A 57671-nucleotide genomic window follows, 5' to 3' on the forward strand; every position below is an offset into this window, starting at 1 on the left:
ATATGGCCGCCAGGCTTCAGCATCAGATACGCATCCTGCAGAATATCCCACTGTCTGGCTACACAGATCTCCACATGCTTCGGGGACCATTCATCTATCGCCGCGGGATCTTTGCGGAACATTCCTTCACCGGAGCAAGGCGCGTCCAGCATAATGCGGTCGAACACCTCAGGGAATCTTTTGGAGAGATCACCAGGAGCTGCGGAAGTAACCAGTGTGTTGCTTATGCCGAGCCGCTCGACGTTTTCGGCCAGGATTTTGGCCCGCTCCGGGTGAATTTCATTGGAGATGAGCAGCCCTTCCCCTTGCATCAGTGCGGCGATATGGGTGGTTTTGCCGCCGGGAGCAGCCGCGAGGTCGAGAACGATCTCTCCGGGAAGCGGCTTCAGCAGCTCGGCTGCGGACATTGCGGAGGGCTCCTGAATATAATATAGTCCGGCGGTATGATACGGATGTCTCCCCGGGCGAGCGGGGTCTTCGTAATAAAAGCCTGACGGACACCATGTTACCTGTGACAGACCGAATTGTGAGATTGCCTGCTCCGCTGCAGTGCGGCCGGAAGGTACACTGCTTTTTAAAGTATTGAACCGCAGACCTTGGGTCCGCGCAGCAAGATAGCTCTTCAGAAAAGCGTCTGCCGAATCCCCCAGCATCTCTCTAATATTGGCGGTGTAAGCGGCAGGCAGTCGTTCTTCATTCATAAATCACTCTCCTCTAGTCCAAGTTCAAGATAAGTAAAGCTGTCATCTTAGTTGCTGTTTCTGGTGGATACCGATAAAATTAAGATATGGAACCTTAGCGTACCTGTACCTATAACTGTAGCAGCACCCGAAATTGTAATTGTACATATACACAACTATATCATAATTGCCGGTGTTCACCGTAAATAGGGCAATTGTAAAGGGAGATGTACCTATATGAACTTGCTGCAAGCGCTATTCTTCCCGCCGGAGCAGCCCGGTGGTGTATCTTCTATGATCCCTTATCTCCAGGAACGCTTCCGGTCCAGCCGCTGGGAGATGGATTTGTTCTGGCTGCCTAAGCGCATCCGTGGCAAGGGGCGTGAAGACATCGTCTTCGAGACCTTCGACTGGACACTGTACGGCGAAAGTCCTGTTGTGCAAAAATACATTCAGACCTACCGGGATTACATCTGGTGGACTAAGCTGCGGATGAGTAAAAATTATGACCTGATCCATGCCCATCACCCGATTGCCGGGCTGGCCATGAAGAGAATTTATCCTGACGTTCCCTTGATTCAGACGCTGCACTCCAGCTATGAGCGTGAATTAATTCTGAATGGGGTGATCCGGGAGGGGGGGCTTGAGCATCAGTTCCTGGTCGCGATTTACCGGGAGCTGGAGCATGTGAGTGACCGGCTGATGACGGTTTCGCGTGCTTTTGCCGATTATGTGACTCCTTATATTGACCAGCCGGACAGCATCGGAGTGATCCCGAACGGATTCGACGAGAAGCGGTTCAAGCCTGTCCCGCACGAGAATGACATTCCGCAGCTGGTCACAGTTACCCGTCTGGTGCCGGCCAAAGGCATCGATATTCTGTTCAAGGCCTGTGCCGAGCTGAAGAAGCGGGGGCATGAATATGTGCTGCATATTATCGGTGACGGACCGAGCCGGGCGGAGCTGGAGAAGCTTGCGCAGGAGCTGGGTATATATAATGAGACTATTTTTTACGGCTATACGCTGCATCCTGAGGAATTCATGCCGTTCTTCGATATCTTTGTATTGCCTTCGCGGGCGGAGGCGTTCGGTTCGGTATTTGCCGAGGCTGCGCTGAGCTGTCTGGCGCTGGTCGGGACGAATGTGGGCGGCATTCCCGAGCAGATTGAGGACGGGGTGAACGGGCTGCTGGTGAATCCGGATGATGAACTGGGACTGGCAGATGCTCTGGAAAAAGTAATCACTGACCCCGGCTACCGCTATGAGCTGTCGCGCTCGGCTTGGGATAAAGCCAAGAGCCTCTATTCTCTGACACGTGTAGCCAATGAACTGAAGAAAACCTATCTACAGTTCCAGCCGGGAATGAAGGGGTGAGGCTATGATTCCTTTTCGTTTCCTGCATGCGGCGGATCTGCATCTGGACAGCCGGTTCGCCGGTCTGGCCCATCTCCCGCAGGATATCCGCTCCTATCTCCGGGAGTCCACCTTCGCCGCCCTCGGGCGGCTTGTTGGCGTAGCCACCCTGCAAAAGGTGGATTTCGTGGTCATTAGCGGCGACGTCTACGATGTCGCGGATGCTTCACTTCAGGGGCAGCTCCGGTTCCGGGAGGCCCTGGAGGAACTTGGACGCCACGGGATTCAGGTATTCCTGATCCACGGTAACCATGATCCGCTGGACGGCCCGCGCCTTAGTTCGGCACCGCCTGCCCATGTTACGGTATTCGGCGGGAGTGAGCCGGAGCGCGTGACCGCCCGCCGCAGGGAAGACGGACGGGAGGTAGCTGTGGTTAGCGGCATCTCCTACCCGACCTCCAAAGTGACAGAGAATACAGCTCTGCGCTTCAGCCGCCAGCCGGGCAGCAGTCTGTTCCACATCGCCCTGCTGCATGGCAATGTGGACGGGGATCTCCAGCATGAGACGTACTCCCCGTGCACCCGGAAGGATCTGATCGGCAGGGGCTATGACTATTGGGCGCTCGGGCATATTCATAAGCGGAGTATTCTGCATGAGCATCCGCCTATCGTCTATCCGGGCAATATTCAAGGAAGAAGCATTAAGGAGACCGGGCCCAAGGGCTGCTATACGGTTGATGTCAGTGCAGAGGGGGGAGTCCGGCTGGATTTCCATGAACTGGACAGTGTGCGCTGGCAGGTCCGTGAGCTCTCTATAGATGGGCTCACTGACGAGGCCGAGTGGACCCTCGCTGTAGAGAATGCAGTGGAGGATATCCGCAGCGAGACCCCGCAGATGATGTCTGTGGTCAGGTTCCGCCTGACCGGACGGGGCGATATACATAAGGTGCTGGCTGAGAAGGGGGCGGCGGATGATCTGCTCACCGAGCTGCAGCGGCGGGAAACGGTGCGCGCGGTGTGCAAGGAATATGCGGGCTTGGTCTGGACGGAAGGCTTCTCCATCGAAACGGGACTTGCGGTTGACCGTGAGCACTTGCTTCTGGAGGACAGCTTCCTGGGTGAAATGCTGCGGCTTGCCGGGCGCAGTAACGGGAATGCCGCAGAATTGGACGAGCTGGTCGCTACTGCGCTGAGACCGATGATGGAGAATCAGGAGCTGCGCAGGCTGCTATTATCCGTAGGCGCCGAAGAGAAGCAGGAATGGCTGAGAGGTGCAGCAGAGCTGGGAATCACATTGCTGAGCGGACTGGAAGAGTCCGGCGGGACGCCGCTGAATGCTGCGGAAGAAGGCAAGGCGTATTCTGCTGGGGATGCAGGAGATGGCGATGGACAGCAAGGCCGGGAGGTAGAGGAATGAAGATCGATTCATTGCGGATAGATGGCTACGGAAGGCTGGCTCAGCGGGAGATCGGACTGAATGAAGGGGTCACGGTTCTGTTCGGACGCAACGAGGCGGGTAAAAGCACGACCCTGCAGTTCATCCGTGCTATGCTGTACGGCATCCCCGGCCGGGGGAATCCGGCTGAACGGTACGAGCCGCTGCAAGGAGGGACGCACGGCGGGGTGCTGGAAGCAAAGGATGAGTCCGGCGCATTATGGACTATCCGCCGGTATGCATCCGGCGGCGCGGGGCCGGGCCGTGCAGAGAAGCTGCATATTGCACTCAGCCATCCGGATGGCCGTACGGAGGAGCTGAATCAGTCGGAGCTGGAGCGGCGTCTGCTTGGCGGCATCTCCCGGAGTATGTTCCGCCAGCTGTTCGCTGTCTCGCTTGACGAGCTGCAGGAGCTGGGTGCCTTGCAGTCCGGGGAAATGAGCAGCTACCTGTTCCATGCCGGGATGGGCGGCGGCGGAGAGATTATGCGGGCAGAGAAGCGTCTGGTTCAGGAGGCCGAGAAGCTCTACAAGCCGCGCGGCAAGGTCCAGGAGGCGGCCAGGATTCTGCAGTCTATCGGGAAGCTGGAGCAGGAGGTAACGGAGAGCCGCTCCTATCTACCGAGATATAACGGGAACACCCTGGCTCTGGAAGCTGCGGAGCAGCAGCTGGAGCAGATGAAGCTGGACCGCGAGCTCGCCGGAGCAAGGCTGATGAAGCTGTGCAAGGCGCAGGACATCCGGGAGCTGTGGCTGAAATGGAGCGAAGGCCGGCTGGAGCTGGAGGAGCTTCCCGTGATTGCGTCGTTCCCGGATAACGGGGCGGAGCGCTGGAGGTCGCTGGAAGCCGATCTGCGCAGCTTGCAGGGGGCGGCGTTCCGGCTGGAGCGGCTGACGGCGGAGCTTACCGCAGAGCTTGAGGCGAATCCGCCCGACCCTCTGCTTGCGGAGCAGGGGCCTGAGCTCGAAGCGCTGGACCGCAGCCGCAGCAGCTATGAGGACAAGCGGGCGGAGCAACAGCGGCTTACCGCGGAGCTGACGGCTCTGCGGGAGCAGATGGAGCGCCTGCTGCGCAGCATTGGCGCAGGCTGGGATCCCGCAGAGCTTGCGGGCTTCACCCCGTCCGCCGCGGACCGGGAGGCCGCGCGGCGTTATGCCGCCTCCTTTGCCGGATATGACCGGCAAATGGAGACCCGGGGCGCGGAGCTGCTGAGCCTCCGCGCCCGCAAGGCCGCCGCCGCTGCTGCGCTGCAGGCGGCCGAGCGCCTGCTGGCGCAGGAGCACGCCAGCGGCGCAGCGGACTTCGCGGGCCTGGCTGCGCGCAGCCCGCGTGAACTGGTGCAGCTCTGGGACGAGCTGCAGCAGGCCGCCGAGCGCTGGCGCGAAGCGCAGCTCGGCCCGGAAGGCGGCGCGTCAGCCCCGCGCCACCAGGGCTCCGCCGGGGGCAGCCGCCCCGGCGCGAACGGGCGCCGGGCGGCACGCTACCGGCGTTTCCTGCAGGCGGGCGCAGCGCTTACGCTGCTGCTGCCGCCTGCGCTGTGGCTGACCGGCGCACCGCCGGTCAGCGTATGGTCCGCGCTCGGCCTGCTGGCCGCAGCGGACCTGTGGCTCTGGGCCGCCCTGCGCGCAGCGGGGGCGGCGGTTGCCCCGCCGGAGCCGGGCGGCGGGGAGGCGGGCAAGGCCGCAGCGGAGATGCTGCGGCTGCGCGGACTGCTGCTCTCCGGTGCGGAGCGGGAGAGCGGCAAGGCGTCCAGCCCTGACGCAGGCGGGCTGGAGGCCGGGATGCGCGAGCTGCGCCGGCTGATGGAGGCCTGGGGCACCTGGCGCCAGCGCGTAGACCGGCAGGCGGCTGAGGCCGAGGCCTGCCGGACGGAGCTTGAGCGGCTAAGCGGACAGGAACAGGTGCTGACAGGCGAACTGGAGGAAGCGGAGGCCCGCTTCACAGAGCTGGCGGCGCGCTACGAAGATTGGCTGCGTCAGCGGAGACTCCCCGAAGGGCTGTCCCCGGACAGCCTGCCGGATATTTTCGCCCTGGCAGAGCAGGGCCATGAGCTGCTGCGCCAGGAGGCCAAATGGTCTGCGCGGCTAAGCGGACTGGCGGCGGAATGTGCACTATATGAGCAGGAAGGGATGAAGCTGCTTGCAGCTGCGGAGACCGGACGGGTAAACTCCATTTCCTTTGTAGCTGTCCAGCAATCGCTACCGGCTGCTCCGCTTACTGATCAGCACCAGCTACCCGCTAACGAGCCTACTGAGCAGCAATCACTACCCGCTGCTCCGCTTACTGATCAGCACCAGCTACCCGCTAACGAGCCTACTGATCAGCACCAGCTACCCGCTACCGAGCCTACTGAGCAGCAATCACTACCCGCTGCTCCGCTTACTTATCAGCACCGGCTACCCGCTACTCCGCTTACTGATCATCACCAGCAGCTATCTGCTAGCGATTCATCTGCTTATCAGACGTCATCACCTACCGAGTCTACTGAGCAGCACCGGCTACCCGCCACCGAGCCTACTGAGCAGCAATCACTACCCGCTACTCCGCTTACTGATCATCACCAGCTACCCGCTACCGAGCCCACTGATCAGCACCGGCTACCCGCCACCAATCCTACCGCCCAGCATCCACCCGCAACTCCAGCTGCTCCCCGCCACCCCATACCAGCCGCCCTATTAACCTGGCTGGAGCTGCGGAAGCGGGAGTGGGATCAGCTGAAGGCTGAGCTGCTGCGCACAGAGAGTGTGGAGGCGCGGCTAGCTGAACTCCGGGAGGAGCTGGCAGCGAATCACAGGGAGCAGGCGGAATTGAACCTGCGCTGCTCGAAGCTGCTGGAGGAAGGCGGTGCTGAGGACGGCGAGCAGTTCCTGCGCCGTTCCTCTGCGTGGCTGAGGCGGATAGAGGTTACGCGGTCCGTGCGTCAAGCGGAGCTGGCAATGTTCAGCGGATGGGATGACGAAGGCCGGGCAGAGCTGCTGAGTCTGCTGGAGCATCTGGACGCCGGGCGGCTTGCGCAGGAGCGTCAGGCCACGGAAGAAGCGGCGGCCGAGCTTGAAGAGGAACGCAGCGCACTGCTTGAGCAGCGCGGTAAGCTGCTGCAGGAACGGGAAGCATTGACGAAGCGCGGCAAGGAAGATACTGCACTCCAGCAACTGGAGGAACAGCGGGCGGCACTGCGTAATCTGGCCGGGCGATATGCGGTAACGGCGCTGGCGGCCGAGCTGATGGGCAGGACACGCCGGATCTATGAGCAGGAGAAGCAGCCTCAGGTGCTGCAGCTGGCCTCCGTGTATTTCTCGAAGCTCACGCACGGGGAATACCGCCGGATTGTGATGACGCTGGGGCATAAGGAGCTGAAGGCTGAACATAAGGATGCCGGACTGCTGGACAGCGGGCTGCTCAGCCGGGGAACCGCGGAGCAGCTGTATCTGGCGATCCGGCTGGCACTGGCAGAAACGATGAGCAGCAAGGTGAATCTGCCGCTGTTCTTCGATGATCTGTTCGTTAACTTCGATGAATACCGGCTTCATGCGGCTCTGGCTCTGCTTGGCGAGCTGTCTTCTTCCCGGCAGATCGTCATGATGACCTGCCACCGTCATGTCGCCGAAGCTGTGGCGGGCAGCATTCCTGCCGCAGCAGTTATTTCCGTGTAGTGCGGATCGCAGGCTTGATGCTGACAATCGTAATCCCCTGCTTCTTGCCGCCCGCTCCTCCTGCGGGCGGCTTGCCCTGCCCTGGCGGCGGGGACATGGGGGAGCGCACCAGCATGACCACCCATATCAGACACAGCGCGCCGAAGATCGGGTAGAAGATGCCCAGCAGCGAGCTGAAGCCGAACTGGCTGAACACATAGCAGATTAGCATCAGCAGCGGGGCGACAAGCGCGGGGGCGACCGGGAGCCGCTGCTGGAGCTGTACGCTTACCCCGTAGATACCGGCGACGAAGGTGCTGAAGATTTCCATGAAGATCAGCAGCAAGAAGACCATCTGCACCACCGGACCCAGCCGGATGGCGATGCTTCCCATCGGAATCTCAAACTGCAGGATGCCCGGCATCTGCGAGCTCATGGCAAAATGGGCCGCCAGCAGCATGAACCCGATGCCCGCTCCGCCCAGAATCCCGCCGCGCACCAGCGCACGTTCGTCATTCGTATGACGGGCCAGCGGAACCAGCACCGCCTGGGCCATGCCAAGGTTGAACGAGGTATAGAGCAGCGGGGAGATCCATGCGTTGATACTGCTGTAATCGGTGGGCAGGAAGAGGAAGCGTTCGGCTCCCGGAACGCCCAGCGTATTACAGACAAGGATCAGCGACAAAGTAAGCATCAGGGGCACCACCAGGCTGTTGATCTGCAGAATGCCGGAAATACCGCGCTTCAGCAGCAAGTAAGATCCGAGGATAGTCAGAAGCAGCCCCGCCTGATAGGGAAGGCCGAGATGCTCCTTGAAGATCGCCCCGGCGCCTGCCAGCATGATGCTGTTCACCCCGATCAGAATAATCATGGTAAACAGGCTGATGATGGTCCCGGCCTTGGCTCCGAACAGGTGGCGGTTGAAATCCTCATACGAGTCCGCAGAGATTTTCCGGGCGATGATCATCATTTTGGTGCCCAGCCAGATAAAGAGAGCGGCAGAGAATAGAATCGTCAGCAGCGCCCAGTGGCCGTATCTGGTGAAAAAACGGAGGATTTCCTGGCCGGTAGCGAATCCGGCGCCGACAATGGTGCCAATATAAGTGAAAGCGATCTGTAATGTGCGGAGATGTGACTTCATGCTTAGCCTCCTTATGAATGCTGCGAAGTTTACAATTGCGGGGCCTGCAAGGATATAGCCTTGTGTAGTCCGCATAGTACAGGTTATGATGAGGAACAGAGGGACATGACTTCCGCCTGGACGAACAGGTGCGATTTCGGTGGAACGTCTATTAAGTGTAATGGAGGTTTACAATGATGGAATTATTGAAACAGCGGATATTGGAGGAAGGGATTGTCGTCTCGGATCAGGTGCTGAAGCTGGACGGACTGCTCAACCACCAGGTCGATCCGATGCTGACGATGGAAATGGGACGGGAATTTGCCCGCAGATTTGCTGAGGCTGGAGTTACTCGCGTAGTGACTGTGGAATCCTCGGGGATTGCCGTGGCATTTGCCACCGCTTATGAGATGAAGGTGCCGCTGGTGTTTGCCCGGCGCAAAAAAACGCTGCTGGCTGATCCCGACGCTCTGTGTGAACGGGTTCCATCTTTTACCAAAGGGATTGTTACGGACATTATGCTGTCCCGCCAGTTCATCTCGGAGGATGACAAAATCCTCTTCATCGATGATATTATCGCCAATGGCGACGCGGCGCGCGGCCTGATTAAGATTATCCAGCGTTCAGGTGCCGAGCTGGTGGGCCTTGGCGTAGTGGTCGAAAAAAGCTTCCAGGCCGGTGCCCGCACGATCCGGGAACAGGGAATCCGTCTGGAGTCTCTTGTTGATATCACCTCTCTTAATGACGGGACGATTGTTTTTGGATAAGGCTGAAGTGACAATAACAGGAACACAGCCTATTTTTGAAACATCTGCTTTTCACCCTATAAGTTTTCCTTTATAATAAAAATTAGACATGAGAGAGGAGGCGTCACAATGGGGAATGAACCGGTGACAGAGCAATTTTTTATTGATAAACTAACCGAGGCTAAGGATCACTTCGAACGTGCGCTGGATTGCAAACACACGGAGTTCGACGATTTGTATCCCTATATGATCGAACATCCTCAGTTTTTCTGGTACAAACGTTATGTTGCTTGGTCAGAGCTTTTGACAATCACAAGTTTGTGTGAAGAACTGTCGTATAGCTGGAGACAGACATTCACAGAGCATCAGGTCGAATATCTGGAACAACGTGTGATGTCCGCTAAAGTTCTTGACTTCTGGTTTGAGAAGAATGAAGCGCTGATATAGGAACTTCATAAGACATACAGATTGCTTTTGAAAGATAACTAGACCCGGATGATTCTCATTTGGGTCTTTTTCATGACCGGATTCAGAGTTAAATTGGACAAGCTAAGCACAGAGAGGGGAGTAAGAATACTATGATAAGTGATGAACAACTGGATGCCTACCGGATTTCCGGTGAGCGGATAAGAGTTGTACGCGACGGGCTGGCGAGCAATGATATCCGGGGAATCGTGCTGGCCTGGGACGAGACCCAGGTGATGATCCGGCGTCCGAACAAGCATGTGGTGAAGCTGGACCGGAGATACCTGTATCAGCCGGTGAGCGAGCCGAGACCGGAAGCCTATACCCCGGAATGAGCGGAGAATGGAGGTCAAGATGAGCCATCACAATAAAATTTCGATCGTTACCGGAGGTGCAGGCGGAATCGGACGCTGCCTCACCGAGGAATTACTGAAGGCCGGAGCAGTGGTTGCCTGCATCGATACGGATCTTGCTGCCGGACGCTGGCTGGAGGCCAAGTATGGAAGAGAGCGTCTGTTCTTTTATCAGGGAGACATTGCGGAACAGCCGGTGCTGGATGATTTCATCTCACAGGTAATCAGCCGCCACGGACAGGTGGATTACCTGATTAACAATGCCTGTATCAGCCGTAAAGGGCTGCAATCAGAATGCAGCTATGAGGATTTCGAGTATGTGCAGCGGATCGGAGTGACGGCGCCTTATTACCTGACGCTGCGGCTTAAGCCGCATTTTGCCCAAGGAGCCTCTATTGTGAATATCTCCTCCAGCCGGGAGCGGATGTCTCAGCCGGATACCGAGAGCTATACAGCGGCCAAAGGCGGGATCGGCGCATTGACCCACGCCCTTAGTGTAAGTCTTAGCGGCAAAGTGCGGGTTAATGCAATCAGCCCGGGTTGGATTGATACCACCACTTATCACGGTACAGAGGAATCGGCAGAGCCGGTTCATACAGAGCCGGATCGGCTGCAGCATCCTGCGGGAAGGGTAGGAACTCCGGCGGATATCGCAGGCATGGTGCTGTTCTTGTGCAGTGAGGCTGCGGGATTCATAACGGGCGAGAATATTACAATCGATGGCGGAATGAGCAAGCAGATGATCTACCATGGAGACGAAGGCTGGACCTATCAGCCTGGAGGACAACGATGAAGCTGCCTATAATTAAAAATGCCGGGGAACTGGCCGCGCTGGTGCGGGAGATCGGTTACCTGCCCATGTTTCGCTGCGAGATCGCAGGCTTCTCTCTGGAGGAATGCACTCCTGCAGGCTACTGGTTCGTGAAGGGTGTAGAAGGGCCGTGGGAGTGGCGCGAGGAGATTGCGGCTGGGGGCGAGATCGCTTATGCGAAGCTCTTTAACAAGAAGGCCGGGTTCATCAGCAGAGAATGGTACCCGGACTTCGCGAATTACCGCCGGGACGGTTATGATTTCGATGCCAGATATGATGACGGACTGGCCTCTATGGCCAGCAAACGAATCATGGATGTGTTGCTGGAGCATGAGGCGGGGCTGCTCTCCAGTGATCTTAAAGGGCTGTCCGGCTTCGCGGCCAAAGGTGCGAAAGGCTTCGACACAGCCATGACGCTGCTCCAGATGCAGACCTACATTACAGCCAGCAAATTCGAGTATAAGCAGGACAAGCATGGCCGTCCTTACGGCTGGGGAATCGGGCGGTATGCCGTGAGCGAGCATGTATTTGGAACAGACTATGTGACTTCGCGTTACAATGATCAGCCAGTGTCATCCAGGGAGCGGATTATGGAGCATACGGCTAAGCTGTTCCCGGAGGCAGGATCGAAGCAGCTGGAGAAGGTTCTAAAGTAAGGACGGGCGTCGAACTGGTGAACGGCAGGAAGGGACCGGGTTGCCGTTTGTGCCAAATGTATGCGAAAAACCGATTACAATTGCTCGCGCGAAGGAAGCTGGATCAAATATAATCGAAAAACCGATTACAATTGCTCGCGTGGAGCTACCTGGACCAAATGTAATCGAAAAACCGATTACAATGGGTCGTGTGGAGGTACCTGGACCAAATGTAATCGAAAAACCGATTACAATGGCTCGCGTGGAGGCACCAGGGCCAAATGTAATCGAAAAACCGATTACAATGGCTCGTGCGGAGGTACCAGGGCCAAATGTAATTGAAAAACCGATTACAATGGGTCGTGTGGAGGTACCTGGACCAAATGTAATCGAAAAACCGATTACAATGGCTCGTGCGGAGGTACCAGGGCCAAATGTAATCGAAAAACCGATTACAATGGGTCGTGTGGAGGTACCAGGGCCAAATGTAATCGAAAAACCGATTACAATGGCTCGCGTGGAGGCACCTGGGCCAGATGTAATCGAAAAACCGAGTATAGGTCCCCAGTATTCCAGACTATAAAGTCTGGAATAGCCGCTCACCACCAACGTATCATATATTGATCTGCACCCACACCAAGAGCCTCGTCCAGAATAGGACGAGGCTCTTATGTCAGCAGTACAATCCATTACAAGGTGCGGCTTAGATGGACATCGCCAACTGTTCGGCTTGTTCTTCCCGGGGAAGGACGGAGGCAAGCTCGGCACCCAGTCCGAGGTAGGCACGCATACGCTGCATCATTTCATTACGGAAGCCGGGCCATAGAATATGGATCTCGCCAACATAGCCCCGGCAGTTATACTCGGCGGTAACTCCGCGCTGATCCTGGCGCACAGTGCTGATCTTGAGCTGGCTCACGGTAAGCTCGCGGGTAACCTCCTGCAGCATCAGGGATGTCTTCTTGGTAGCGCTGGATACCAGCTCCATGTAGAGCTGGGGAGTCTTGAACAGACCGCTCTTGCCGATGGCACGGCAGTCCCGTTCAAATACTTTATGAATAAATGTTAGCAGCAGATAGCTTCTGACCAGGGACAATTCATCTTTGGTTATATTCTCAGGGATGGTTGGTGTAGTTAGGGGGTGTCTCTTGGTAATCGCCATTATAAATCACCTCATTTATAGTATGCGAACCTTTGTTCTCATTATACACCGAATCCGCAAATAAAAGCAATATTTTACTTGCAATTTATGGATAGCAATTTACAATAAAATAAACTTGACTCCATAATTCAGGCATGGTAAGATCTATCTTGTGACTGCGAAAGCAAGTCAACTGAATATGCGGTCATGGCGGAATTGGCAGACGCGCTGGCTTCAGGTGCCAGTGGTAGCAATATCGTGGAGGTTCGAGTCCTCTTGACCGCATCATAGGTAACATCAACACAGGTTCTTGTGTCACTTATTTAAGTGATATAAGAACCTGTTTTTGCGTTCAGCAATTCATTTATTTCATTTTAATATGACAGAATGTAGTCATGTTAGGCATGCTATTGTTTTCTAGTCATTTGAAAAGGAGGGACTTGATCAAGTGGAAGAAATGAAGAAGAGCCTGAGCTTCAATGAGATTGTTGAGCGTTCCCTCGTTATAAGAGAATGCTATCACAGACTGGAGCAGCAGCATCACGGGACACAGTGGAGTGTGGAAGAGGATGCGCTTGCTTTTTTGACAGATGCCGGGTTAGTGGGCCGGTTGACGATGTCTGAGCAGAAGCGTTGGCCTAAAGGCGGCGACACCCGGTCTGAGCTGCAACATAAGCTTAGCGAGTGTATCTGGTGGCTAATTATTCTGGCGGAGCGGATGGAGGTTGATATCAGTGAATCCATGGAGGTCTTCCTGTCCTCATTCGAAGATCAGAATCCTTCATCAGTATAAGCCGATACCCCTCTTGAATATAAATTCTCCGCTAACTTGATGAATTCTTCTGGGGGTAGATCCTTATCTCTTTGGAGCCAAAGACGAAATAAAGAAAGGGTCGTCGTCAGATAGAACTCAATGAAGTACAGCGATAAGGCATGGTTTTGCGGAATGTTCAGGTATTGCTCCATGGGGATGTCATTTTTGTCCAGACAAGAGAGCGCATCCTGAACCGAATGCATAGACAGCTCTTTATCGGCAAGTTCTGTTTTGATGTCAAGGAGCAAGTTACTTTCAACAGCGTCCAGCAATTCGTAAATGTCAGTAAAATATTGATAAGAGGTACTGCGGTTATACCCTGACCGGTTGGAGATTTCCTGAATATGCTGGTGCATAAGATATCATCCGACAGATATTAAAAAATTGATGATTGATCAAGGAATCCTAAAGCTTTATGATCACATCATACAACATGTTGTTGGATGATCATACGGAAATATGAATCGGCGGGGTGGTAAGATGTCAGCAAAGCAAGAAAGAATTTTAATTTTCGGTGCAGGTGTGATCGGAAGCATCTATGCAATGAAGCTTATGGAAGCCGGGTTTGACGTTAGCCTGTTTGCACGTTCGGACAGATTCAGATCTTTACAAGAAAAAGGTCTGCAATACCATGACAAAGGTACAGTCAGATCGATTCCGGTGAAGGTTATAGATACACTCGAAAATGATGATGTATACGATTATATTTTCGTTACCGTCCGTTATGACCGGGCCGAATCCGCGTTGTTAGCACTAAAGGATAATCAAAGCCCGAATATCGTTACGATGACCAATAGCTCGATTGGGTTTTCTTCGTGGCGTGGGATTGTAGGGGATAGACTTTTACCTGCTTTTCCCGGCTTCGGCGGACAGATTAAAGATGGGGTCCTGTACGCCCGGTTCATGCCCAAGTTTCTAGTGGCCACCTCATTTGGCGAAGTGAACGGCGCAGTGACGCAGCGCGTCTTAAAGCTCGCACAAGTATTTCAAGCCGCCAAGCTTCCTTACGTTATCAAAAAAGAGATGCAGGCGTTTCTAATCACCCATTCCGTATCCGACATTGCTCTGCTGGGCAGTTTGTACGGCGGAAACGCAGACCCGGCCCGAACCCGAAAGACGGCACGTCAAATAACAGTTACTCTCAAAGCGTACCTCAGGAAAATAAAACAAGCGGGTGTTGCCGTTGATCCGCCACTTTTCACAATAGTCCCAAAGCTCCCAAGCTTCATACTGGATGTTCTCTTCATTGCTTGGCTACGCACGAAAATGGTTAAAGATATGCTGCTGCCGGATTATGCGAATGCTGCGAACCAGGAGGTTGTGCAGCTGGAGAAGGATCTAACGAAATTTTTATCTATGCAGAACGGCTGATGAATCGATTGTTCCGGTATTGTAACCTGTCTGTTTATTCTTTGCTTCCAGCGGATGGTAAGGTTGAAGGACTGAAGCAGGCGGGAGGCTTACCATGATCACAAGATTAGGGATGATACTGAAAATATCCATATTGGCGGTCTGCCTGGCTGGATGCAGTCAGGCGGCAGAACCGGCAGGCGCACAGCATGTTCCGGTCACTCCAGCACCACCATCAGAACATGCTAAGCAAGAGGAGAATCTGATTCCGCTCAATACCTCCGAACCTTTTATCGGGCGAATGGAGCTGGATCAGGCGACGGAGGAATTCATCTATGGAACCTGGAAGGTGGACAAGCTGCTGGGATTCGCGAATTCCTATAATGACGCATCTGAATATCCGACAGGGCAGGACATCATTGGAGATGAGATTGTGATTCATCAGGATTACTTCTCCTCCAAGGGACTAGAGGGCTATGAAGCGTACCAATACGAGTTAACCAATCCCCGCTACAGCATAACCCAGAGACATTATAACAGGGATTCCTTTTACAGAGTGAACAAACTGGATCTGCCCATTATCGGAATCAACGATGAAATGACAGTCATTGACATAGCGGAAGCTTCGCCGGGGCTGGGTATACCGCTAGGGTTCCTGGATGTGAATCATAGCAAACTGATCCTGTGGATCGAAGCTGCCACGTTTGAGTTGATAAGAGTGGACGAATCGGGTAATAAGTAGTCTAAGTACTGGAGTTTATAATGACAGGAGTGAGCGCATATGAGCTGGGATGTATTTATCATGAAAGAGAAGTACGATTTTGAAGCGCCGGAGGAGGAGCAGCCCCCAGTGCCTCCCCTGGGACAACGTGATGAAATCATTGAGAAGCTGACCCGTCGTATACCGAATCTGGATTACCGGGATAAGGCTTGGGGCTTCCTTGAGGGCGAGGGATATTCGATCGAGTTCAACACAGGCGAAGAGGAGCTCGTGAATTCCATCATGCTGCATGTCCGGGGCGGGGGAACGGTGATGGAGACGATCCGGCTGGTCTGTGAGACACTGGAGGCTTATGCGCTGGATACATCGGATTCCGGCTATATCGACTTTGAGCAGCCTGAAGCAGCGGAGCAATCCTGGGAGCAATTTCAGCGCTATCGTGACCAGGTGATTAACCAGGTGATTAACAAGGATAACTGAAGAATATAGACATGAACAGAGGCGCAGGATGGATTACATCTGCAGCCTCTGTTTTGTTTTGAAGTGTTTGGAAATAACATGCAGAAGGGTATTGACGCCTAATGAAGTAGCATGTTAATATTTTCACGTGACAAACTAACATGTCAGTATACATAAATAGCATGTTAGCATGTTAACTCATTTATCCTACTTCAGGAGGTTATTTTGTGGATGTGGCTAATGTTGTAATCGGTTTCATTATGGTCTTATCGTTTTTTGGATTGGTGTGGTATTGCGTCAAGGGGTATAACCTTATGGTCGGCTTCTTCGTCATGTCAGTACTGTGGACCTCGATTGCCCTGATCGGAAATAGCATTCATCCTACCTCCGTGATGGAGGGCAAAACGTTCATTGACGTCCTGACGAACGTGTTCCAGACGGGGCCTGAGAATTACGGGAAGGCGATCCTGGTTAATATTTTCTTCGGCGCCTTCTTCGGAAGAGTCCTGATCGACACCGGGATTGCCGCTACTCTGATTCGTAAGGTTGTAGAGCTTGGGGGAGACAAACCAAGAATTACCATGTCTCTGCTGTGTATCGTTACCGCTGTAATCTTCACATCCATGACCGGTATCGGCCCGGTAATCTCCATTGCCGTCATCGTGCTGCCGATCATGCTCTCGCTAGGAATTCCTTCCCCGATTGCCTTGTTCTCCTTCATGGGCTCAATCATGGCGGGGATCTTCGGGAATATCGTGAACTTTAAGCAATATCAGGCGATATTTGCAACAGCCAATGAAAGCTATGCCAGCTATGACTATAATACATATTTCAAATTCGGCATGATCGCTATGGCTGTATCGCTGATTGTAGTATTGGTAGTATCCAACCTGATGATGAACCGGAAGCTCTCCCGGGCCTGGGCGGCAACACCGGATAGCGGAGCTACTGTAGATGCACCTGCTATCTCCTGGATCTCGATCATTCTGCCGGTAGTGGGTGTGGTGGTGCTCAAGGTTCCCATCATTTTTGGATTTATCTTCGCCGCCCTGTTCGCCCTGCTAACCTGCGGTAAGCTGAAGGGTGGTTTTGCAAGCGTTTGCAGAATGCTGTCGAAGCAGTTCGCGGACGGAGCCATTGATGTAGCGCCGATGATCGGCTTCCTGCTTACGCTGTCGATGTTCAACAATGCGGCCACGTATGCTTCCCCTTATTTCAAAACCCTGCTGGACGGCGCAATGCCCCAGACCGCGCTGCTCTTGTGTATTGTCTTCGCCATTCTGACACCGCTCGGCTTCTTCCGCGGCCCGATGAACCTGGTCGGCTCCGGTTCGGCCATCCTGGCTGTCGTGGTAGCAACCGCCGCCTGGCCTGTACAATTCCTCTATCCGCTGTTCGCCATTACTACAGTAGCACCGCAGCATTTGGACGTTACACAGTCCTGGGTGGCCTGGGGCTTCGGCTATACGAAGGTTCCGGCCAAGGAATATATGAAGATGTCGATTCCTACCGGCTGGATCATCGGAATTATTCTCTGCGCGGTTGTGTTCTTCATGTATGGCAATTTGGTGTAGCGTGTAGCACTGCTTAGCATTAATCAATAAGTAGTACTCAAGTCAATAACGAGAAGCTATAAGGAACGAAGGGGAAATTTGGAACTGTAGGAGCGGTAGCGTCCGCCTTTGTCTGCGGATTTCCACCGCGAACAGCGGTACAAATCAAGAAATTTGAAGACAACAGCGGCCGGAAGTCCAAATGTTCACCGCAGTGACGGTTAGGCTTCAAATTTCACTTGGGTCTACTATTAATGAAGAGAAACGGAGAAATCATATGAGTACAATGGTTAGAATGGGTATCGATGTGGGGGGAACCCATACCAAAGCAGTTGCGATTGACAACGCGACACATGAGATTATCGGCAAATCGTCCGTGAAGACGACGCATGACCATGCCACAGGCGTAGCCGCAGGTGTGGTGAAATGCTTCCAGAATTGCCTGGAGGAGAACAATATCCGTCCGGAGGATGTAGTGTTCGTGGCCCACAGTACCACGCAGGCAACGAATGCGCTGATCGAGGGAGATATTGCACAGGTGGGCATTATTGGCCTGGCGAAGGGCGGTCTGGAGGGCTGGCTCGCCAAGCGTCAGACCCGGCTTCAGAATATCGACCTGGGCAACGGCAAGGAGATCAAGATCTACAATAGCTTCCTTAATGTTAAAAAAATGTCCGAAGCCTCTGTGCTGACGGTCATCGATGAACTCAAGCAGCAGGGGGCACAGGTGATTGTGCCTTCGATGGCTTTTGGCGTAGATAACGGGCGGCCCGAGGAACTGGTCTATATAGAAGCAGAGAAAAAAGGCATGCCGACCACCATGGCCTCCGACATCACAAAATTATACGGGCTGACCCGCAGAACGCGGACGGCGGCAATTAATGCAAGCATTCTGCCGAAGATGCTGGATACCGCCAATTCCACAGAGAAGTCTGTGCGGGAGGCCGGGGTCCATGTTCCGCTGATGATTATGAGAGGCGATGGCGGCGTCATGGAGATCAGTGAGATGAAGAAACGGCCTGTGCTGACGATGCTGTCGGGACCGGCGGCCTCGGTCATGGGCTCACTGATGTATCTGAGAGCGTCGAACGGGGTGTACTTCGAGGTCGGCGGCACGACTACCAATATCGGTGTGATCAAAAACGGCCGCCCGGCTATCGACTATTCCATCGTCGGCGGTCATCCGACCTATGTCAATTCCCTGGATGTACGGGTGCTCGGCGTGGCCGGCGGGTCCATGATCCGGGCGAACAAGAGCGGAGTGGTCGATGTCGGACCCAGATCGGCGCATATCGGCGGTCTGGATTATTCGGTATTCACCGATCCGGATAAGATCAAGGGAGCGCAGGTCGAATTCTTTTCTCCGAAGCCGGGTGATCCTGCTGATTATGTGGCCATCCGGCTGGAGAACGGGGAGCGGGTGACGATCACGAACTCCTGCGCGGCGAATGTGCTGGGACTGGTGAAGCCGGAGCACTTCTCCTACGGGAATGTGGAAGCGGCCAGAAGGGCGATACAGGCACTGGCGGAATACTGCGGAACGACGGTAGAGGATATCGCCAAGCAGATTATGGAGAAGGCCTATGCCAAGATCGAGCCGATCATTCTGGCGCTGGCTGAGAAATACAAGCTGGAGAAGGATCAGATCTCCCTCGTCGGCGTGGGCGGCGGAGCGGCTTCGCTGATCGTCTATTTTTCGGAGAAAATGGGCCTGGAATACAGCATCCCCGAGAATGCCGAGGTTATCTCTTCGATCGGAGTTGCCTTGTCGATGGTCCGCGATGTGGTGGAACGGATTATTCCGTCCCCGTCCAAGGAAGTGATTGCCGCCCTGAAGATGGAAGCCTTGAACAAGGCCATCCAGAGCGGAGCGACCCCGGAGAGCATCGAAATTCATATCGATATAGATCCGCAGACCTCAAAGGTGACCGCGATCGCTACCGGTTCTACCGAGGTGAAGACGACCGAGCTGCTGAAGGAATGTGATGAAGCGGAGCTGCGGGAGCTGGCTGCCCAGGATATGCGCATCCCTGTAGAGCGGACGGAGCTGCTGCAGAAGACTAGATATGTTAGTATTTTCGGCGAGAAAATGGATAAAGCCGGTGAAGCCGGCGCGGTTCGCATCCTGGACACCAAGGGCTTCATCAAGGTGCAGAGAGGCCGGGCCATGGCGCTGAAGACAACAGCCGGGGACTATCTCAGCGCGGTTAAGCAGTTGTGGGAGGCAATGGCCGTCTACCAGACGGAGCTGATCGCAAGACCCGACTTCTACCTGTGTATCGGCGCACGGGTGATGGACTTTACCGCCTCAGACTTCGAGCAGCTGGAGCTGCTGATGGACATTGAGATATCCACGTTCGAGCCGGACACGGAGGTTATTGTTGTGGCGGCCAATATCAAGCAGAGCTAAGAGCCGCGCGGAAGAACGTGTAGACAGGAGGACGTATGCAAGTACAGACGAAGCTGGGAGAGCTGTTGAATCCATTGCTGGAGGTTGACGATGAGGCTTGGGGAATGTATGCCTTCAGGAGAGACATCCTGAACCGGCGTATTCCGCCGGAGACGAAGCGGGAAATGTTGAAGCAGGCCAGATCCTGCGGCACCGAATATGCACAGCGGATGATGCTTGAATATGGGACCTGTGATGTCCGGGTGCTTGCTGAACGTATGAACCTGAAGCTGGAATTCAAGGATGCGCTCATGACCGGCAAGCGTGTGCTGTTCGCTTCCTATACCCCTCCCGACCGGATCGAAATCATGGATGAACCCTTGCGCAGAGCGGCGGAGCAGATGCGGGAGGCGGGGCCTGGTCTAGTTGAACTTTTTCCGCAAGCTGGTATAATGAATACTATCCTTGGCCACGAAATTTATCATTTTGTAGAAGACCGGTTTGCACAGGAAATATACACCCGGACCGAGCGCATTCTGCTGTGGAAGCTACTGGGCCTGAAGAATTATTCTACAATACGCACCTTAAGTGAAGTTGGAGCCATGGCTTTTACACAGGAGCTGAACAGACTGCGATACTCGCCGTTTATTCTGGATGTTCTGTTGTATTACAGCTACGATTCAGCTAGTGCGGAGACAATAACCCGTGATGTACTAGGAGTGAGTTCAGGGAAGGTGTAGGGAAGCCGTTGAAGATTATGAATAACAGCAATTCACTGAATGATGTAACTTACAATAGAATAAAAGAAGACATCATGAATATGACGCTCGAGCCAGGAATGGATGTCAGTGTGCAGAAGCTGTCTGAACGCTATGGCGTCAGCCGCACACCAGTGCGGGAAGCAGTGGTCCGTCTTCAACAGTCAGGACTGGTGGAAATATATCCTCAGCGCAAAACGGTAGTCTCCAAGATCGATCTGCAACGGGTCCGTGAGGAGTGGTTCATCCGCACCTCGCTTGAATCTGCGGTGATCGATGAGTTCATCCGCAAGTGCAGCGAGCTGGTAGCAGATACGATGCAGGAACTGATTAATAAGCAGAAGAAATATATGGACAAGAAATACTTCAGAGAATTCTATATTAAGGACAACCGGTTCCATCAGCTGATCTTCCAGACGGCCGGGGAAGAATTGTCCTGGTTCACCATTGAAGAGGTAGCATCCCATTATAACCGTATCCGTCTGCTCTACGGGAAGATGGAAGGGGTGCAGCCGTCCGACATCGATAAGCATGTGAAGATGGTAGCGGCTACCCGCAAGCGGGATGTGGAAGGGATGCGCAAGGTCGTGATGGAGCATTCCAATACGCTGCTGGACCGGGTCCAGAGCATGTCCAAGCAGTACCCGCAATTCTTCTAATTGAACACAAGATTAAAGGCGTATCCGAAAGCTCCACTCTATGGAGAGGACTTCCGGGATACGCCTTTTTTTGTGATATGAGCAGGCCGTCTCTGTATGTGCTAAGCCCTTATTGTCTCTTAAGCCGGCGGTAATACAACCAGGATCTTCCGGTCAGCAGGCCGAAGAGAAGAATACAGAGGAACAGAAGGGAAGTGTTCCATACCCGGAATGAGGTAAAACCGTCACGCACCAGCCCGTCCACGAAGGCTATTACATTCACACTATAGAGCAGCATAATGGGCAGGAACAGCGCGCTATAGCTCAAGGCGATCTTCCGGGCGTGCTTCAGGCGGTGGAATGGATCACTGTAGAGCTGCTCCGGGTGTCCGGCGGAGTCCGGAGCCTCCCGGCCCCATAGGGTCCACTTCTGCAGAGAGAAGGGAGAGCTGTAGAGCTTAGACCAGCCTGCCTCCTGATGCAGCTCGAAATACCCTTCACCCGCAACGACCTGATAGTCAGCGTGATATTTCATACGGCGCGGACGGCCCTTGCTGAAATGGAACAATGTTCCTCCGAAGCCTACTTTATAGAGATTCCAGCCGTCCAGCTCCTTGTCCTCCAGCCATTGCTCCAGCCGGTCAGGGGCATACATCCAGCCTAACTTCATCCGTGCCATCGTAGTGCCGGCAGGCTTAGGCGTTGCGGGAGGCTTCTTCATGTCCGTGTGCCCTTGAAGAAGTTCCCTGTTGGCTGCCCGGAGCTTGATAAGCGAATAAATGGCAAGTACCAGCAGGAGTACTGCCAAGGCAGCGGCCGTCCAGGTTGCCGCCCACATTGGGCTGGGCTGAATGCGGATAGGAGCATCGTTGGAGTAGGTTAAGCCTAGAGCAAGCAGGGGAATCAGTGCAATGAGCAGCAGATACACTAGAATTCCCGTGAAAACATAGGAGATGATGCGGTTACGCCTCAGGACATCCTTACGTGAAGGATAGGCGCTAATCTGTGACGGGGACCGATCATTCTCGTACAGGCTCCACTTCCCTTGCTGTAGCCGCCTGCTCCATCCCTCTGCGGACAGATAAGGAGACATGGATGAATGCTTGGATGAATGATAAGCCAGCTGATAAGTTAGCAAGGCGGGTTCACCCTTCCGGAAGGTAAAGCGCCGCAGCAGTAAGCTCCATTCCTCCAGACGCCATCCCCTGCCGGCCATATCGGCTAACCAGGCTTCTGTCCCCGGCAGATCGTAGCTCCAAAAGGGCCGAAATACAGTTCTCATTGAAATTCCTCCTCACTGGTGACGGCGTTGCGGTGAAGTTCCTTTAATCTGCCGATTTCTGCGCGCATGACTTCCTTCCCCAGCTCAGACACCTCGTACACCGTCTTTCTCTCTTCATCGGCAAATACGGTAATTAGCCCATCCTTATTCATCTTGGTCAAGGTTCCATACACCGTACCGGAGCCCAGCCGTAGCCGTCCTTCCGACAGATCATCCACATGCTTGATGATTCCGTATCCGTGGCGCGGCTTGGTTAAGGATAACAGAATATAGAAGGCCGTTTCGGTCATGGGGACGTATTTTTTTAGAACCTTTTGTGCTGCGGACATCGCGTTCACCTGCTTCGTCAATTCGTTGTGCCAAGTCATGGCTATAAAAGAATATGTCATGCTGTGACTATGTCATATCATGACTATATCACGGTGCGACATATAAATCAACTTGAGGTGAGCGAGATGAGGTAGCAGAGTTATATTGGCGAAAGAAGCAGGGGCCGGCACAATGGCTGCCAGAGCTCAGGTACAAGCTGGGGCTGTGAACAGTAGACTGCCTGTAGATACTGGCTGAGTGGGGCCAGCTTGTCCTGGGCCAGCACCTCCTTGATCTCGGACGGCTTGACGGGAATATCCCGCCCGGATGCGGACATGAACTCTGCAAGGGGCAACAGCATCCTGCAGCTTTTGCGGTACGCCATCCGGTGCGGGAACCTGGGGGAGCTGCCGGAATCGTATTTGGATAGTCTGATGCGGGCGTAGTGATCAGCCAGGACTCTGCGGGCATCAAGCTTCAGCACAGCGAAGACCTCGCCCGGCTCTCTGCGCGAATACATTGCAGCCATTGCGAGGCAATCGCGCCAGGTCGGCCACAGGAACACATGACGGTCCAGGCAGCGGCGGAATTCCTCCGCCGTTGTGCCTGGGGCCATGGCTTCGGGGGTAATTCGCAGATGGGCATTCAGAATCGCGGCTTGCCCGGCGTAGCTTACCCGGTGCGCCGCAGTCCGCCGCTCTCCGGCTGCATGGGCGGGACTCAGCACGGCAGAGGAATAGATGGTGTCAAAGGCAGCCATGGAGGGCAGATTCACTGCCCGGGTGAAATGATAGAAGGAGGTGCGGAGCGGGCTTTTGGTAATGGCGTCAATCAGGGAGGTGTTCATGGGAGCTTCTGCCCTTTGAAGGTGCTGAGGGGCATACTCTTCACCTTGCGGTTCAGCAGGACCGCATTGATCTCGCCTCCGGCCAGGATGATAAAAGAGCTGATATATAGCCAGATTAGCAGCACGGTTACGCCTCCGAGACTGCCGTAGGTTTTGGAGAAATCACTGAATTGATTGACGTATACGGAGAACAGGATCGAGGTCGTAATCCAGCCGATGGTGGTGAACAACGCCCCAGGCATTACCTCCCGCAGCGCCAGTCTCCGGCTGGGAGCGATCCAGTACAGCAGGGTGAAGACGATGAACATCACGAGCAGCGGAATCGCGTATTGGAGCAGATCCCAGAGCTTTTGGAATCCATAGGGAAGATCAACCAGCAGGAAGACCTGCGTCTTAAGCCAGCTGCCGAGGACCAGAAGCAGAATGCTGAGCAGTACAACGAACCCGATCGTCAAGGTAGCAAGCAGGGCGATCCCCCGGATTTTCCAGAACACTCTGCTCTCGTCAATCTCGTAGGCACGGTTCAGCCCCTTGATGATGGCATTGATTCCTTTGGAGGCGGCCCACAGGGTAGCCAGCATCCCGAAGGACAACAGCGTCTGGCTGCGTCCGGCGGACACATCCTGCAGAATCTCTTCTATAATAGAGATGGCTTCGGCGGGCATGATCTGCTCCAGCTGCCCTATATTTTTCTCCAGGGAGATATTCGCATACCCTATCAGGGTCATGATGAAGATCAGAAAAGGAAACAAAGACAGGATTAAATAATAGGTCAGCTGCGCAGCGATGCCCTGGACATCATCGTCGTTGATTTTCACCCATAGCTGCTTGATGAACTTGAAAGTGCCTCTTGTACTGCCGGAAGTGCTGTTCATAAGACCCTCCTCCATGAATTTGCGGATAGACTGACATGGTAGCCAAATCGTTCCATATATATGTATACCCGTTATAATATCCTTTAGTCCGCCGGGGTAGTTTTTATTGTAACATACCGGAATTAGTAATTAGTTGGATCTGGGGCAGTGAAAATTCAAGCAGGAAATTCCCTTGTATTATATTGGAAAACTCTTAGAATAGTAGGAAAGATAACAATATAGGAATATAAGGAGAATGTATATGAAGCTGTTGTTGGAGGAGTATGAGGGAATCAGGCGCTGGATGTACCGCAATGCCCGTCCGCTGGACCTGGCGCGATGGAGATTTCACTTTGAGGGGGGCGGGTCTGCGCCGGTACTGGAAGCGCTGTCCGCCTATCAGAATGAGGATGGGGGCTTCGGCCATGCCCTGGAAGCGGACGCGTGGAATCCGAATTCCACGCCCATCCAGACCGCTACGGCGGTAGAGAGGCTGCTGGAGCTGGAATTTGCAGATAACGGGCATCCGCTGGTGCAGGGAATTCTGAAATACCTGGACAGCGGTGTGGATATGGATGGCCGCACATGGAAGAATGTCGTAGCTTCCAATAACGATTATCCTCATGCCCCCTGGTGGCATACAAGCTCGGATAGTACCTCCCACAGTATGTATAACCCTACAGCTATTCTGGCCGGATTCATTCTGAAGGCTGCTCCCAAGGATAGCGGGCTGTATGCCAACGGACTAGGGATTGCCCGTGAGCTGACGGAGCTTTTCCTGCATGACCCTGTGATTGAGATGCATCCGTTGAAATGCGTGGATACGCTGCTGCATTGCATCACCTGGGCCGGGCTGCAGGAGCACTTCCCCTATGTGGAGCTGCAAAAAGCCTTCAAAGTACAGAGCGCACGGCTGATCAGCCGCGATGAGGGGAACTGGAACGGGTATGGCTGCAGACCGTCAGCGTTCGTCCATTCGCCGCATAGTCCCGGGTACGCTGAACTCGGCGGGCTGCTGCACCAGGAGCTGGATTATCTGCTGGAGACCCGAAATGCCGCAGGGGTCTGGGAGCTGACCTGGGGCTGGGAAGGATATGAACGTGAGTATGCTGTCAGTGAGAATTGGTGGAAGGCACATATCGTGATTGAGAATTTACGGCTGCTGCGGGAATTCGGACGAATGGCGGAGCTGCAATGAACAGGATTGGAATGCAGTTTAGCATAAAATAAAACAAATGCAGCGCATCGTCAAGCCACAGCCCTCCGTATCGGGAGCTGTGGCTTGATCGCGTCGTGTGCCAATTGCTGCTTCTTCACCAGCAGCAGCGATTATGCGTCGCCGGATTGAAGGAATTCCTGCTCGTAAATGGCCCGGACATCTTTCAAGATACGACTGCTATGCTCTGTGAATTTCAGCGGTCGTACCTGATTCTTGATCAGGAAGACACCGGACTTGCCGCTGTGTTCACCCAGAGCCGCCTGATACAGCAGGCCTGCCCCATGGGTAGGCTCGGGGAAGAACAAGCGCGTAATGGGTTTTAACCACAGCGGGATGCCTGATTTTTTGCCGCTGCGAAGGGTGTTGTTGCCTCCGGGATCCGCGCTGCGGATAAGGATGCCTTCGGCTGCAAGCTCAGAGGCCACCGCCTCCGTCCACAAGGACATGGCCCGCTTGGTGTCGGCATAAGGGCCAGTCAGCATCTGAAATTTCGCCGGGCGCTCCAGCGAAGCCGGGTCGAAGCTGCGCTTCATCATAAAAGCGTTAGAGGACGTATTCACGACCGTGCGGAGCGTGCCTTTCAGCAAGAGCGGCTTCAGCTCCATCGTAAGGATATACGGAACCACCGTCTGCAGCTCATAATGCAGCTCGCGTCCTTGCTTAGACAAGAGTAACTCGGGGAAGCTGCCGCCGGCATTATTGAACAGGATGTCAATATGTGATTCGTGGCGGTTAATGTCCTGCAGGGCACTTCGCAATTGGCCAAAATCGCTTAAATCTGCCTTATAGATTCGTAGCTGCCTGCTGCCGAGCGCCTTATGGATGAGTGGGTCATCTTCAGCAAAAGCTGAGCGGATCAGTGCGAGCACCTCCCAGCCTTCGTCAAGTATTCGGCGGGTCAAGGCTAGCCCGATGCCGTGATTTGCCCCGGTGATCAGTGCGGTGCGGGGGCTGTGTGTTATGTTCATTATGATTGCTCCTTTGAATGTGAGTGGGTGAATGGTGTCCATTCTATAACTTGGAGCTGAGTCCAAGTCAAGTGCCGAAATTAACCGTTGACTTGGAGCTGACTCCAGGCTGTACAATGGTACGAAGGCACTTTTAGAGCAAGTAGAGAGGGAGTGATTCGATGAGTCTGGCGGAAGTGGATCTCGTGCAGGGATATTCAATTAAAGAAACGGCGGAGCGGACAGGAATGCCGGAGGATACGATACGCTATTACGAGAAGATAGGACTATTGCCCCGGGCGAAGCGCAAGGGGAACAGCCACCGCATTTATAGCGATGCGGATCTGGAGATGATGCAGATGATCTCCTGTCTCAAAAAAACAGGCATGTCACTCGACGATATGCGGCCCTATCTGAACCTGTCACTTGACACGGACTTGTCCGGCTATCCTGAGCTGCACGAGATGATCCGTAATCACAGAAGCAAGATCCTGGAGCAGATCGCTTCGCTGCAGCAGATTGTAGACTTCATTGATGTCAAAATAGAGCAGGGAAATCTGGGCCCCAGACCTGCGAGCTGACCGGAGACCGTAAGCAGATGCCAAGAGGACGTAAAGCCAAAGCTAAAGGGTGAGGGTTAATGCGAAGCGGAGGGATTAAATGCTGACAGGCCGCCCGTGCCGTATCCGCATCCCATTGTTAATAATTGCGTAAGCGCTCCGTACATATTTACCCTTCGTGAGCCAAACAATGAGTACAATTGTTCAATCACGAAGGAGGTGTTCCAGTATGAATACAAGCAACCACAGAGTAAAGCGTGTCCTTCTATATCCCTTGGCCGCAGCTGTGATTATGTCAGCGGCGCTAATCCCGTCAGCCCCGCTTGCCGTGTCTGCTGCACAGGCAGACACGGCACTTTCAGCACCCGCACCTGCGGATAGCAGAGGGAGCAGCGTATCGGGCAACCGGACAGCTGGGAATCAGCAGCAGGCGCTCAGCCGTGTGGCGGTCATTATCGATGATTTCGGCAACAGCATGCGCGGGACAGAGGAAATGTTCAAGCTGCCCGTCAAAATCACCGTCGCAGTCATGCCGTTCCTGCGCTCCAGCGAGCAGGATGCCCGGCGCGCCCATGAGCTGGGCTTCGATGTGCTGGTCCATCTGCCGATGGAGCCGCGCCAGGGCAAGCCGGAATGGCTGGGACCGGGGGCAGTGCTGACGAGCATGAATGACGCCGAGGTCCGCCAGCGGGTGGAGGCAGCGCTGGATAATGTCCCTTACGCGATTGGAATCAACAATCACATGGGCTCCAAGGTGACAGGTGATGAAAGGGTAATGGGTATTGTGCTGGAGGTCTGCAAGGAGCGCGGCCTTTTCTTCGTAGACAGCCATACCAATTACCGTTCAGTCGCGGGACGGATGGCCCGGGAGCTGGGAATGCCGCCGGTGGAGAATCATATTTTCCTGGATGATGTGCATTCGGCAAGCCATGTGGCGAAACAGATGAAGCTCGTACAGGAGCGGGCCATGAGTCAAAAGTTCTGCGTCACCATCGGTCATGTCGGCATCCAGGGCAAAGAGACCGCCGCGGGCATCCGCAGCGGCATTGCCGGAATGAAGGACAAGGTGCAATTCGTCGGTATCTCCGATCTGGTCCGCGAGGAATGGAAGTGGAATTCCCGGCTTACACTTCCATAAGATAGGCAGCGATCCCGTTCGCGATGGCTTCGGCGATCTCTTCCTGACCCTTCGGTGTACAGAGCTTCTCGCGGTCAGCCGGACTGCTGACAAATCCCGCCTCAACGATCACCGTTGTGGCGGTTATTTTGTTGAGCAGGTAGAAGGGCTTGCCCCGGACAGGATCATTCTTCATCCCGTAGAGCTGGTTGAGCTGATCCTGAATGGTCCGGGCCAGCAGGAAGCTGCGCCCTTCCTGGCGGTACAGAACGAGCGGACCATGCTTGGACGGGGATTTCGCCCAGTTAATGTGGATGCTGACCACGACATTGGCCGGAAGCGTCTCTGCCAGTTCCTTGCGCTGGGCCAGATCGCGTAAATGCCGGGATCTGTTCCTCAGCCACAGATTCTCATCGCTGGGAGCATAATCGCCAGTCCGGTTCAGAATCGTATCGAAGCCATCTGCACGCAGCAGGAGAAAGAGGCGGCGGGAGATGGCAAGGGTGATGTCCTTTTCCAGAATGCTGCCGTAGGAAGTTCCGCCGTCAATCCCTCCATGGCCTGCATCAATCAGAATGATCCGCTGGTCATGGCCGAGCATATGCTGGCGCTGTCCGGGCTGCTCTGCCTGCGGATTAGTGCGGGGTGCAGCCGCCGCGTGAATCACTGCGGTGTCTCCTGCCGTAAGCATGAGCAGAACGCTTGCTGCGGCTATGATCCGCTTAAGCCGCCGCCCGGATCTCAGCACAGGCTGCTCTTTTGAATGATGGGAATGTGTAGCCGTATGGGGCTCTAATGCTTTTGACTGTCTCAAGTGAATAACCTCCCTGCCGGAATAATCAACAGCTACTTGTACTTAATGACGGTTTATACAGGTGTAGTCTTGTTAGATTGTGCCTTAACGGCCTAACCTATACGAAGCTTCGGATTCCGGTTTAGAGATCGGAGGATTGGAGCACACTATAGGCATAAGGTCAAGGGGCGGGAACCCGCCCCGGCACTCACCTGGGAGGTGTATGAGATGGCATCCGGCGGAGATGATCTGGTGAAGTATATTACGGAGAAGGTAGTCGTCTACATTGAGAACCCTCGCGCTGTCCATGCCCGGCGGAAGGCAGAGAAGCAGCCGTGGGCGGAAAAATGGTTCGGCACGCTGCCGCTCGCCTGGTCCGTGTGGCGCAGCAAATGGAGCAGGGGCGGGGAGAGTAAGGAGTAGGAGTAGCACTTCAGCGGAAATCGGTCGCTGTGTGAGCATGAGGTGTATAAATGCACCTGAATTCGGAGAAAGCGGACGCTGAGTAGAATTTAGGTGTATAAGCAAACAGCCTTCCCAAGTGGCGTCGTGCAGGCGGCACCCGGGAAGGCTGTTTCAATATCGAGCAGGAACTGCCAGTGCCAGTCTACCGGCTTGAACCGGGTAGAGCAGCGGAGCCCAGCGTGGCTCCCCCGGGAAGCGGCACCGGCAGTTTGTGGAAGGTGCCCGCCTTCTGAAGGGCGCTAAGCGGGAGATAGCGGATGCCACCTGGACCGGCAGCGGCATAGACTACGGCAGCTTCTGTGCTGCCTTGGTCCCGGGAATCACCGGGCTTCAGCCAGCTCTGGCTGCCTGTAATCATGAATGGCGCGCCCAGCGTGTCGTTATGCCCCGGAGACTGGAAAGCGAGACTGCCCCGCTCCTGAAGCAGAGCGCTTAGGCTTGCTCCGTTCAACGTCTTCAGACCGGGTGCGGTCAGCCACAGCAGATCGGCATACGGGTCATCCTCTCCGCCGCTCCGAAGAGCGGGCTGGGGAGTGCGCGCCTGGCCCGGACCGGAGGACAGCATGGCTGAAGCTTCCGGTGCGGCATTAAGAATATGCTCAGCCTGGCTCTGACTCCAGGGCAGCGTCTCCAGAACGGTAGCATTCAGATACAACGTTCTGTTCTCCGTAGTGATTTTCCAGACAGGCAGCATTGGAGCATAGAGTGCCGTAACCCCGATGGCACCTGAAGAATTAGAGGGTATCAGTCCTTGCTGCGCCAGATACTGGCGCAGTTCAGTCATACTATAAGGGAGACCATCGGTTCCGGCTCCGTATTCGCTAAGCAGATAGCCGCCCTGATCCGCAGCGGAGATAATGAGATAGCCGATCCGCTGACCGCTGTGCATCACATTGACCAGCCAGCTGCGCGTTCCCGGACCAAGAGGGTAGACCTTGGTGAAGGCATCCTTCCATTCCTTAAAAGGAGCATCCGCCGAGAGCTGGCTAATCGTCTGGCGGGTGAAGGCCTGCAGCGTTTCCGGCGCTGGAATCGGCTTCATCTCCAGTCCCGGAAGAACCTCCTGCGTGACGGCCTGCATCACGGTCGTTCGGCTGGCTTGTGACGCTAGCGCCTGGGGAGAGGAGGCGCTAGCAGCCAGCAGAGTCAGTCCAAGAATCAGACAGAGGAGCAGGCGGCCACGCCGCCGGGAGCTCTTTTGCCTCGTAGTGATATTCATAGGTTCAGTCACCTTTCCTGTTATTGAGGGAATTTACGCTTCTTACTGTTCATTGTAGGGGACAAGCCCTGAAAAGGCTGTTGCTTGCTGTCGCGCCAGGCGGCAGGAGTTTCACTGTTTTTTTGCCTGCTTTTAGCGGACCAGGTCGCATTCTATGTGCTGCGCAGATGAAACAATCCGTACGTTACGGCAGAAACTGCAATCTGCGGCTCATACTGCCACGAGGTCTCCTGGCGGCGGCGGTTATACTGCTCCAGGATGGCGAGGCGCTTCTCTTCTTCCGGTTCTTTCAGCAGCTCCGCGTAGTAGATGTCCACGATGCTAAGCTCCAGCTCCAATCGTTCGCGCGCTTCTTCCGCCCAGGTGTAATCCAGCAGCGCCAGCTTCGAGGTCAGGTATCCCTCCAGCCGGTCGGCCCCGTCCGTAATCCCCAGCTCGAACGGCTGGACATGAATGTTCTCCGGCAGCCGTGGCGTCAGCTCCTTGCCGGCCAGCCGGGCCTCGAAGTCCGGGACGATCAGCCCGGAGGTTAACGACACCGCGATGAAATGCAGCTCCTCCCGCTTCAGGTCACAGGTCATCTCGACCTTGTAGCAGACCGCCAGCCACGGTTCGTAGGCGGCAGAGAACAAGGTCGTCCGCTGCCTGAGGCCAGGGTCCTCGAACAGCTGGAGGCACCGGCCTTCGTCCCGTGCCGCCGACCAGATCTGCCGCAGGCGCTTGCTGCCGTAGGTCACATCCTCGCGGCGGATCATGCCCGGTCCGAGGCGCGGCAGCGCCGGAACGATGCCGAAGTACCGCGCGAGGATGCTGTCCTCCGGCGCAGCAGATACCCCGGGCGGCAGCGCAGCTCCCGGCGCCTGCGCTGCGCCGAGCGGCTCCGCAGCAGCTTCGGCATCCGCCGCCCCGGCCACACCTGGCGGTGCTCCCGCCCCTGCCGGGCGGCTGGCCCCGCCGCGCGGGCGGGCCGCAGGCGCAGCAGCCTGCGCGGCCAGTTCATCGTACTTCTGCGGGTCGAAGACGAAGCTGAAGGACAAGGTCTCGGGATCTACGCCGGTGCGCTCCACGAAGCCCCAATAATAAGGGCGGTCCGTCAGCATCCGGTCCGCGCGGGGGGAGAGCTTCACCGTCACATGCAGCGGCGAGGATTCCAATATGGTGCATTCAGTCGCTTCCAGATAATCCATGACCTGCTTGCGCACTTCTGTAGGCGTCAGCATCACTTAGGCACCCCGCTATCATCCAGCTTGGCGTGGGTCAATTCACTGAGCGAATCGCCGATTGTATCCAGCCCGCTGCGCAGCTCCTCGTCGCTGCCCGCTTCGAGAACGATTTTGTACAGGCTTTTCTCAAGCGAGCCCTTCTGCTCGAAGCGCTCCAGAATGACATCCAGCCCGCCGATGACCATCTCGAACATGTTGATTTTCTCATGCAGCAGGTGCAGGATATGCTCTTCAATCGTCCCTTCGGTGGAGAGGTTATAGATGACCACATCATTCTCCTGACCCAGCCGGTGGACCCGGCCGATCCGCTGCTCGACCCGCATAGGATTCCAGGGCAGATCGAAATTGATCATATGGTGGCAGAACTGCAGGTTAATTCCTTCGCCGCCGGCTTCGGTGGCAATCATCACCTGGGCGCGTCCGCGGAAGAGGTCCATCATCCAGTCTTTTTTGCCGCGGTTCATCCCGCCCGAGTACGTCACACATTGCAGTCCATGGTCACGGAAATACTGAAGCAGATACTCCTGCGTGGCCCGGTACTCCGTGAAGACGATTACCTTCTCGTTCATTTCACGGATTAACTCCATCGTCTTCTCCGCCTTGGTATTCGTCTTGACCGTACGGATCGTCTGGAGCAGCCCCATCATCCGCTCGCGCTTCGGCGAATCGGCCGGCAGCTTCTTGATCAGATTCACCAGCGTTACGAACACCGCATCCCGGCTGCTGCACACCTCACGTTGAAGCGTGACCAGGGAGAGCATACTGCTGAGATTGCCGCCTGCCTCCTGATACTGTTCTTTGACAAAAGCGGTCACTCCGTCATACAGCGCCTTCTCCTCAGCGGAGAGGGTGAGGGGGATATTGCGCACCTTGCGCTTGGTGAAATTCACTGGGCCTTCGCCCCGGCGGTTGCGGATCATGACCTTGGACAGCTCGCCCCGGAGCTGGACCTCGTTCTTGGGCTGGCGCTTATCCACCACGAAATTAGTAGCAAAATCGCCCTGATTCCCCAGCTGGCCCGGCTTCAGCAGCGTGATCAGATTGAACAGCTCGCCCAGATCGTTCTGCACGGGGGTGGCGGTGAGCAGCAGACAGTACTTTTTGCGGAGCTGCTGGACGAACAGATAATTCGTCGATTTCTTATTCTTCAGCTTATGCGCTTCGTCGATAATCAGCATGTCGTACTCCTGGCTCAGCAGCATTTCCTTATGCGGGTCACGCTTGGCCGTATCCATCGAGGCGACGACAATGTCATTGCCCCAAGAATAGGCTTTCTTTTGCGCTACGGCAGAGATTCCGAACTTCGTATTCAGCTCCCGCACCCATTGCAGGACAAGCGAGGCCGGCACCAGAATCAGAACCTTGCTTACCAGCCCGCGCACCAGATACTCCTTCAGCACCAGCCCGGCTTCGATTGTCTTGCCAAGTCCGACTTCATCGGCCAGAATCGCCCGTCCCGACATCTCGAACAGCACCTTGTGCGCCGTATCCAGCTGATGGGGAAGCGGAGACAGCCCGGACAGATGCTTCATACACTGCAGCTCATCGAAGCTGGTAACCAGGCCCGACTGCTCTCCCTGCACGGCAAGGCGGGATAACCGCCAGTCGCCCCACGGCCCCCCTTTATCCAGTCTCGATTCCAGATCATGCAGCCAGTTACGCTCAAAAGATAGAGGAACAGGCAGCAGCGGCGCAGAAGTTACCTTCTCTTGGGGCAGGGAATTGCGGAATAATTGCGTCATGTTGCAGCCTCCTCCGTCGCAGTTTCATATCGAAATGCGTAGCAGTAGTATGCTCGTTTCAGAGAGATTTCATAACCAGAGGGGCGTGGAATTGACAGAGGAACGCTGTAATCCGCCTTGAAAGCTTTCAGTTCCAGTGCTTGCAAAAAAGCGAGAAAGAGGGAGGAAATGAGCCTTTCTTTTCCTGTTTTTCCGTTATTCCTGCCTGGGGCTGCTTTTTCAAAAAAGACCTCTATCCACAACATGTGGTATAGTTTAAAAGTTAACGCACACCATATATTGTTACAAAAGCATGAAATTTAGCTGGTATGCGGATTTTTTCGGCTGTTTGTTATTGACAAGAGGAGCTTCCGCCGGACAAGCAGGCTGCGGCTGCCCGGCCGCCGGAAGCATGACCTATTATATCCTGGGAGGTTTTGCTATTGAGTACAGTGGAACACAACAAGCGTCTAGAGGGTCTGAGCGAGAAAATATTCCTGGACCGTTATGCCTGGAAGGACGCGGACAGCAATAATGCCAAGGTAGGCGATGTAGTACTTGTCCTGACGAAGGATGATCCGAAGTTCCCAACCAAGGAGGTTGGCGAGATTGTAGAGCGTACAGGCCGGATGGTTACGGTAAAAACCCGCAGTGGCGAGCTGGTGCAGTCGGATGTGGAAAAGCTGACGCTGAACATTGAGAAGACGCCGGAGGAGATGTGGGACCGTCTTGCGGCAGCGATGGCTTCCGTGGAGAAGACACCCGGGCTTCAGGAAGAATGGACAGGCAAATTCCGCTCGATTCTGGATGACTGGAAGCTGGTTCCCGGCGGACGGATTGCGGCTGGGGCCGGAGCCAGCGAGGAGCTTACACTGTTCAACTGCTATGTGATTCCTTCTCCCAAAGACAGCCGGGGCGGCATCATGGAGACACTCTCCGAGATGACCGAGATTATGGCCCGCGGCGGCGGGGTAGGCATCAATCTGTCCTCGCTGCGCCCGCGCCGTGCCATTGTCAGAGGGGTGAACGGTTCCTCCAGCGGCTCCGTGTCCTGGGGCGGCCTGTTCAGCTATACAACCGGACTGATTGAACAAGGCGGCAGCCGCCGCGGCGCGCTGATGCTAATGATCAACGACTGGCACCCGGATGTGCTGGACTTCATTACCGTGAAGCAGACGATGGGCCAGGTGACGAACGCCAACCTGTCGGTATGCGTAAGTAATAGCTTCATGAAGGCCGTCAAGGAGGATCTGGACTGGGAGCTGGTCTTCCCGGATACGACCGACCCGGATTACGACACCCTCTGGGACGGCGATCTGGATAAATGGAAGGCCGACAACCGCCGTGTCATCCCTTACCGCACCGTCAGAGCACGCGATGTCTGGCATACGATTATCGAATCGGCCTGGAAGTCCGCAGAACCGGGCGTTGTTTTCATGGAATATTATAATCAGATGTCGAATAGCTGGTATTTCAATCCAATCATTTGTACCAATCCGTGCTTCCACCCGGACACCCGGATTGCAACGGAATACGGTCTCTTAACCATTGAAGAGCTGTATAAGAAGGTCGGAACGGAATCCTTCCTGGTGGGAACCGATTCGAGACTGGTGGAGCAGGCCAAAGTGGTTGGCGGAAGAAGCTATGAAGTTCCAGGTCTACAGATGAGACGGGCGACAGTGTTCCCAACCGGCACCAGAGAAACCTTGAAGATCTCGCTGCAAAATGGGGTGGAGCTGTCCGTAACGCCTGAACACCGCTTATTTACTGACTCCGGCTGGAAAGAGGCTCAGACTCTGAGTGCAGACGATTGCGTTTATTTGCAGTCTGGTGAAGGTGCTTTTGCGGCTGAGGATACGCTTGGTGAGGGGTGGGTCAATGAACAACTTGAGGAACTCGGAGTGAAGGCAGTTAGAGCCGCTGAAAAAGAGGTTCCGGCTGCGCTGTATACAGCTTCACGTGCGACGGTTGTGGCATTCCTGCAAGGATTATTCTCTGCAGACGGAACGGTATATGAGAATGATGAGATGCACCGTACGGTCAGATTGACCTCAGCTTCCAAAAAACTTCTTCAAGGCGTTCAATTGCTGCTGCTTAATTTCGGAATTAACAGTTCCATCTATAACCGTCAGAAGAAGAATCAAGCTGTATTTACGTATACGACCATAGCAGGCGAGGAACGGAGCTATGAAGGCAGCGGATTCTATGAGCTGATCTTAAGCGGCAACAACATCCTGGAGTTCAAGAATAAGATCGGCTTCAAGCTGATTACCAGAAAACAAGAAGCACTGGAGCGGATTGCCCGGCCTTCCCGCAAAAATGAAAAGTTTATCTCCAAAGTCGTTGGTATCGAAGCAGGCGAGGTTGTGACGGTATACGATATTACTGAGCCTGTTACGCACTCGCTGATCGCTGGTGGTGTTGTTGCCCATAACTGCGGGGAACAAGGCCTTCCCGGCTGGGGCGTGTGCAACCTGTCCGCCGTCAATCTCTCCAAGTTCTACGATGCCGAGAAGCATGATGTGGACTGGGCAGATCTGGCGACAACGACCCGTTATTCCGTGCGTTTCCTGGATAATGTCATCGACAAGACACCATATCATTTCCCGGAAAATGAAGCCAACCAGAAGCTCGAACGCCGCGTAGGTCTCGGCACCATGGGTCTGGCTGAGCTGATGATCAAGCTGAATATCCGTTATGGCAGCCCGGAATCGCTGGAGTTCCTTGACAAGCTCTACGGCTTCATGGCCCGCGAGGCGTATCTGGCTTCCGCCGAGATTGCCGGCGAGAAGGGGGCGTTCCAGGCGTTTGACACCGATAAATATCTGCAGAGCGGCTTCATGCGGAATATTACCGAGGTTTACCCGGAGGTCGGCGAGTCGATCCGCAAGCATGGCATGCGCAATGTTACTGTAATTACCCAGGCCCCTACAGGCAGCACAGGGACTATGGTGGGTACATCTACAGGCATTGAGCCGTATTTCGCCTTCAAATATTTCCGCCAGAGCCGTCTTGGATACGATGAGCAGTTCGTACCTATCGCCCAGGAATGGCTGGAAGCTCATCCGGGAGAAGAACTGCCGGACTACTTCGTCACATCAATGGATTTGTCCGCTAAGGATCATATCCGTGCACAGGCCGCTATTCAACGCTGGGTGGACAGTTCTATCTCCAAGACTGCGAACTGCCCGTCTGACTTCACCGTGGAAGAGACCGCCGAACTGTATGAAATGGCCTTCGATCTGGGCTGCAAAGGCGTAACCATCTACCGTGATGGCAGCCGTGATGTACAGGTGCTGGAGACGAAGAAGAAGGAGGACAAGAAGGACGAACCGGCAACGGCTGCCAAGCCTGAGGTGATTAAGGAAACGGAAGCCGCTCCGTCAGCTCCGACAACTGTAGCCGCAGCGCCTGCCCACCAGGCAGCGGCCAGCGGAGTAGACAAGCAATACAAGAAACGTCCGCAGGTGCTGCGCGGCGCGACCTATAAGATCAACACGCCGTTCGGCATGGCGTATATCACGATCAACGATCTTGATGGTATCCCGGCCGAGATTTTCCTGAATGTCGGCAAGGCTGGCTCTGACGTCTTCGCCATGGCGGAAGCCCTGGGCCGCGTCTGCTCGCTGTTCCTGCGCTACGGCGATCACGGCGAGAAGGTCGGCCTGCTGATCAAGCACCTCAAGGGCATCGGCGGCTCCGGCGCCATCGGTTTCGGTGCGAACCGCGTCGAGTCCATCGCCGACGCCGTAGCCAAAGCCCTGGAGACCCATGTGCTGAACAACGCCCATGATGACCATATCCCGGCACCCATCGCGGCCACACTGGAGCTTGATTTCAACGAGGCGCTGAACGCCGAGCTGAAATCCACGGTTCCTGCCGCATCCGCCGATGACGGCCACGGTAGCCACGGCTCGCACAGCCACGCTACCGCTTCACGGGATCTTTGCCCTTCCTGCGGCAGCGCCTCGCTGATTAATATTGAGGGCTGTAAAACTTGCGGGAATTGTGGGTATAGCCGGTGTGGGTAAAGGTGGAATTGAATTCCATAATTAATTAGTGTGATGTGCCACCAAAAACGGGATATCGCCATAAAAAACGGGACGGAATGCCACCAAAAACGAGATATCCACAGGAAAATACCTTATATATGGAAATAAATGTTTAAATACAGCCCTGTTTTACACTAAAATCGGCTATTTCAGACCAATCTTAAGAAATCCGTTTTTCCTTATGCAATTACCAACATTGTGAGAGGGATTTTAATGCGTAATCGTAACAAGGATGGACGTTATCGTAAGAAGTGTGACGATACTAAGATTGAAACAATTGAAAAGACGTACAGGTTAGATTTAGATGTTCGTGGAGATATGGAGTTAGGCACATATCGAAAACTCAACGCCGCATTGAAAAAGAATGTCAGAAATAATCTGATGATATTTTCACACACTGATCTGTAGGAAGTAAGCTCAAATAGGCGTCAGGTAGTACTCCACACCATGAATACGGCAGCATAGGTTTTGTGCTGCCGTATTTTTTATTACCGCGTGCCCAGCTAAGCACGCATCGTCTAGCCGGTGAAAGCCCGGTTGTGGGAGGGGCCAAGCCCCCGTGTAGCTAGGATTCTTACGTAGGGTGAAAGCCGTATGTAAAAGCGAATCGACAAAAGTACCTGTCAGAGACAGGGCGAGCAAACTGCCAGGCCGTAACATGAAGTGAATCCTGCCGCGTTGTCAAAAAGGCCTCGCAAGAGGGAAGAGAGGAAGCCGAGCCTCGGGAAATTGGGCGAAGGCCATGGAAGCTGTCAAGAACTTGGAGCGACAGTGAAGAATCCTCCAGCGTAAAGGGATCGGCATGGTAGTAAAGAGGATGCAGTGAACTGGGGAGACCCTCCCCCACACGGGAGAATTTTTTTAGGAACCCGTAAAGAGGCGCTCTATAAGTCCAAAAGACGAAATGAACCGTCTGTGGGAAGGGAGTCCGAGGGGTTCGTAGTACCAAGGAACCTAAGGACAACATACCTTAGGGAGGGAAGGAGCCCTGCTTTGTTTATGCTTTTGGAGGAGGTACGAGTGAGTGAATGCCAAACGGCTAACAACACCCAAGGAAAAAGTTCAAGAACTCCAAGAAAAGCTAGGTCATGCGGCCAAGGAGAACAACAAGCGTAAATTCCATGCCCTGTACGACAAAGTCTACCGGTAGGATGTGCTGTGCGAAGCCTGGAAACGGGTGAGAGCGAACAAAGGAGCTGCGGGAGTGGATGCCGTGACGCTCGCAGAAATTGAAGAACAAGGGGAAACAAGTTTCCTCAAGGAATGCGAACGAGAACTGAAGGAAGGCCATTACCACCCGCAGCCCGTACGGCGGCACTACATTTCCAAGAAAGATGGGAAGCCAAGACCGCTAGGCATCCCCACTGTGCGCGACCGAGTGATGCAGATGGCAACCAAACTCGTGATTGAACCCATCTTTGAAGCAGATTTTAAAGAAGTCTCCTTCGGATTTCATCCGAAACGAAGTGCGAAAGGAGCGTTGGATCGAATCCGGAAAGCCTGCAACCGGAAAGGAAATTGGGTAGTCGACGTCGATATCCAAGGCTACTTCGACCATATTAATCAAGAGAAGCTCATGAAACTGGTACAGATGCGTATCAATGACAGGCGGATCTTGAAGCTCATACGGAAGTGGCTTCATGCGGGAGTGATGGAAGAAGGAAACGTACGGCGCTCCGATTTAGGGACACCGCAAGGTGGGGGCATCTCCCCGCTTTTGGCAAATATCTACCTGAACTATTTTGACCAGTTATGGGAGAAACACGGAAGTAGGCTGGGAGAACTGACAAGGTATGCGGACGACTGTGCGCCACGAATGTGCGGCGCGTAAGAGCCAAGCAATGCTGAACAAGAGATGAGGGAGGGCCCCTCGGAGCCGCTGTGCAGGCGGAGGCTTCAAACCACCTTAAGCTGCTACGGTCAAAAGCCGTGGTGGTGAGCGTTAAGGAAAAGGCAGAGCGAGACTCTGTCAGGTGAGTGCTATGGAGACGAACACAAGTCAATGGCTGATAAAGTGTCGAAAGCGTAGGGACGTCATCAAAACCGGGAGGGAGTCGTTGGCCCGGGATAAGTCTGGAGGAAACCTGTTTACTGTCCAGATGGTGGCCGGCATGAAGGCGGCGTGAACTTAGCACAGGCTCTTGTTCGGAACGTGGGAACCTACGACTCCGATGACAATGGAAAAATCCAAGCGGAAATCCCGCAAGGGTGAAAGTACAGATGCGGAGTATAGGGGCGGAATAGCCCGTAGTAGCGATGAACCTACTGAAAAGGTGGCGGAGCGAAGGGGCTGTGTTATCCTGTTTTGAAAATACGTCAACCGCGAAAGTGGGAGGAACAAATGGACAAAACAAAGCCGTATGAAATCTCAAGGCATGCCGTCTGGGAAGCGTACAAGCTGGTCAAAGCGAACCAAGGAGCGGCCGGAGTCGATGAACAGTCGATACAGAAGTTCGAAGAAAACCTGAAAGACAATCTCTATAAAATCTGGAATCGGATGTCCTCAGGAAGCTATTTCCCACCGCCAGTTAAAGCGGTAGAAATACCGAAGAAAAACGGCGGTGTAAGGATATTGGGAATCCCAACGGTATCGGATCGAATCGCGCAAATGACAGTCAAACTGTACGTTGAACCGTTAGTGGAACCTATTTTCCACCCGGATTCGTATGGGTACAGACCAGCGAAATCCGCGATTGATGCGGTTCGAGTGACGCGAACGCGATGTTGGAAATATGACTGGGTGCTGGAATTTGACATCAAAGGTCTGTTCGACAATATCGACCATGAGTTGCTGATGAAAGCGGTGAAGAAACATACGGACTGCGCGTGGGTGGCTCTCTACATCGATAGATGGTTAACGGCTCCCTTCCAAATGAAGGACGGGAGCAAGAAAGAGAGAACCTCCGGCACACCCCAGGGAGGTGTCATCAGTCCGGTACTTGCGAATCTGTTCATGCACTACACGTTCGATATCTGGATGACAAAAAAGCATCCCCAAAATCCGTGGGCAAGATATGCGGACGATGCAGTGATTCACTGTCAAACGAAAGAAGAGGCTGAACAACTGCTAGAGCGGCTCAAGGAACGGTTCAAAGATTGCAAACTCGAACTGCATCCGGATAAAACGCGGATTGTCTATTGCAAAGATGATGACCGGAAAGGCGATCATACAGAGATCAAGTTCGATTTCTTGGGATACACCTTTCGACCAAGACGATCAAAGAACCGGTTCGGGAAATATTTCATCAACTTTACGCCAGCCGTAAGCAACAAGGCGAGCAAAGCGATGAGACAGACGATTAGAGGATGGCGGATGCACCTGAAACCGGATCTGGATATTGAGGATTTATCAAAAATGTTCAATGCTTCCGTCAGGGGTTGGATCAACTACTATGGCCACTTTTATAAGTCGCAACTCTACCCCGTATTATGCCATATGAACGATGCGCTTGTGATGTGGGCTCGGAAATACAAGAAGCTCGAGCGACACAAGACCAAAGCCATTCGATGGTTGGGGCAACTGGCGAGGAACATTCCCAAACTGTTTGCACATTGGAGATTGGGCATACTGCCCTCGGCTGGATAATGGGAGCCGGATGAGCCGAAAGGTTCACGTCCGGTTCTGAGAGGGCCTGAGGGTGCGATTCCCTCGGGCTACTCACCTCGTCGTGGTCTGTAAAACCAAGAAGGATGCCGAACATGCGTATGAACTCATCCGCAGAATTATGGAACGTCTAGAGCTTACGCTACATCCAACCAAAACCCGCATTGTAGGCCTGTGGACAGGAGAAGAGGGATTCGACTTCTTAGGAATGCACCACCGAAAAACGAAAGCAGAAACTTCTCAAGGGAAGGTGTACTATACCACACAACAGTGGCTAACGAAGAAGGCAGAGGAACGTATCCGAGGCGTGGTCAAAGAAAGATTAGCACCGCCCGGCATGCGCTGGAAATCGTTCGTGGAACACGTGGAATGGCTCAATCCCAAGATTCAAGGATGGAGAAATTATTACTACACGAACTACAGCCAAAAGAGGTTAGCAAAGCTGGATTGGTATATTCTGCAGCGATTAACCCGGTAGTACACGAAGAAGAGACAACGAGGAAGATGGATGAAATCCCGGTCAGAAGTTAGATATTTGAACATCCAATATGGACTAAAAACGCTATTGTAATCTGCATGCCCATGAATGACAAACATCGGAAAGCCGTATGAGGGAAAAACTCACGTACGGTTTGATGAGGAGGGGCTGAATTTGTTCAGCCCTTTACTCTAGTCCGTTATGACATATATACATTCAAGGAGTGAGATTATGCGGATTAAGGAACTCAAAATAAGCAATTTCAGAAATTTCGATGAAGAAATTACAATCGTTCCGAAAGTAGTAAATGGGATGGATATGGTCGTCCTAGTAGGTGGAAATAACGCAGGAAAAACAAGTATCTTAACGATCCTGCATTATCTTTTCAATCCTGAACGGTCCATTCGGACTCTAGAATTTCAAGAGACCGATTTCTATAATATAGATGAACCAATTACCGTTTCAAAATGAGGTGAAACTGGTGGGGAATTTACACTTCTGAGAATAAAATTTTTTATCCTATTTGTTCGAAAATGTTGAGTACAGATGAAGATGTTAAAATCTGTCTTCCCCAGCGCGTTTTGATAGAATGATGCATCTCCGTTTCTGAGTAACTTTAAGTAGGGCGTACCCATACTTTCGATTTTACTATGAAGTTCTTCTTCCATATTATTAATAAACACCTCAATGCGCTCATTCACTTCTTCCGAAGCTATCCCTTTCTGCTCAAGAAATCGTTTTAAATCAAAAATCTTATTGAACTGCGTAATCCAATTTATTCAGGCCCAAAACCATCTATGAATAATTTTGTTATCATCTCAATATCAAGTGAAGTAAGTTCATCTAAACGGTAAAAGTCACGGATGTTTGCAACATCTCTAGCGCTGACAGGGAAAATCTTATTTTTCCGTAAACAATAAAGTTTTTGATTTTCATCTTCCCACGCAGTCAAATAATGCCGCCAAATGTAATGTTGTTTTCGCTTTTTTTCTTCCATATGATCACCTTTTTCAGTGGATATAACTTATCTTTTACATTGTTCACTTCCATATTATAACATTTAATTGATGTGATAAATCTGCTGCGATAATAATGTTATGTTGATGATTTTATATTTTCGCTGTAATCAAATACTGTTTGAGTCACCTCATTGAAAAGCTCTATAATCAATTTACAAGAAGACTCTAGTGTCTCTTTAGTAATTCGCTCATCATGTTCTTTTCCTTTTTTAAAAGCAGGAAAGCTAAATGATTGTTTTCCAGTTATAAAACTAAGTTCACTGATTGGAAGTATATGTTTTCTATGCTTGTTCATATTATTTATGTCTCCAATATAAACGTAGATATCTTCTAGTTTCTCATTTATCTTATCCATAATATTTTTCATAGAATTATCAGATTCTATTTTTTCTTTGATTTTATGAAAGTACAAATTGTTGGGAAGAGAATCTTGAGGAAATAAAGCTTTATGCAAAAAATGTGCGTAAGTATCGAAGAAGCTATGTACCGTGCCGAAAAAATCCAATGTAATCTTACTCATAAAAATTTCCGCAGGTTGCTCCGCATAATAATAATCTATTCTTAATAAACTTGATGGCAACTCAAAAGGCTTTCCTTTTTCGAATTCCTTCAACCAGTTTTCATTTTTTTTATTTAGTTCGTTTTGAATATAATAATAAGAGTTTAAATTCAAAATTGAAAAATACACTTTCTCCTGTGCAGTCTTTAAGTAATCGATTGCTTCAATATTCCATTTTTGTTTCCACTTATCTAAGACTTTAAGAGAAAAGCTGAATTGTTCGCTCAAAATATATCACCTTCCAGTAAAGAATTGGTTGTAGCTATTCCTCTATCGTCATCAAAATCCACTTGTCACACGTTTCAACTTTGGTAAGAAATCTTTGTTTTATTTAATCCTGATATAATCATTCGAACTACTCAATATGTATTGTTGACAAAAATATAATGGATAATAACTTGTTTGCTCTGAAAAGTCTTTTCATAGATGGGTGATCGTAAAGTATATACAAGAAATGGTGAACTAAGAGATGAGGGGATGAATAACGTTTAATCACAATAGAAGCAGAACTGAAAACAGAGCAATATTATTAATAATCACTTGGTAGACATATGAATGGGGAATTATTTATGTTGAAAATAATTAATGGTTACAGTACCACAGCAATTAACTAAGCACAGCAATAATTTACGTCCAAACGTTTTTAACGTTTGGACGTAAATTCTTTAATAGGAAAGAAGAAACGACGACCAAGGCATAATTAACCGAGCTTAAGTTGCCGCTATTTATTTATATATATCCATACAAAATAACAGCCGTTTGGCTTCAGAAGGCAGGTTGAGCGATATGAGTTGTTCGTATATCGCTTGAATGATTTTGGTATCATTTACACCTTGAGATTGACAGTCACGAATAAATCCGAAAAAACCTGTTGGCTCCGATTTAGCAATATAGAGCTGCAACAGTTTAACCATCGTAATGGGTATCTCCTTCAGGTGCCACGGATGAGGAGTTGCTTTATAAAAGAATTTATCTCGTGCTGTAACCCCCAATCCATCAATAGTGTTTAAAATTAATTCATTCTGTCTTATCGTTCGTGCCTCTTGTATGTATTCATACCCGTCAAGAATGGGCTGGAATCCGAAGTGCTGCATAGCATTCTCACGTACCTCGTTCTTCTGCTGGTACCATTTCTTTTTATCAAAATACTCATTATCTTCCTCGTTGTGATCTTGCTCTTCCAAATAATCTATATATTCTTCTTTGGATTCAAACTCGTTCAGTAGAAGATCTTCATGACCAGAAAAATGAAGAGTGAAAAAATCTCTGATATTTTTAGCAACTATTTTAATACAGTTCCCAAAATCCATCGGGTCGACGCGAACAATAGGCGCCAAACTTAAATCAGTTACGGAACTGAAGTCTGTCAAGAAAGAAAAGTGAATGCCGTCCATACCTGTACGTGCAAACATGATCGAGTCGATTGGGGAGGTTCTATACCCACCATTATCATTTGGATCGAATTGTAGAAAATAACCTGTAGGTGTCTCCAAGTAAGAAATGCTTTGTTTCATTACCTTCTCCCAGGCTATGATCTCTTCTAGCAAGGGCGTTATGCCAGTGGAATGAAGCATTATTCTGTACACCTCTAACTTTTTAATATTTATTATTACAGTCAACTGATACACAACTATAGCTTATCGGCGATTTAAAGTGCCTCCGAACGTACAGATTATCCGTAAGGATGTTCTTCAATAACGGAAGTGGACCTGATTAGTTGGGGAAACGAGGTGAATAAGACTAAAATCTTACTCGCCTCATTGCTATGAATCTAATGTAGCCGCATATCTTGGTATCGCGGGTGGTTACAATGTACACAAAATGAACCCTCTTTTAAAATGGTAAATGGTCTTCCGTCTCAGTTTCTTTATCGTCTTCATAATATTGTTGGGAAACTAATATTGCCTCAAAACCGCCGATGCTGAAATCAATTGATTTTTTTTGAATGATGTAATTATGCTCTTCAAATGTTACTGTACATTTAATATTAATCCAACCGTTATAATAATCTCCTGATTGTGACGATCGATATAATAATCAGAGAAAGCACTTTCCGATATTTGAACAATAATCTTTGTACTAAAATAGCCTACGATAATGACTGTAGAATCTGCTTCATCTATGTTGAAAGACTCTATGTCAATGTCATAATCTAAATATTCTAAAATTTCAACATCCGATAACGGATTATCCAAATAATCCTGTAAGTCACCACTATGAATGAGGTAGCTAGTAAGAGCCAAACGATCATCCAAAACTACATCCCAACCGCCACCAAGTTCAATGCATTGAGAAGTGAATTCCTCCTGCTCCATACGGAGTTTGATCCACCGAGGATCTGTATATCCATAAAGTTGATTTACATATTGAATAAACATTGATAAGTTCAACATGATAAATGAATTTTTGCTATATTCTCCAAACTCATTAAGTAATTCTTTGCGTGGTTCAATAGGCTTTTTGTCATCATCGAGAGCCCACCAGTCTTCCTTTGCGTCGTTAGTAATAAAAATAACCGATTTTTCCGATGATCCTGCATGATGAAGAATTTGTTTCCAAATCAGCAGATCTCCATATTTTTCTAAACTCATTTCGTCAGGTGAAGGGGGGGCCGACCCTGTCGGATATTTCAATGACCTTTAAAAATTGTGTTGTTTTGTCAGTTTCCAGCATTAACTTATTCTTTTGAATTTCAGCCTGAATTTCTGTTTGATAGTTAGCTGCTTCTTCATCGACTTCGGATAATTTTGCTAGAATCAAAGCATTTAGTTCATTGATTTTGGGGTAATTATTGCCTTTATATTGGATAAACTGTTTTTCTAGAGAGTTTCGGGCATTTACAGTAGTTTGCTTTATTTGTTTGGTAACCTCGCTATACTTTTCTTCCGCCGTTTTTTTTACGTGGCGGTAATTTTTCATATATTCTTCTTTAACCTGGGCGGGAATCCATACAGATTTTTGGATGCCTCTGAGGATAGTTAAAATAGCTTCCTGATCGGAAGTGGACTTCCTGTGTATTTCAAGAAAACAGTTTGTATCTAAAATCACATCTGGGGAGTCTGACCACATGTCTTCAAACTGTTCATATGATACATCAATCGTCATTTATATTTCTCCTCTATGTCGAATGTTATTCCTTCATTGTAATAAGGATGGTGGCGGTAGCGACTTAAGTACCTTCTACCAATTCAAGAATGAAAGGCCTCTCGCTTTCATTCTCTATCTTTAAGTAAGAACGGTTTAATTCATTTTAAAAAAGCATTCAGCCCCATTTATGAGAATAATTTAATAGTCACATAGTACAGTGAATTGATGGGATCAAAAAGGATCTCTGAGACAACTTCAGCATCCAATACTCGTGTAGGTTTAATGCCTGGATATGTTTTTTGATGAAATCATTATAGTTACCCCAAAAAAGCATCATGAATAGGCGATGAGAGGGCATCTCTTTTACTTTTTTAGTTCCATAGCATACTGGTTTTTCGTGAGCTTGAAGCTCCGTTCAATAACACAATGAGAGCTTTCTTCAAACGAATCCCCATCAAATAATATTTGCTTCTACACCTACAACGTCAGCAGCCACCTTATTTATCAACGAAGAATCAATTTTTGAAATCTCATGCAAATATGCTTTGTTAAACCTTGGATTATAGATACCTAATTTCTTCACATCATAAAACTCACTATGTATTGAACGAATACCTAAAATGTAATACATCAATAATTGCAAAGTATGTCCAGTCGTTGGCTTATTTTTTGAGACCTTGAAATCCCATAGGGTATCTTCGGTGAGAAAGTCTCCATCGCCTGGTGTGTACCCAAATTTAAAAGTGAAGCCTTCTTTGATGATTCGCCCATATTGTTCGAAAAAGGCAAGACTACGATATACCATGGTGCGAATATTGAAAACTGTTTTTTCGTCTGCATGAATATCATCCACATTCTTATATCCAATAATCCCCACTCTAGCGCATACATCATACCCCACAAGTTTGCATGCAGATCTTATTGATAAATCATCCAATCCCCGCACTCTAGACAGTAAGAAATCAGCATCTTCTTTTTCGTCAATAATTGATGCACCAAATAGTGAAATATCAAATGCCTGGTCCGCAGGAGTCCCCATTGTATAACGAGTCAAATAATCAACTGCTGTTCCGACTAAAACCGCATTAATGTTCTCTTCAGGGTAGAGTTCAATCCCGTCATCAAATATTATTTCATCAAAATCTTTTGGTTTCAGGTAGCCTCCATAAGGCTGCTTAATTTGTGCAATCCTTTGTGTGACTGATGTCATGAGACGCACTCCTTAGTCCATTTTTTTGCTTCCCATTATATAGTAAACTAACATTAACACATATTGGAAGTGTTTTTCCCATTTACTCAACGAAGGTTCAGTATTTCTATAACTTAATTCAAAGGTAGTGCTTTTCATTATATAGAGGATGGAGTATGTCGTAATGTACTATTTAAAGTCGAAGGTCGACGGTTACACTAAAAACCTGATTATTTGTACACCACTTCAGCAAGAGCAACCTACGACATTCCAAGAAGATTCACAAAATTCATAATAGCGACGCTAGCTTTTTTAATCTTTCTGAGCAAGGGCCTTAAAATCTTCTTTTGTTTTAACGTCAACGCTTTCAAGAAAGACATACTACTCTGGACTAGAATCACTCCTATTTGGTAGGGAAATGACTTAGTGGTCTTGTAGGTTTCAATCTCGTGAACGCTCCAGCTATTTAGGACAGCGTATTCCAAGAATCTTTGGACAGTATGCGATAGCGGAAACTGAAAAGTGCTAAGTAAGTCAGAAAAGCAAAAAAAAATTTGGGTGTGTCAAAATACGACAGCATCTATCAAAAATGAAATGTTATATTGAGTCTATAAAACATTATGGAAATATATTTTAATATATTCCAATGAAATGGAAGTGATGCTCTGAGATTAAGATGGAAATCTGTCGTAATTTCAATTTTGATTGAGGCATAGAAGTAATAATTACTTCCTTGGTAATCAACTCACAATATCCGTAAACCTATTAAATTTGAGAGGTTAGAAATGAAGAGCAAAAAAAGAGTAATAATTCTTCCTGTGTTAGCCATTATTGTTGTATTGGCTGGACTGTTTTTTTTAAAAGGAATAAGTTCAGCTCAAAAAGGAGATATTGAGGCACTCCCAGCGCTTATGGATGCTAAGGGTAAGATTGAACTCTCAGTTGGGGATTTTAAATTGGAGAAGCAGCCAACTTTAGGAAATCCTGATGCAAAAGTAAAAGTCATTGAGTTTATTGATTTCAAATGTCCTTCTTGTGCTCAATGGGATAAAGAAAACTTTCCGCGCTTTAAGCAAGAGTTTATTGATAGTGGAAAAGTGCAATTTTATGTTATTAATTTCCCGTTTCTTGGACCAGATTCAATTGAAGCAGCCTTAGCGGCTGAGTCCATTTATAATCAAAATCCAGAAAAATATTGGGAGTTCAAACGAAAATTATATTTAAATCAGGGAAACGAGAAAGGTATATGGGCTACAGAAAAGTTTTTATTGAATTTTGTTAAGAAAAATATTGAAGGTATAAACCTAGACCAATTTAAAAAAGATTTAAATAATTACACGTATTTGTTAGATGTTAAAGAAGATTTCAAAATTTCTGCTGCAAATGGAGTTTATGGGACACCTACTTTTATTGTTAATGGAGTTGCAGTAAGTGGAGATTATGAGCCATTAAAAGCAGTTATAACACAGCAATTAGAATAGAAAATTGGATACTAAAGAGGAGGAATTTAATATGTTAAGAAGTTTCTTTAATAAGAAAAAGTTTAGTGCTGTTCTTTTGAGTATCGTTTTTGTATTCATTACAGCAATCCCTTCAGCTAATGCGTATACTACAGGGACATGTGCTACATTAACAACCTGTTATACAGCGGCATTTACATCAAGCGATAGTTTTGTCCAGACTCAAGCTGTGTATCTAACACAAGGTCAAGGATATCAATTTGGGTTTTATAATAACGGAAGTGTTCACAATATGGCGCTTGGCATTTACAGATATCCAGACTACACTCTGGTTGTTGGTCCGAAGGGAATCTTATATAATGAAACAGGAAATTTAAACTTTTATGGACAAGCACCTTCAGATGGGTATTATTACGCTAGGGTACAATGTGGTGGTTCAGGCCAAGTGGGATGTTCTGGGTATGCTTGGATAGCGAAGTGATTATAAGATAGTGAAGTATTGAAAAGGACAAACCTAATGACTCCAACCAGTCTAAGGTCTGTCCTTTTCAATTTTACTTAGCTTGATTTGAACTTAGAGCAGGTATCATTGAATTAATTACCTTTATATAGTTGTCGACATTGGCATCCTCGAATTGTCTGAAGTTAATAAAGTAAATCATATCCCCTTTTATGAATCTTACATAATTAGGTATTTTATCAGGTAAGTCGTAAATATATGTGACTGCAATACCCGATACGTTTATTATCTTTTCATGCTGATTTGGAGAGAACTTTGGACCAGTTTTCGGCCTGATATTTAGCATTTGAGTTACAACAAGGACCTTCCTTAAGTTTTTATTATGGTAACTAACTGTTAAAGTTTTTGGAATCTCATCCAAGGATGTTTCAATGTCAGTTACTTTAAAAGGAATTTCTTTGGGAAGTAAGACTTTGCGATCGAATTTCTTTTCAAACAATGCGACTGTTTGATCGGAAGTCTTTCCATCAACTTTATCCAGCGATTCGTGAATCGAAGTTGAATTTGTGAAACTATTCGTATTCACGATGGAATACTGATTACTTAGCAAAGATCCGAAAATTAACGATGTACAGATTATTAAATTAGTTAAATTCAAATTGCATTCCTCCTTTTTCAATTATTATGTCAATATATTTCCTTTTTATTCTTTGCGTAGTCACTGCATTCTAAATAGTGGGCGTAAGAAAAAGCATGAGCATCTCTTGTGCTGTAGTTATGTCAGATGCTGATCTTTGCTCTCTAAAAATAAAATAAAATAAGGTTATAACTGCCGTTAATTGATAAAACAAAACGCTTCTAGCCTTTTCAATCAATTGCACCGTGAGACTATCGTCAGCACCACTCAATCCGATTAGATGAATATAAATGATTCCAACCAACCAGTGTTGTTCTCTTAAGCTCTCCGAAAGCTGACCACAGATATACGTAAAGCCACACAAGTATTACAAGTGCTAAAAGTATCCCTCGTAATGTTGTTGTTAAGATGACATAAAGCCGCTCTAATAGATGAATTAATGTCATGGTAGGTCCTGCGATCAGATAAACAATGATCCAAATAAACATAAATCTTAGCCTGATTTGTCTGACACCGGGAACCCTGACTCTTGATGTGTCGAAGGATGGCAAGACGCTGTACATTCATGCTATTGATATTAAAGATGCACAGCTGCTGGTCACGCAGATTAGAGGTACTTTCGAACGAGCGATCAGGGAGGTGACCCGTTAATGATCCCAGTTATGCTAACCGTGGCCATGATTATTCTGGCTCTGGCGATGCTGGCCTGCCTGTTCCGTCTCCTGAAAGGGCCAACCCGCTCCGACAGGGTTGCCGCACTCGATACGATCGGCATTCATGTACTCGCTATGATAACCGTCTTCAGTATGCTGCTGGATACCCAGGATTTTATAGAAGTCATTCTGGTTATCGGGATACTGACGTTTATTGGTACTACGGCACTGGCCAGATATATTGAACGGGGAGCCGTTATAGAGGATGGAGGGAACCCCAATGACAGGTGAACTGATTAGCTCTATTCTTGTGGTAATGGGTGCAGTCTTCTGCGGCTTAAGTGCCTTCGGCTTAGTCCGGCTGCCCGATGTCTATCTGCGTTCACATGCGGCTACCAAAAGTGCAACCTTCGGGGTATTGTGTTTACTGACAGGAGGTTTCCTGTACTTTTGGTTCAAAGACGGAACGGTTAATGTCAAGCTTCTGCTGGCGATTGTATTTGTATTCATCACTTCACCGGTAGCAGGTCACTTAAATGGCCGGGCTGCCTACCGTTCCGGAGTGCCCTTATGGAAGGGAAGCGTTCAGGATGACCTGAAGGTGCTGGGGGAAGAAAGCAAGGAAACGTCTGTAAAATAATAGTTAATCGCTGAATTCTTTATAGGAAGCGTGGGAACCAGGTTACATGGGGTGAATCTCGTTTATCTGTAGAGAAGGCTGTTATCGTAGCTTGTTCCAGTGGTGCTGTGCTATTGAAGCACGGCATATACAGAAGGATGCCGCGTTAAATATAACGGCTAAGGCGCGGCTGCAAGAGCTGTGTTGGAAGCTTCCCAATCATCACTTCTTATCAGAAGCCTTAAAGGCCATTAAAGCATGATCATCCAAACGGCTCGTTCTCGGTAGCATGGAGCACAAGCATGTTAGAATAGATCAATTATGGCCCTGCTTAGATCATTGTTTTGGGGCAAGGGGTCTATTAGAATTTGGGGGTAAGCAACGATGTGGATGTAAAGGAGACGGTAATATGCTTAGAATGGTCAATGTGGAGAATGGCACGGTAAAAGGCTTGCCCGCAGCCGATCCCCGGATTACGAGCTTCAAGGGAATACCGTTTGCAGCACCGCCTGTAGGGGAGAACCGCTGGCGGGCACCGCAGCCTGCCGAAGACTGGGAGGGTGTACTTCAGGCCCACGAGTTCGCACCGGTCTCCATGCAGGTCAGACAGGAGCTGGATGATAACAATATCTATACCCGTGAGTGGGCGGTGGAGCCTGACATTGCGATGAGCGAGGATTGCCTGTACCTGAACGTATGGACTCCGGCCAAACAGACGGACGAGAAGCTACCCGTCTATGTATGGTATTTCGGCGGCGGGCTGCAGGTGGGCCATCCGGCAGAGATGGAGTTCGACGGAGAACGGATTGCCCGCAGAGGGATTGTGGTGGTGACGATTAACTACCGGCTGAATATCTTCGGCTTCCTCTGCCATCCCGAGATTACCGCGGAATCACCGGAGGCGCCTGCCAACTTCGGCAACCTTGACCAGCAGGCCGCTACCCGCTGGGTGAAGCGCAACATTGCTGCGTTCGGCGGTGACCCGGACAACATCACCATCGGCGGGCAGTCAGCGGGCGGCGGCAGTGTCATGAGCCAGCTTACCTCTCCGCAGAACGAAGGATTGTTTCAGCGGGCGATTGTTGAAAGCGGTATCTTCACCGACCTGTATCCGGGAACCCTGCTGCCGCCGCTCCGGGGGATACTGCAGGAGGCAGAGCAGGATGGCATCGAGTTCTTCAAGTACCTGGGTGTATCCACACTTGCGGAAGCGCGGAAGCTGGATGCGGTCTATCTGCGGGACAAGGCAGTAGCACTTGGCGGCTTCTGGGGCACCGTTGCGGACCAGAAGTTCCAGGTGGGGAATCCGTTCGATCTGTTCGTGCAGAATAGACGCTTGAAGGTGCCGGTTATGCTCGGCCATACCTCCTCCGAGTTCTTCAGCACTCCGAAGGTGCAGTCCTACGGGGAGCTCAAGCAGCTTGCGGCGGACATGTTCGGGGAGGATGCGGAGACCTTCCTGAAGCTTAGCGGCGCAAGGCCGGATGCTGTTCAGGAAGCGGCGGAGCGGGCAGCGGTAAGCGGAATCGAATACGCCATCCGGATCGCCGGGCAGGCGAATGCGGATACCGGAAGCGAAACCCCGCTCTATTACTATAATTTCGATGCGGAGATTCCGGGATGGGATAACCCGGGCACCTTCCACTCGGTGGATCTGTGGTTCTTCTTCGAGACGCTGGCCAAGTGCTGGCGGCCGTTTGTCGGCAAGCATTATGATCTGGCCCGCCAGATGTGCAATTATACCGCCCACTTCATCCGTACCGGCGACCCGAACGGACAAGATTCGACAGGCGAAGCATTGCCGCACTGGGAGCCGTACACCCCGGAAGCACCTTACGGGATGCTGTTCGCAGACAAGGCGGAGTTCTCCAGAGAACAACCCGGCGAGATCATGAATTTTCTGGTGCAGCAGTACTTCAAGAAGACTGGCAGTCCGGTCTGAGGGGATTCTGTTCTTGATAGGATCAGCGGCAGTTTAAGACTTTATTTATTGAGTCTTAGATTGCCGCTGTTTTTATTACTGGACAGTCCCGTAGCATGTTATTCTCTATCAAACAATAGCCCGATAGAGTAGTTTCGGCTGTATTCACCAAGATGTAATAAAGAGTTGATGCTTTCATGAACGTTTGAAGGCAAAAAGGTGACCGGAGCTGATTTACTTAAAATTAAAGATATAATAATTCAAAATATCTACGATTTTTATAAGGAGGCACTAACGTAATGGGCATCGATACCGTGCTGTGGAGCAGACTGGTGACAGGCTTGACACTGGGATTCCACGTTATTTTCGCAACAATTGGCGTTGGGGTTCCGCTGATGATCGCCATTGCTGAATTCATGGGCATACGCAAAAAAGACCCTCACTATACACTGATGGCCAAGAGATGGGCCCGCGGGTTTGTCATTTCTGTGGCCGTGGGCGTGGTGACCGGTACGGCGATTTCACTGCAGCTGGCCTTGATCTGGCCTAATTTCATGAAGCTGGCCGGTAACGTGATTGCGCTCCCGTTATTTATGGAAGTGTTTGCGTTCTTTTTTGAGGCGATCTTCCTGGGCATTTACCTCTATACCTGGGACCGGTTCAAGAAGCCGTATATCCACTGGCTTCTTACGATCCCGATTGTTGCCGGTGCCGGGATGTCCGCTGTTTTTATCACGACGGTAAACGGGTTCATGAATCAGCCTGAGGGCTTTGCCATGGCGGGTGGGCAATTCATAGCTGTCAATCCCGTGGAGGCGATGCTGAATACAGCGACGTTCTCCAAGGTGTTCCATGTATTAAGCTCAGCCTATCTGACCGGAGCCGCACTGCTGGCGGGCATTGCTGCGTTTGCACTCCTGAGGAAGGGCGCCTCGGAATACCATAAAAAAGCGCTGAAGCTGATGATGGCCGTGGTGATGGTGTTTGGACTGCTGAACTCACTTGCTGGAGATGCGTCTGCGAAATTTTTGGCGGAGCATCAGCCGGAGAAGCTGGCAGCGGCAGAGTGGCATTTTGAAACGGAAAGCGGAGCAGATTTAATTCTGTTAGGGTGGCTTAACGCAGAGCATGAGGTTCTGGGTGCACTGCACATTCCCAAATTTCTCAGCTTCCTCGCCTTTGGCGATTTTAATGCAGAAGTGACAGGACTGAATGAATTCCCTGCGGATGAGCGGCCGCCGCTCCTGGTTCACTATTTGTTTGATCTGATGGTCGGTGTAGGGTTCGCACTGCTAGGCATTTCATTCCTGTATTTCCTGTTTGTCTTCTGGAAAAAACGCAATGAGCATAACAAATGGCTGCTTCGCGCGATCGCGTTAGGCGCACCGCTTGCCTTTTTGGGAGTCGAGCTAGGCTGGTTCTACGCTGAGATCGGGCGGCAGCCCTGGATCTTAAGGGGATACATGCGTGTAGAAGAGGGGGCTACGACATCACCGAGCGTAAGGATCCTGTTTTTTGTATTCCTGTTGCTGTACATCCTGTTAGGCACGGTATGTGTGCTTGTGCTGCGGCGCATGTTCAAGGACAATCCGGCAGAAACCGAGATGGAGAAGTGGAATCAGCATCCCGGCGGCAAATCAACAGTAAAGGGTGAGCACGCAAAATGAGTTATGAGCTGGTTGGAATTTCAGTGCTCTGGCTGTTTTTATACGGCTATTTAATTGTGGCCTCTATTGATTTTGGAGCCGGGTTCTTTGCCTTTTATGCCCGGCTGACGAAGCAGGATCATCTGATTAACCGTTTGATCTCCCGCTACTTATCGCCAGTCTGGGAGATTACGAATGTCTTTTTCGTCTTTTTTTATATTGGACTTGTCGGCTTCTTCCCGGATACCGCTTATTATTACGGCTCGGCGCTACTTGTTCCGGGAAGCATTGCGCTTATCCTGATCGCGATCCGCGGTTCGTTCTATGCGTTCGAGAATTACGGCTCCAAGAATAACATCGTATATCTGTTCCTGTACGGCGCTTCGGGCCTGCTGATTCCCGCGTCCTTGTCAGTGGCACTTACCCTGTCGGAAGGCGGCTTTATCTTTAAGCGGGGAGAGACCGTGTCTCTGGATTACTGGGCATTGTTCACTAACCCGTTATCCTGGAGCATTGTAGGCTTGGCGATTGTATCGGTGTTGTTCATCAGCGCCTCCTTTTTGGCCTTTTATGCTTCCCGGGCAGAGGATCAACCCGCGCTGAAGCTTATGCGTACTTATGCGCTGTTCTGGAGCACGCCGACCATTGTTATCGCGCTGACGGCCTTTATTTATCTGGGCCAGCACAATGAGCGGCATTTTCAAAATATGATGGATTTATGGTGGCTGCTTGCGCTGTCTGTTGCTTTCTTCATGCTTGCCATGTGGCTGCTGTACAGCGGACGCCGTTACGGGTTGGCGTTCATAAGCATCATGCTGCAATTCCTATGCGCCTTCTTCGCTTACGGAATCGGGCAATATCCTTATATTCTGGACCCGTTCATTACGCTTGAGAACAGCATCACTTCACCGGCTATGGGTCTGGCGCTGGTCATTGTGTTCATCGGGGGTATGTGCTTGCTCATTCCTTCCCTGATTCTGGTGTTCAAGCTGTTCCTCTTTGACGCAGACTATGTGAAAGGAAAGAAATAAATGAAGAGCAAAACAAGTCTGATCGCTGAGCAAATGTCGGGGCAACGAAAACGGCTGGTTATGCTGACCCTCCTGTCGCTCCTGCTCGGCATTGCGATTGTAAGTCAGGCCGGGCTGCTGGCGGAAGCGGTCCAGCGGGTGTTCGTGGAGAAGGCTTCCTTATCCTCGGTTGCTCTGCTGCTCGCTCTTCTGCTGTCAGTGATGGCTATCCGCACTTTGCTGTTATACGGAAATGGAAGAATAGGCTTGGCTATGGCAGCCGCCGCTAAGGCAAATATGCGTTCATCCGTGCTGCAGAAGCTTACCCATGCGTCCATGCCATCAACGCTGCGGGGGCAGACAGGGGGGAAGGTCAGTGTGGCTCTGGATGCAGTGGACGAGGCTGACAGCTATTTCAGTCACTACATGCCGCGGATGGCCGAAGCAGCGATCATCCCGGTTCTGATTCTGGCGGTTACGTTTGTTTTACATGCGAATACCGGCTTCATTCTGTTGTTTACGGCACCGTTCATCCCGCTGTTTATGATTCTGGTGGGACTGCAAACGAAGAACAAATCGGAAGAGAAATATGCGCAGCTTGCAGAATTCTCGGGTACCTTCCTGGATTCGCTGCAAGGGCTGGTGACCTTGAAAATATTTGGGCAATCCCGCCGCCAGCAACAGCAGATTGAGCGCAGCAGCCTGGGGTACCGTGACGCGACCATGGATATTCTGAAGGTTGCGTTTACGAATACGTTTATGCTGGAATCGATCGTTATGCTGAGCATCGGGATTGTTGCCCTTGAATTGGCTATTCAGCTGCTTGTATTCAAATCGATGGCGTTCCACACGGCCTTTCTTGTGCTGCTGCTTGTTCCCGAGTTTTTTAACCTGCTCAAGAATACCGGCACCGCTTTTCACAGCGGGCGGACCAGTATGGGGGCGGTCCGTAAGGTGGAGCAGATGCTTGCGGAAATAGGCGGCGGCACCGGTGCACAGCCGGAAGGGGGCGGGCAGTCCTCAGCCAAGCTTCTCAAGATGCCGCCATCCATTGCGCTGGATGATGTGCATTTCCATTATGCACCCGGTTCATTTGAGCTTAAGGCCGGACCCGTCTCCATAGGACCGGGAGAGCATGTTGCGATTGTCGGGCACAGCGGCTCGGGCAAAACAACCTTGCTCCATCTCATTGCCGGGCTTCTGAAGCCGGTATCAGGGACAGTGCTGGTGAACGGAAGCCCGCTGTCGGAGTGGGAGGAAGACTCATGGTTTGAGCAGGTCAGCTATATTACGCAGCACCCCTATATTTTTGCCGGCACCTTCGCTGACAATATCGCCATCGGCGCCGGACGTAAGGTCTCCAGGGATGAAATCAGGCAGGCCGCAGAGGATGCGGGACTTGCACAGCTTGTTGCCGGGCTGGAACAGGGACTCGACACCAATGTCGGAGAAGGGGGCAGGGGATTGTCGGGCGGGGAAAAGCAGCGCCTTGCTTTAGCGCGGGCCTTTTTGAAACGGCCGGCTCTGATCCTGTTCGATGAGCCTACGGTGGGCCTCGACTTGCAGACCGAACAAATCCTGCAAAGCTCCATAACCGCGCTGGCCCAAAAGGCAACCATGATCACAGTCGCGCACCGGTTATATACGATCCGGCAAGCGGATCACATT

54 protein-coding genes, 1 tRNA gene and 1 pseudogene (2 of these 56 running past the window's edge) are annotated in these 57671 nt (G+C 51.2%); 36 read left to right on the forward strand and 20 right to left on the reverse strand.

The window, feature by feature from the left end; all coding sequences use genetic code 11:
* On the reverse strand, positions 1-701 hold the 5' end (the start) of the coding sequence (locus NYE26_RS09805) for an RsmB/NOP family class I SAM-dependent RNA methyltransferase (RefSeq protein WP_339255393.1). The gene continues 706 nt to the left of window position 1, outside the view; the window shows 701 of its 1407 coding nt (coding positions 1-701); it begins with the start codon at positions 699-701; its stop codon lies beyond the left edge, outside the window.
* A gap of 216 nt (positions 702-917) precedes the next feature.
* On the opposite strand from NYE26_RS09805, the gene NYE26_RS09810 reads away from it, so the two are divergent.
* Genes NYE26_RS09810 through NYE26_RS09820 form a run of 3 tightly spaced genes read left to right on the forward strand, consistent with a single transcriptional unit; the run spans position 918 to position 7121 of the window.
* The gene (locus NYE26_RS09810; protein ID WP_339255395.1) at positions 918-2054 is read left to right on the forward strand and encodes a glycosyltransferase family 4 protein; all 1137 of its coding nucleotides are present in this window, start codon (positions 918-920) and stop codon (positions 2052-2054) included.
* A 4-nt stretch (positions 2055-2058) separates the two neighbouring features.
* Entirely contained in the window at positions 2059-3450 is a 1392-nt protein-coding gene (locus tag NYE26_RS09815; protein ID WP_339255397.1) for a DNA repair exonuclease, read from the forward strand.
* On the forward strand, positions 3447-7121 hold the full coding sequence (locus NYE26_RS09820; protein WP_339255399.1) for an AAA family ATPase: 3675 nt from the start codon (positions 3447-3449) through the stop codon (positions 7119-7121). Before NYE26_RS09815 ends, NYE26_RS09820 begins: the two co-directional genes overlap by 4 nt.
* Here the strand turns inward: NYE26_RS09820 and NYE26_RS09825 are convergent.
* Positions 7108-8241, reverse strand: coding sequence for a hypothetical protein (locus NYE26_RS09825; RefSeq protein WP_339255401.1), 1134 nt, complete (start codon positions 8239-8241; stop codon positions 7108-7110). The two genes, NYE26_RS09820 and NYE26_RS09825, sit on opposite strands and share 14 nt — an antisense overlap.
* Before the next feature lie 176 nt (positions 8242-8417).
* Here NYE26_RS09825 and NYE26_RS09830 point away from each other — a divergent pair, with 176 nt between their 5' ends.
* From NYE26_RS09830 to NYE26_RS09850, 5 genes are all read left to right on the forward strand, one after another.
* Positions 8418-8987 (forward strand): xanthine phosphoribosyltransferase, encoded by a 570-nt coding sequence (locus NYE26_RS09830; protein WP_209877970.1) that lies wholly within the window; start codon positions 8418-8420, stop codon positions 8985-8987.
* Between the two features lie 108 nt (positions 8988-9095).
* Positions 9096-9413, forward strand: coding sequence for a hypothetical protein (locus tag NYE26_RS09835; protein WP_036725087.1), 318 nt, complete (start codon positions 9096-9098; stop codon positions 9411-9413).
* A gap of 131 nt (positions 9414-9544) precedes the next feature.
* Positions 9545-9766 carry a hypothetical protein gene (locus tag NYE26_RS09840; protein ID WP_036725081.1) on the forward strand — a complete coding sequence of 74 codons (222 nt, stop codon included), beginning with the start codon at positions 9545-9547 and terminating at the stop codon, positions 9764-9766.
* A gap of 19 nt (positions 9767-9785) precedes the next feature.
* Positions 9786-10577, forward strand: coding sequence for an SDR family oxidoreductase (locus NYE26_RS09845; protein ID WP_339255403.1), 792 nt, complete (start codon positions 9786-9788; stop codon positions 10575-10577).
* Positions 10574-11251 (forward strand): hypothetical protein, encoded by a 678-nt coding sequence (locus NYE26_RS09850; protein ID WP_339255405.1) that lies wholly within the window; start codon positions 10574-10576, stop codon positions 11249-11251. Before NYE26_RS09845 ends, NYE26_RS09850 begins: the two co-directional genes overlap by 4 nt.
* Positions 11252-11933: 682 nt before the next feature.
* On the opposite strand, the gene NYE26_RS09855 is transcribed toward NYE26_RS09850, so the two are convergent.
* Entirely contained in the window at positions 11934-12392 is a 459-nt protein-coding gene (locus tag NYE26_RS09855; RefSeq protein WP_076078472.1) for a hypothetical protein, read from the reverse strand.
* Between the two features lie 180 nt (positions 12393-12572).
* Between NYE26_RS09855 and NYE26_RS09860 the strand changes: the two genes are divergently transcribed.
* A tRNA-Leu gene (locus NYE26_RS09860) sits at positions 12573-12656 on the forward strand.
* 172 nt (positions 12657-12828) lie between these two features.
* Positions 12829-13164: a MazG-like protein gene (locus NYE26_RS09865; protein ID WP_339257427.1), complete on the forward strand. Its 336-nt coding sequence runs from the start codon at positions 12829-12831 to the stop codon at positions 13162-13164.
* Here the strand turns inward: NYE26_RS09865 and NYE26_RS09870 are convergent.
* Entirely contained in the window at positions 13143-13541 is a 399-nt protein-coding gene (locus NYE26_RS09870; RefSeq protein WP_339255408.1) for a hypothetical protein, read from the reverse strand. The two genes, NYE26_RS09865 and NYE26_RS09870, sit on opposite strands and share 22 nt — an antisense overlap.
* Positions 13542-13665: 124 nt before the next feature.
* Between NYE26_RS09870 and NYE26_RS09875 the strand changes: the two genes are divergently transcribed.
* The 7 genes from NYE26_RS09875 (at position 13666) to NYE26_RS09905 (ending at position 21074) form a co-directional block, all read left to right on the forward strand.
* A complete protein-coding gene (locus NYE26_RS09875; RefSeq protein WP_339255410.1) occupies positions 13666-14556 on the forward strand; it encodes a 2-dehydropantoate 2-reductase N-terminal domain-containing protein in 891 nt (296 codons plus the stop codon).
* A gap of 94 nt (positions 14557-14650) precedes the next feature.
* A complete protein-coding gene (locus tag NYE26_RS09880; protein ID WP_235191872.1) occupies positions 14651-15277 on the forward strand; it encodes a hypothetical protein in 627 nt (208 codons plus the stop codon).
* A 39-nt stretch (positions 15278-15316) separates the two neighbouring features.
* Entirely contained in the window at positions 15317-15736 is a 420-nt protein-coding gene (locus tag NYE26_RS09885) for a hypothetical protein (protein WP_339255412.1), read from the forward strand.
* A 206-nt stretch (positions 15737-15942) separates the two neighbouring features.
* Positions 15943-17289, forward strand: a complete 1347-nt coding sequence (locus tag NYE26_RS09890) for a citrate transporter (RefSeq protein WP_339255414.1) — start codon at positions 15943-15945, stop codon at positions 17287-17289.
* A gap of 256 nt (positions 17290-17545) precedes the next feature.
* A complete protein-coding gene (locus tag NYE26_RS09895) occupies positions 17546-19678 on the forward strand; it encodes a hydantoinase/oxoprolinase family protein (RefSeq protein ID WP_339255415.1) in 2133 nt (710 codons plus the stop codon).
* Between the two features lie 35 nt (positions 19679-19713).
* A complete protein-coding gene (locus NYE26_RS09900) occupies positions 19714-20397 on the forward strand; it encodes a hypothetical protein (protein ID WP_339255417.1) in 684 nt (227 codons plus the stop codon).
* A gap of 17 nt (positions 20398-20414) precedes the next feature.
* Entirely contained in the window at positions 20415-21074 is a 660-nt protein-coding gene (locus NYE26_RS09905; RefSeq protein WP_076157574.1) for a GntR family transcriptional regulator, read from the forward strand.
* A 109-nt stretch (positions 21075-21183) separates the two neighbouring features.
* Here the strand turns inward: NYE26_RS09905 and NYE26_RS09910 are convergent, their stop codons facing one another.
* From NYE26_RS09910 to NYE26_RS09925, 4 genes are all read right to left on the reverse strand, one after another.
* The gene (locus tag NYE26_RS09910; protein WP_339255419.1) at positions 21184-22335 is read right to left on the reverse strand and encodes a DUF2812 domain-containing protein; all 1152 of its coding nucleotides are present in this window, start codon (positions 22333-22335) and stop codon (positions 21184-21186) included.
* Positions 22332-22703 carry a PadR family transcriptional regulator gene (locus NYE26_RS09915; protein WP_339255421.1) on the reverse strand — a complete coding sequence of 124 codons (372 nt, stop codon included), beginning with the start codon at positions 22701-22703 and terminating at the stop codon, positions 22332-22334. The genes NYE26_RS09910 and NYE26_RS09915 overlap by 4 nt, the downstream gene beginning before the upstream one ends.
* Before the next feature lie 101 nt (positions 22704-22804).
* On the reverse strand, positions 22805-23491 hold the full coding sequence (locus tag NYE26_RS09920) for a hypothetical protein (RefSeq protein ID WP_339255423.1): 687 nt from the start codon (positions 23489-23491) through the stop codon (positions 22805-22807).
* Positions 23488-24366 carry a YihY/virulence factor BrkB family protein gene (locus tag NYE26_RS09925; protein WP_339255425.1) on the reverse strand — a complete coding sequence of 293 codons (879 nt, stop codon included), beginning with the start codon at positions 24364-24366 and terminating at the stop codon, positions 23488-23490. Before NYE26_RS09925 ends, NYE26_RS09920 begins: the two co-directional genes overlap by 4 nt.
* A 241-nt stretch (positions 24367-24607) precedes the next feature.
* On the opposite strand from NYE26_RS09925, the gene NYE26_RS09930 reads away from it, so the two are divergent.
* Positions 24608-25543, forward strand: coding sequence for a hypothetical protein (locus tag NYE26_RS09930; RefSeq protein ID WP_339255427.1), 936 nt, complete (start codon positions 24608-24610; stop codon positions 25541-25543).
* 131 nt (positions 25544-25674) lie between these two features.
* Here NYE26_RS09930 and NYE26_RS09935 read toward each other — a convergent pair whose 3' ends face one another.
* The gene (locus NYE26_RS09935; RefSeq protein WP_339255429.1) at positions 25675-26532 is read right to left on the reverse strand and encodes an SDR family NAD(P)-dependent oxidoreductase; all 858 of its coding nucleotides are present in this window, start codon (positions 26530-26532) and stop codon (positions 25675-25677) included.
* Between the two features lie 161 nt (positions 26533-26693).
* Between NYE26_RS09935 and NYE26_RS09940 the strand changes: the two genes are divergently transcribed.
* Positions 26694-27092: a MerR family transcriptional regulator gene (locus NYE26_RS09940; protein WP_339255431.1), complete on the forward strand. Its 399-nt coding sequence runs from the start codon at positions 26694-26696 to the stop codon at positions 27090-27092.
* Between the two features lie 208 nt (positions 27093-27300).
* Complete coding sequence (locus NYE26_RS09945) at positions 27301-28209, forward strand: divergent polysaccharide deacetylase family protein (protein WP_339255433.1); 909 nt, start codon at positions 27301-27303, stop codon at positions 28207-28209.
* On the opposite strand, the gene NYE26_RS09950 is transcribed toward NYE26_RS09945, so the two are convergent.
* Positions 28196-29002 (reverse strand): N-acetylmuramoyl-L-alanine amidase, encoded by an 807-nt coding sequence (locus NYE26_RS09950; protein WP_339255435.1) that lies wholly within the window; start codon positions 29000-29002, stop codon positions 28196-28198. The two genes, NYE26_RS09945 and NYE26_RS09950, sit on opposite strands and share 14 nt — an antisense overlap.
* 207 nt (positions 29003-29209) lie before the next feature.
* On the opposite strand from NYE26_RS09950, the gene NYE26_RS09955 reads away from it, so the two are divergent.
* The gene (locus NYE26_RS09955) at positions 29210-29404 is read left to right on the forward strand and encodes a YqzE family protein (protein ID WP_036725054.1); all 195 of its coding nucleotides are present in this window, start codon (positions 29210-29212) and stop codon (positions 29402-29404) included.
* 184 nt (positions 29405-29588) lie between these two features.
* On the opposite strand, the gene NYE26_RS09960 is transcribed toward NYE26_RS09955, so the two are convergent.
* From NYE26_RS09960 to NYE26_RS09970, 3 genes are all read right to left on the reverse strand, one after another.
* The gene (locus tag NYE26_RS09960) at positions 29589-30665 is read right to left on the reverse strand and encodes a hypothetical protein (RefSeq protein ID WP_339255437.1); all 1077 of its coding nucleotides are present in this window, start codon (positions 30663-30665) and stop codon (positions 29589-29591) included.
* A gap of 152 nt (positions 30666-30817) precedes the next feature.
* Positions 30818-31888 carry a YqhG family protein gene (locus NYE26_RS09965; protein WP_339255439.1) on the reverse strand — a complete coding sequence of 357 codons (1071 nt, stop codon included), beginning with the start codon at positions 31886-31888 and terminating at the stop codon, positions 30818-30820.
* Positions 31885-33630, reverse strand: coding sequence for an SNF2-related protein (locus NYE26_RS09970; RefSeq protein WP_339255441.1), 1746 nt, complete (start codon positions 33628-33630; stop codon positions 31885-31887). The genes NYE26_RS09965 and NYE26_RS09970 overlap by 4 nt, the downstream gene beginning before the upstream one ends.
* Before the next feature lie 422 nt (positions 33631-34052).
* On the opposite strand from NYE26_RS09970, the gene NYE26_RS09975 reads away from it, so the two are divergent.
* The 6 genes from NYE26_RS09975 to NYE26_RS10000 all read left to right on the forward strand — a co-directional run bounded on the left by NYE26_RS09975 (position 34053) and on the right by NYE26_RS10000 (position 42214).
* The gene (locus NYE26_RS09975; protein ID WP_339255443.1) at positions 34053-37640 is read left to right on the forward strand and encodes an LAGLIDADG family homing endonuclease; all 3588 of its coding nucleotides are present in this window, start codon (positions 34053-34055) and stop codon (positions 37638-37640) included.
* A gap of 1045 nt (positions 37641-38685) precedes the next feature.
* Positions 38686-38811 (forward strand): hypothetical protein, encoded by a 126-nt coding sequence (locus NYE26_RS09980; protein WP_339255445.1) that lies wholly within the window; start codon positions 38686-38688, stop codon positions 38809-38811.
* A gap of 3 nt (positions 38812-38814) precedes the next feature.
* On the forward strand, positions 38815-39492 hold the full coding sequence (gene ltrA / locus NYE26_RS09985; protein ID WP_339255447.1) for a group II intron reverse transcriptase/maturase: 678 nt from the start codon (positions 38815-38817) through the stop codon (positions 39490-39492).
* Positions 39493-40002: 510 nt separating this feature from the next.
* Positions 40003-41247: a group II intron reverse transcriptase/maturase gene (gene ltrA, locus NYE26_RS09990; protein WP_339255449.1), complete on the forward strand. Its 1245-nt coding sequence runs from the start codon at positions 40003-40005 to the stop codon at positions 41245-41247.
* Between the two features lie 139 nt (positions 41248-41386).
* On the forward strand, positions 41387-41743 hold the full coding sequence (locus NYE26_RS09995) for a group II intron maturase-specific domain-containing protein (protein WP_339255451.1): 357 nt from the start codon (positions 41387-41389) through the stop codon (positions 41741-41743).
* A gap of 231 nt (positions 41744-41974) precedes the next feature.
* The gene (locus NYE26_RS10000) at positions 41975-42214 is read left to right on the forward strand and encodes an AAA family ATPase (RefSeq protein WP_339255453.1); all 240 of its coding nucleotides are present in this window, start codon (positions 41975-41977) and stop codon (positions 42212-42214) included.
* Positions 42215-42518: 304 nt separating this feature from the next.
* Here the strand turns inward: NYE26_RS10000 and NYE26_RS10005 are convergent, their stop codons facing one another.
* The 6 genes from NYE26_RS10005 to NYE26_RS10030 form a co-directional block, all read right to left on the reverse strand.
* Positions 42519-42740, reverse strand: coding sequence for a DUF4238 domain-containing protein (locus tag NYE26_RS10005; RefSeq protein WP_339255455.1), 222 nt, complete (start codon positions 42738-42740; stop codon positions 42519-42521).
* A 98-nt stretch (positions 42741-42838) separates the two neighbouring features.
* Positions 42839-43549 (reverse strand): hypothetical protein, encoded by a 711-nt coding sequence (locus tag NYE26_RS10010; protein ID WP_339255457.1) that lies wholly within the window; start codon positions 43547-43549, stop codon positions 42839-42841.
* 497 nt (positions 43550-44046) lie between these two features.
* Positions 44047-44835: a hypothetical protein gene (locus tag NYE26_RS10015; protein ID WP_339255459.1), complete on the reverse strand. Its 789-nt coding sequence runs from the start codon at positions 44833-44835 to the stop codon at positions 44047-44049.
* Positions 44836-45291: 456 nt separating this feature from the next.
* Complete coding sequence (locus NYE26_RS10020) at positions 45292-45912, reverse strand: PIN-like domain-containing protein (RefSeq protein ID WP_339255461.1); 621 nt, start codon at positions 45910-45912, stop codon at positions 45292-45294.
* 4 nt (positions 45913-45916) lie between these two features.
* Positions 45917-46426: a PIN-like domain-containing protein gene (locus NYE26_RS10025; RefSeq protein ID WP_339255463.1), complete on the reverse strand. Its 510-nt coding sequence runs from the start codon at positions 46424-46426 to the stop codon at positions 45917-45919.
* A 436-nt stretch (positions 46427-46862) separates the two neighbouring features.
* Positions 46863-47618: a hypothetical protein gene (locus tag NYE26_RS10030; RefSeq protein WP_339255465.1), complete on the reverse strand. Its 756-nt coding sequence runs from the start codon at positions 47616-47618 to the stop codon at positions 46863-46865.
* Positions 47619-48382: 764 nt separating this feature from the next.
* Here NYE26_RS10030 and NYE26_RS10035 point away from each other — a divergent pair.
* Together NYE26_RS10035 and NYE26_RS10040 are read left to right on the forward strand one after the other, a co-directional pair.
* Positions 48383-49078, forward strand: coding sequence for a thioredoxin domain-containing protein (locus NYE26_RS10035; RefSeq protein ID WP_339255467.1), 696 nt, complete (start codon positions 48383-48385; stop codon positions 49076-49078).
* A 31-nt stretch (positions 49079-49109) separates the two neighbouring features.
* Positions 49110-49538, forward strand: a complete 429-nt coding sequence (locus tag NYE26_RS10040) for a hypothetical protein (protein WP_339255469.1) — start codon at positions 49110-49112, stop codon at positions 49536-49538.
* Positions 49539-49611: 73 nt separating this feature from the next.
* Here NYE26_RS10040 and NYE26_RS10045 read toward each other — a convergent pair whose 3' ends face one another.
* Entirely contained in the window at positions 49612-50175 is a 564-nt protein-coding gene (locus tag NYE26_RS10045; RefSeq protein ID WP_339255471.1) for a hypothetical protein, read from the reverse strand.
* Positions 50176-50652: 477 nt separating this feature from the next.
* Here NYE26_RS10045 and NYE26_RS10050 point away from each other — a divergent pair.
* From NYE26_RS10050 to cydD, 7 genes and pseudogenes are all read left to right on the forward strand, one after another.
* Positions 50653-50805 (forward strand): annotated as a pseudogene (locus NYE26_RS10050) (Na+/H+ antiporter subunit E); the annotation flags it as partial.
* Positions 50805-51098: a Na(+)/H(+) antiporter subunit F1 gene (locus NYE26_RS10055; protein ID WP_036725027.1), complete on the forward strand. Its 294-nt coding sequence runs from the start codon at positions 50805-50807 to the stop codon at positions 51096-51098. The pseudogene NYE26_RS10050 and the gene NYE26_RS10055, both read left to right, overlap by 1 nt.
* Complete coding sequence (mnhG, locus tag NYE26_RS10060; RefSeq protein WP_081751132.1) at positions 51088-51447, forward strand: monovalent cation/H(+) antiporter subunit G; 360 nt, start codon at positions 51088-51090, stop codon at positions 51445-51447. The genes NYE26_RS10055 and mnhG overlap by 11 nt, the downstream gene beginning before the upstream one ends.
* Positions 51448-51835: 388 nt before the next feature.
* A complete protein-coding gene (locus tag NYE26_RS10065) occupies positions 51836-53368 on the forward strand; it encodes a carboxylesterase family protein (RefSeq protein ID WP_339255473.1) in 1533 nt (510 codons plus the stop codon).
* A gap of 278 nt (positions 53369-53646) precedes the next feature.
* Positions 53647-55014 (forward strand): cytochrome ubiquinol oxidase subunit I, encoded by a 1368-nt coding sequence (locus tag NYE26_RS10070; RefSeq protein WP_339255475.1) that lies wholly within the window; start codon positions 53647-53649, stop codon positions 55012-55014.
* On the forward strand, positions 55011-56024 hold the full coding sequence (locus NYE26_RS10075) for a cytochrome d ubiquinol oxidase subunit II (RefSeq protein ID WP_209878021.1): 1014 nt from the start codon (positions 55011-55013) through the stop codon (positions 56022-56024). Before NYE26_RS10070 ends, NYE26_RS10075 begins: the two co-directional genes overlap by 4 nt.
* On the forward strand, positions 56025-57671 hold the 5' portion of the coding sequence (cydD, locus tag NYE26_RS10080; RefSeq protein WP_339255477.1) for a thiol reductant ABC exporter subunit CydD. 114 nt of this gene lie beyond the right edge of the window; 1647 of the gene's 1761 nt are visible here — the first part of the coding sequence; its start codon is at positions 56025-56027; its stop codon lies off the right edge, out of view. It abuts the gene before it with no gap.

This window comes from Paenibacillus sp. FSL P2-0136, assembly GCF_037975325.1.
Classification (GTDB): Bacteria; Bacillota; Bacilli; order Paenibacillales; family Paenibacillaceae; genus Paenibacillus_AQ; species Paenibacillus_AQ silagei.

Bases quoted from the DNA above. Each gene is read 5' to 3' on its own strand.
- NYE26_RS09855 (WP_076078472.1), bottom strand. From the start codon at position 12,392: ATGGCGATTACCAAGAGACACCCCCTAACTACACCAACCATCCCTGAG.
- NYE26_RS09960 (WP_339255437.1), bottom strand. From the start codon at position 30,665: ATGAATATCACTACGAGGCAAAAGAGCTCCCGGCGGCGTGGCCGCCTG.
- NYE26_RS09810 (WP_339255395.1), top strand. From the start codon at position 918: ATGAACTTGCTGCAAGCGCTATTCTTCCCGCCGGAGCAGCCCGGTGGT.
- NYE26_RS09875 (WP_339255410.1), top strand. From the start codon at position 13,666: ATGTCAGCAAAGCAAGAAAGAATTTTAATTTTCGGTGCAGGTGTGATC.
- NYE26_RS09845 (WP_339255403.1), top strand. From the start codon at position 9,786: ATGAGCCATCACAATAAAATTTCGATCGTTACCGGAGGTGCAGGCGGA.
- NYE26_RS09815 (WP_339255397.1), top strand. From the start codon at position 2,059: ATGATTCCTTTTCGTTTCCTGCATGCGGCGGATCTGCATCTGGACAGC.
- NYE26_RS09930 (WP_339255427.1), top strand. From the start codon at position 24,608: ATGAAGCTGTTGTTGGAGGAGTATGAGGGAATCAGGCGCTGGATGTAC.
- NYE26_RS09895 (WP_339255415.1), top strand. From the start codon at position 17,546: ATGAGTACAATGGTTAGAATGGGTATCGATGTGGGGGGAACCCATACC.
- NYE26_RS09920 (WP_339255423.1), bottom strand. From the start codon at position 23,491: ATGAACACCTCCCTGATTGACGCCATTACCAAAAGCCCGCTCCGCACC.
- NYE26_RS09865 (WP_339257427.1), top strand. From the start codon at position 12,829: ATGAAGAAGAGCCTGAGCTTCAATGAGATTGTTGAGCGTTCCCTCGTT.
- NYE26_RS10075 (WP_209878021.1), top strand. From the start codon at position 55,011: ATGAGTTATGAGCTGGTTGGAATTTCAGTGCTCTGGCTGTTTTTATAC.
- NYE26_RS09850 (WP_339255405.1), top strand. From the start codon at position 10,574: ATGAAGCTGCCTATAATTAAAAATGCCGGGGAACTGGCCGCGCTGGTG.
- NYE26_RS09935 (WP_339255429.1), bottom strand. From the start codon at position 26,532: ATGAACATAACACACAGCCCCCGCACCGCACTGATCACCGGGGCAAAT.
- NYE26_RS09900 (WP_339255417.1), top strand. From the start codon at position 19,714: ATGCAAGTACAGACGAAGCTGGGAGAGCTGTTGAATCCATTGCTGGAG.
- NYE26_RS10035 (WP_339255467.1), top strand. From the start codon at position 48,383: ATGAAGAGCAAAAAAAGAGTAATAATTCTTCCTGTGTTAGCCATTATT.
- NYE26_RS09820 (WP_339255399.1), top strand. From the start codon at position 3,447: ATGAAGATCGATTCATTGCGGATAGATGGCTACGGAAGGCTGGCTCAG.
- NYE26_RS09925 (WP_339255425.1), bottom strand. From the start codon at position 24,366: ATGAACAGCACTTCCGGCAGTACAAGAGGCACTTTCAAGTTCATCAAG.
- NYE26_RS09840 (WP_036725081.1), top strand. From the start codon at position 9,545: ATGATAAGTGATGAACAACTGGATGCCTACCGGATTTCCGGTGAGCGG.
- NYE26_RS09995 (WP_339255451.1), top strand. From the start codon at position 41,387: ATGGAACGTCTAGAGCTTACGCTACATCCAACCAAAACCCGCATTGTA.
- NYE26_RS10040 (WP_339255469.1), top strand. From the start codon at position 49,110: ATGTTAAGAAGTTTCTTTAATAAGAAAAAGTTTAGTGCTGTTCTTTTG.
- NYE26_RS09940 (WP_339255431.1), top strand. From the start codon at position 26,694: ATGAGTCTGGCGGAAGTGGATCTCGTGCAGGGATATTCAATTAAAGAA.
- NYE26_RS10015 (WP_339255459.1), bottom strand. From the start codon at position 44,835: ATGAAACAAAGCATTTCTTACTTGGAGACACCTACAGGTTATTTTCTA.
- NYE26_RS09945 (WP_339255433.1), top strand. From the start codon at position 27,301: ATGAATACAAGCAACCACAGAGTAAAGCGTGTCCTTCTATATCCCTTG.
- NYE26_RS10005 (WP_339255455.1), bottom strand. From the start codon at position 42,740: ATGGAAGAAAAAAAGCGAAAACAACATTACATTTGGCGGCATTATTTG.
- NYE26_RS10020 (WP_339255461.1), bottom strand. From the start codon at position 45,912: ATGAGTTTAGAAAAATATGGAGATCTGCTGATTTGGAAACAAATTCTT.
- NYE26_RS10030 (WP_339255465.1), bottom strand. From the start codon at position 47,618: ATGACATCAGTCACACAAAGGATTGCACAAATTAAGCAGCCTTATGGA.
- NYE26_RS09830 (WP_209877970.1), top strand. From the start codon at position 8,418: ATGGAATTATTGAAACAGCGGATATTGGAGGAAGGGATTGTCGTCTCG.
- NYE26_RS09905 (WP_076157574.1), top strand. From the start codon at position 20,415: ATGAATAACAGCAATTCACTGAATGATGTAACTTACAATAGAATAAAA.
- NYE26_RS09915 (WP_339255421.1), bottom strand. From the start codon at position 22,703: ATGACTTGGCACAACGAATTGACGAAGCAGGTGAACGCGATGTCCGCA.
- NYE26_RS09910 (WP_339255419.1), bottom strand. From the start codon at position 22,335: ATGAGAACTGTATTTCGGCCCTTTTGGAGCTACGATCTGCCGGGGACA.
- NYE26_RS09885 (WP_339255412.1), top strand. From the start codon at position 15,317: ATGAGCTGGGATGTATTTATCATGAAAGAGAAGTACGATTTTGAAGCG.
- NYE26_RS09835 (WP_036725087.1), top strand. From the start codon at position 9,096: ATGGGGAATGAACCGGTGACAGAGCAATTTTTTATTGATAAACTAACC.
- NYE26_RS10070 (WP_339255475.1), top strand. From the start codon at position 53,647: ATGGGCATCGATACCGTGCTGTGGAGCAGACTGGTGACAGGCTTGACA.
- NYE26_RS10055 (WP_036725027.1), top strand. From the start codon at position 50,805: ATGATCCCAGTTATGCTAACCGTGGCCATGATTATTCTGGCTCTGGCG.
- NYE26_RS09825 (WP_339255401.1), bottom strand. From the start codon at position 8,241: ATGAAGTCACATCTCCGCACATTACAGATCGCTTTCACTTATATTGGC.
- NYE26_RS09955 (WP_036725054.1), top strand. From the start codon at position 29,210: ATGGCATCCGGCGGAGATGATCTGGTGAAGTATATTACGGAGAAGGTA.
- NYE26_RS10065 (WP_339255473.1), top strand. From the start codon at position 51,836: ATGCTTAGAATGGTCAATGTGGAGAATGGCACGGTAAAAGGCTTGCCC.
- NYE26_RS10000 (WP_339255453.1), top strand. From the start codon at position 41,975: ATGCGGATTAAGGAACTCAAAATAAGCAATTTCAGAAATTTCGATGAA.
- NYE26_RS09970 (WP_339255441.1), bottom strand. From the start codon at position 33,630: ATGACGCAATTATTCCGCAATTCCCTGCCCCAAGAGAAGGTAACTTCT.
- NYE26_RS09880 (WP_235191872.1), top strand. From the start codon at position 14,651: ATGATCACAAGATTAGGGATGATACTGAAAATATCCATATTGGCGGTC.
- ltrA (WP_339255449.1), top strand. From the start codon at position 40,003: ATGGACAAAACAAAGCCGTATGAAATCTCAAGGCATGCCGTCTGGGAA.
- NYE26_RS09870 (WP_339255408.1), bottom strand. From the start codon at position 13,541: ATGCACCAGCATATTCAGGAAATCTCCAACCGGTCAGGGTATAACCGC.
- NYE26_RS10025 (WP_339255463.1), bottom strand. From the start codon at position 46,426: ATGACGATTGATGTATCATATGAACAGTTTGAAGACATGTGGTCAGAC.
- mnhG (WP_081751132.1), top strand. From the start codon at position 51,088: ATGACAGGTGAACTGATTAGCTCTATTCTTGTGGTAATGGGTGCAGTC.